A 57,671-nucleotide genomic window follows, 5' to 3' on the forward strand; every position below is an offset into this window, starting at 1 on the left:
CCCGGGTCGCCAGGGTGGTGGCGGTGAGCCACCCTGGCACGTTCACGTGTTATGGGGTGACAGAGTAGCAAGGAACGTAAAGTGAACGGAATGACCACCTGAGCTGTATGTTCCCCCTCACCCCAACCCTCTCCCACAGGGAGAGGGCCGGGGTGAGGGTATCAGGCCGCACAGACCTTCACCCATTCACCATCGCCAGCGTAAACCCATCCCACCCCTTAACCCCCACCGTTTGCAACGCGGTGGCGGTTAAACGTGGGTTATCCCCAATCATCTCAATAAACCGTCGCACACCCTGTACACGCGCGTCGTCGCTTTGCCCGTTAATCACTTCGCCGTCGCGTACCACGTTATCGCCGATAATCAACGTGCCCGGGCGGGAATAGTGCAGCGCCCACTCCAGATAACCCGGGTTATTTGGCTTGTCGGCATCAATAAAGATCAGATCAAACGGCAGAACATCACCCAGCTTTTCAAGTGATGTCAGCGCAGGGCCTTCAATCAAGGTGATACGCGTGTCCAGACCTGCCAGATGAATATTCTGTCGGGCGACATCGGCATGTGTCGGGTCTGCTTCCAGGGTGATGAGCTGCCCGTCAGCTGGCAGGGCGCGCGCCATCCAGATTGAACTGTATGCACCCAGAGTGCCGATTTCCAGAACACGCCTTGCCTGCGTCATACGGACAAACAGCGCCAGAAGTTGTCCCTGATTGGCGGCGACATCATGTTCCGGTAGACCAGCGCGTTTATTGTTTACAAGTACCTGCTGGAGCACGTCGTCCTGAGGGATAAGACAAGAAATCATGAAATTATCTACGGCAGACCACTGTTGTTGCATAGATTGACTCCTGAGGGGTAATCACCGGTTGGCCCGGTCTACGGGGCGATATGTAGGCCCGGTAAGCAAAGCGCCACCGGGCAGGTTTTCAGGCACTGACCCATCCGCCGCCCAGCGCTTTATACAAATCTATCTGCGCCAGCAGCAGGTTATTTTTTACCTGCACCACACTCGTTTGTACCGAGAACAACGTTCGCTGAGCATCCAGCACATCCAGATAGGAAGAATAGCCGTTGTTATAGCGGTTTTGCGCGATCCGTAACGTTTCCTGCGCCACATCCTGCTGCGCCTGAAGCTCTGTCAACTGTTCCTGATAGCGCGTAATCGCATCCAGACTGTCGTTCACCTCGCGAAAGGCGTTACGCACCGTCTGTTCATAGCCGTACAGCGCCTGGTTGCGCTGCGACTGGGAAATATCAACCTGGGCATTCAGCGCCTGGCGGTTAAGGATAGGGGCCAGAATACTGCCGCCCACGCTCCAGAGTTGCAGTGGGTTATCCAGCAGGCCGGATAATGTACGATCCTGAATCGATCCGCTGGCCGTCAGGTTGATCGACGGCAGCAGGCTGGCACGTGAGGCGGCAAGAGTGGCGTCGGAAGCAAGAAGCTGTCGTTCGGCCTCCACAATGTCCGGACGGCGGTTGAGTAATGTTGAGGGCAGTTGTGAGGGCAAGTGCAGCGGCGTAAGAGATTCAAAATTCTCGCTGCGCGCCACGCTGCCAGGGTTACTGCCAAGCAACAGGCTCAGGGCGTTTTCCTGCTGCGCAATCTGGTGCTGCAAAAGCGGGACCTGCGCCCGCGTCGAGCGTAGCTCCGAATCCGACTGCATCAACTCCAGCCGCGAGCTGTAGCCTGTCTGATACTGTCGGGTTGCCAGTTTAAAGGCCTGTTCACGGGATTTCAGCGTGTCTTCAGTCACGCGAAGCTGTTCATCAAGAGACAACAGGGTGACATAACCCGATGCCACCGACGAGGCCACGGTCAGGTCGGCTGCGGCGGCCGCCGCTTTTTGTGCCTCAAGAGAGGCTTCAGCTGCTCTGGCGGTACTGCGATTCACTCCCCAGAGATCCACATCATAACTGGCAGTGAGGCTACCTTTATACAGCGTGCTGTAGATGGGCAGCCCGGTCGCGGCAGACTGCGAACGCGCCCGCGCACCGGTCACACCGGCATCCAGCGACGGGAACAGGCTACCGTCGGCTGCGTAGACGCGCGCCTGATATTCGTTAATGCGCTCGCGGGCAATTAATACATCACTGTTATTCTTCAGTGCTTCATCGACATAGCGGTTCAGATGACTGTCGTGAAAATTGCGCCACCAGAGCTGCTCCGCCGGGCTGGCGGGGCCGGCTTCAGCACGCCACTGGGAAGGGATGTGCAGTGACGATTTGGCCGGGGCGACATCTACGGACTGGCAGCCTGCCAGCAGTAAAGCCAGCAGCAAACCTGCAATCGGGCGAAGCGTCATTGTTTCGCCTCCCGGGTGTCGATGGTCACCTGCACGGACATCCCTGGGCGTAATAACGCCGACTCTTCAGGTTTGCCGAGTACCTCGATGCGCACCGGAATACGCTGGGCAATCTTCACAAAGTTACCCGTGGCGTTATCCGGCGTAATGGCGCTGAATTCGACACCCGTAGCCGGAGAGATGCTTTCAACCCGGCCCTGATAGGCCTTGCCGTTTAAGGCATCGACGGTGAATTTCACCGATTGCCCAACACGAAGGTTCGCCAGCTGCGTCTCTTTGATGTTGGCAATCACCCAGTGCTGCGGCGGAACCAGCGTGGTGAGGTGCGTGCCTGCGGTGACATAGGCCCCCAGGCGCACGGCGATTTGCCCAAGCTGCCCGTCGCGCGGGGCGACGATGCGAGTGTTTTGCAGGTCGATTTGCGCCAGCTCAAGGGCGGCTTTGGCGTTCTCGACATCGGCTTCCAGCGATCCGCGATTGACGATCACCGTCTGCAAATCCTGACGCGACATCTCAAGCGTTGCTTTTGCCTGGTCGATATCCGCACTGCCTTGTGCAGCGCTCGCCAGCGCGGCATCGCGTTCACGAATGGAGAGCGAGCCGTCTGCCGTTAAATCCTTCACGCGCTTTAAATCTGCCTGGGTCTTCAGGCTCTGGGCGCGGGCGTTTTTCAGCGCCGCATCGTTACGTGCAATCACCGCCTCGGCGCTTTTACGCTGTTGCAGGTTGTTATTCAGCGCGGCAATTTTCATCGCCAGCTGTGCCTGCGCCTGATGCACGCGCTGGCGATAAATGCGGTCATCAATTTGCAACAGCAGGTCGCCTTTTTTGACCTGCACAAAGTCCTGTACCTTCACTTCGGTGATATAGCCGTTCACCTGCGGGCTGATAAAGGTTGTCTGGCCGCGCACGTAGGCGTTATCGGTAAACTGCGAGCTGCGCGTAAATGGCGGCAACTGCCAGGCATACAGGATAACCAAAACCCCGACGATGCCGATGGCCGCCGCGGTAAAAACAGAAACAATGCGCACATTTTTGCGGGTATTCGCCTGCCCGCTGGCGGCATCCTGCTGACTCATAACATCTCCAGAAACATCATTTGTTTATCTCAATTATTTGTTACCAGTGGCTTTTTTCAATGCCATACGGGCGGTGATGCGCAGGCGCAACAAGCGCCATAAAATCCACACCAGCGTGGCGGCGGCAATGCTCGCCGTGAGCAGGTAAGTGTCGTTGTACGCCAGAATGTTTGCCTCAAGCGTTGTGACCGTCTGAAGTTGGGTAATCGCCTGTGTGCCCAGTAAGGCGCTGTCGCCGATTTGGCTTTGGTACAACTGGCTGTAAGCCTGAATACGGTCGTTGACCAGTGGGTTAAGTGTAGTGAGCTGGTCGGCAAGCAGGCTGGAGTGATATTTCTCGCGCCAGGTCTGGAAGGTCCCCAGAATGGCGGAGCCTAACAAGCCACCGATGTTCTGACTCATGCCGAACAGCACCGAAAAACTGACCAGATTACGCGGGTCGGCAATTACGCCGCCAATTCCCGCCAGCATCGCCGGTGCCAGGAAAAATGCGCTGCCAAAGCCTAAAAGGAACTGGCTCAGCATCAGCTGATCCGGGCGGGTAAGATTAGTGGACTGGCTGTCCAGTAAAGACGCGACTATCATCAGCACCAGCGAGGTGATAATCGGCCAGGCAAGCTTAGTGGGCTTGATTGTCAGGCAACTGGCAGCAATCCCACATCCGATCCCGGCAAAAATGGACCATGCCAGATGCGTCATCTGTTCGTTTTGCAGACCGACGTACTGGAGCCAGCCGATCACCCCAGTGTTCTGTTCCGCCAGCACAATGCGGATCAGCAGCATAATCAGCCCCAGGCGAACAATACTGCCGCTCGAGAGCCAGCGGGTGTTGAGCAAAGGGTTGCTGCGGTTATGTTCGAAAACGATCGCTGACACAATAAGCACCAGCGACAACGCCAGCGACCAGCCGATCCACGGCGCTTCAAACCACCAGTCGAGACGGCCTAAAGAGAGCACGGCACACAGCAACGCCATCCCCGGAGCAAGCAGGATAAAGGTAATAAAATCCTTTTTTTCAAAGACCTTTTTGCGATCGCCTGGCGGGAGTTTCAGCGCCATCACGCAGGCCAGGGATATCAGCGCCAGGCCAAGCTCGAAGAAATAGAGACCGCGCCACTCATCCAGCTGTAGCAGCTCGGTAGAGAAGAGGCGGGCAATCGGGATGGCGAGTGACGAGCCGGTGATGCCGATGGTCAGCGCTTTCAGGCGATGCTTCGCGGGCCAGGCCTGGATCTGGTAGTAAATCCCCAGAGAACTGAGCGCGGCAGCCACCATGCCGTGCGCGGCGCGCACCATTAGCGCAGAGCTGAGGTCGTTCACAAACAGGTGGAAAAATGTCACCAGCACATACAGCACCAGAAACCCTTCGGTAAACGCCCGCAGACCGTACTGTTGGCGAAATTTCACCAGCAGCAGGTTGATGGAAACATTGGTCATGACGTACACGGCCGGCAGCCAGGCGATTTCGGTCGACCAGGCGGCAAACGTACCTTGTAAGTTCTGCAAGTTGGCAGTGACAACCGCATTTCCCAGAGCCCCGGTCAAACAGACCAGTAAACCGACAACACCATAAGCAATACGCCGGGGCGTGCTGTGGATCGGCGTAGAGGGTGAACCCAGCAGGGCGGGTTTCTCGTGTGGCTGCCACTCGCGAGGAGCATAAGGATCGCGTTGAGGCAGGCGCATAACTTCGTTTACCTTTGGAAAAGTTGAATAGTTAGTGGGCTAATGATTCTACGTCTGACGCAAATCATAATTCAAGTGAATATGATTATCGTATGTTAATTGTTTGTTGATTGGGCGGGTAAGGAAAAAGAGCGGCCCGCGAGAGGGGCCGCCTGAGGATCACATCTCGTTGGGTTGCGCCTGGATAGACGGGCCACGTTTCACGCGGCTGGCACAGAAGATTGCAATCAATGAAATCACTACGGTGACAGCCAGATACCAGGCCACTGGCACCCAGTCACCATCGTATTTCGCCAGCAGACCGGTGGCGATCAGCGGGGCAGTACCACCCGCCAGCGCAGCACCTAACTGATAACCCAGCGTTATACCCGTGTAGCGGACGTTGGCACTGAAAATTTCAGAACACAGGGTGCCCAGCACGGCGGTCACCGGTGCCCACAACACGCCAAAGGCGATAACTGTGGCAGTCACAATGCCCCAGGTTGTGCCGGTGTTGAGTAACATAAACCACGGCACGATAAACAAGCCGAGGATAAAGACGCTCACCGCATACATCCGCTGACGACCAATTTTGTCAGACAACAGCCCCATTAGCGGGATCATGATGGTTGCCACCAGTGCGCCCAGCGTGACTGCCTCCAGAGCCTGAGATTTCTGGAAGGTCAGGGTGGTGGTGGCGTAGCTGACCACGAAGGTGGAGAAAATATAGAACGGTGCCGTCTCGACAACCTTCAGTCCGGCGGCGATCAGCACTTCGCGCCAGTGGTGTTTCAGCGTCTCGCGCAGCGGCGCTTTGGCAACCTGGCCCGATTTTTTCACCTTTTTAAAATCAGGCGTTTCGTCGATATCTTTACGGATCCACAGGCCAATCAGCACCAGCACGGAGCTTAACAGGAACGGAATACGCCAGCCCCAGGAGAGGAAATCCTCTTCGCTGAACAGTGTCATCAGCGACACGATAAAGGTCGCCATCAGCATTCCGATGGTCACGCCTGCCTGCGGAATACTGCCGAAGAAACCTTTGCGTTTTTCCGGTGCATATTCGTAAGCCAGCAACAGCGCGCCACCCCATTCGCCGCCGATCCCCATCCCCTGAATAATACGCATCAGGATCAGCAGAGCAGGCGCCCACATGCCAATCATCTCGTAGGTCGGCAGCAGGCCAATCATCACGGTTGCACCTCCCATTAGCGACAGGGTTAACACCAGTGTCTTTTTACGCCCGATACGGTCCCCGATGTGGGCGAAGATAACGCCGCCAATAGGGCGGATGAAAAAGGTTAATGAGAATGAAAGATAGGAAAGAATCAATCCAATGACCGGGTCGACCATCGGGAAGAAGATCTTGTTAAACACCAGTGCGGCTGCCGTGCCGTAGAGAAAATAGTCAAACCATTCAATGGCACTGCCGGTGAGGCTCGCGATTAAGACTTTTTTGTTTTTTCGTAATACTGTCGTCGTACTTTCATGTTGTGTCATGACTACTAACCCCGCCAAGTAGATGATGAAAGAGGTGTCACCTGGCGCGCTTCAGGTGCAACCTGTAGAAAGTAAAAGGTTGTGAAATTGTTAAGCAACTTAGAGTTGGATGTTGAATTTGGCAAGCGGTGAGGGTCTGACACTGGTCAGATCACGGCGAAATAAGCAGCGCCTGGTGCTTTTATTAGCAACATGAGTGGCATGATCTTTTGTATACATTGTCACTAAAAGCATAAAATGCAGGTGCAACCCGCCGATTTTTGGATGTTTCTGGTTATTTCAGAAAGATGACAGATCGAGTGAGTTTTGCTGTCCCTGCTTTCAGAGTGCTCCTCTGTTTTGTCAGGAAAAAACCGCTACCCTGAACAGAAAAGCGCATAAGGAGTACACAATGAATCGGGCGATCTTTCCGTGTTTGCCGGACGACACACTGGCCGCAGTCAACACCGTGGGTGAATGGCTGGCGCAGGATGATGTCGGAACGCGCGAAGCGGCGCAGAACGTTGATTTTGTGGTGCTGGCGGGAAATGCGGTCATCCCGACCATTGATGCTGCCTGTCGGTTTGCCGCGGCAATAAATGTCCCGTTGTTAATTAGCGGTGGGATCGGCCATTCCACGTCGTTTCTGTATGCCGGGATTGCGCATCACCCTCGCTACCACACTATTGCCACCACGGGCAGGGCGGAAGCCACCATCCTCGCTGATGTGGCGCGCCAGTTCTGGCAGGTTCCGCGTGAGAATATCCGGGTTGACGATCAGTCAACTAACTGTGGCGAAAATGCCCGCTTTAGCTGGAATATGATGAAGCAGCAGCTCCCTCTGGCTGAGCATGTGCTGGTGGTTCAGGATCCGACGATGCAACGACGCACAATGGCGACCTTTGCCCGCGTCTGCCGCGATGAGCCGGTTTCTCCGCAATGGATTAGCCACCCGGGATTTATCCCGCAGCTGCAAAACAGCGATAAGGGGCTGGTATTCAGCGGTGGTGGCGAAGGCGTGTGGCCTGTCGACCGCTATTTGTCGCTGGTACTGGGAGAGCTGCCCCGGCTATTTGATGATGCCAACGGATATGGCCCTGCCGGACGTGACTTTATCGCGCACGTTGATTTCCCTTATGCGGTACTCAGGGCATGGGAGACGTTACGCCGTGACACCATTCTGACCGACGCCCTGACCAGCCGCTCGCTTATCTAACCTTATGCCCGTTTGCGCAGGGTTTTCCGCAAACGGGCAATTTATGTTGCCAATTTGTAATTATAAAAATCTGCTGACGCGATTCTTTTATGAGATATCTCACAAAAACAGCGCGATAGGGTAGGAATGCTGCACTGTGATTGTAGTTTTTAACAATAAATTTACTTGTCAAAAACAGTGTAATTACAGGAGCAGGTCATGACAGTACCCGTACAACATCCGATGTATATTGATGGTCAGTTTGTTGCCTGGCAGGGTGATGCCTGGATTGATGTGATCAACCCGGCAACCGAAGAGGTCATTTCCCGTATTCCCGATGGTCGCGCTGAAGACGCGCGTAAAGCTATCGATGCCGCCGACCGCGCCCAGGCTGACTGGGAAGCACTGCCTGCGATTCAGCGAGCCAACTGGCTGCGAAAAATTTCGGCAGGTATTCGCGAGCGTGCCAGTGAAATTAGCGCCTTAATTGTTGCCGAAGGCGGCAAAATTCAGCAACTGGCTGAGGTTGAGGTGGCGTTTACTGCCGACTATATCGACTACATGGCCGAGTGGGCGCGTCGCTACGAAGGGGAAATCATCCAGAGCGACAGACCCGGCGAGAATATCCTGGTCTTCAAACGCGCGCTTGGCGTGACCACCGGCATTCTGCCGTGGAACTTCCCGTTCTTCCTGATTGCCCGCAAGCTCGCGCCAGCGCTGCTGACCGGCAACACGATCGTTATCAAACCGAGCGAGTTCACCCCGAATAACGCCATTGCCTTTGCCAAAATTGTGGATGAAATCGGCCTGCCGAAAGGGGTGTTTAACCTCGTGCTGGGGCGCGGTGAAACCGTGGGCCAGGAGCTGGCAGGCAACCCGAAAGTGGCGATGGTGAGCATGACCGGCAGCGTCGGTGCCGGTGAGAAAATCATGGCCGCCGCCGCGAAAAACATCACTAAGGTTGGCCTGGAGCTGGGCGGTAAAGCGCCGGCTATCGTGATGGACGATGCGAACCTGGAGCTGGCGGTGAAGGCGATTGTGGATTCACGCGTGATTAACACCGGGCAGGTGTGTAACTGCGCCGAGCGTGTTTATGTGCAAAAGGGCATTTACGACCGCTTTGTGAACCGTCTGGGCGAGGCGATGAAAGCTGTGCAGTTTGGCAACCCGGCCGAACGCAATGATATTGCGATGGGGCCGCTGATTAATGCCGCCGCGCTTGAGCGTGTGGAGCAAAAGGTGGCGCGTGCGGTGCAGGAAGGAGCAAAAGTGGTGCTTGGCGGTAAAGCGGTTGAGGGCAAAGGCTATTACTACCCGCCAACGCTGCTGCTGGATGTCCGTCAGGAGATGACCATCATGCACGAAGAAACCTTCGGCCCGGTGCTGCCCGTAGTGGTCTTCGACACCCTGGAAGAGGCGCTGAAGATGGCCAACGACAGCGATTACGGACTGACGTCTTCTGTTTATACGCAGGATTTGAACGTGGCGATGAAAGCCATCAAAGGGCTGAAGTTTGGCGAAACCTATATCAACCGCGAAAACTTTGAAGCAATGCAGGGCTTCCACGCGGGCTGGCGTAAGTCCGGGATTGGTGGGGCCGACGGGAAACATGGTCTGAACGAGTACCTGCAAACTCAGGTGGTTTATTTGCAGTCATAAGTGAAAACCCCCTCTTTGCGAAGAGGGGGTTTTATTTTACAGCGCGGCGTATTTATCCAGCGTGCGTACCAGTTGGGTGACGAAGCCATATTCGTTGTCATACCAGGCAACGGTTTTCACCAGCTGCACATCCCCTGCATCCGTCACTTCCGTCTGGGTCGCGTCAAACACTGAACCAAAATGTGAACCGATAACATCGGATGAGACGATCTCTTCATCGGTGTAGCCAAACGAGTCGTTATCCTTCGTGGCCTGTTTCAGCGCCTGGTGGATCTCTTCTACCGTGACCTTTTTATCCAGAATGGACACCAGTTCGGTAACAGAGCCAGTTTTGACCGGCACGCGCTGGGCGTGGCCTTTCAGCTTGCCGCTCAGGGCCGGGATCACCAGCCCAATCGCTTTGGCGGCACCCGTGGTATGCGGGATGATATTTTCCGCCGCCGCGCGTGAGGCGCGAAGGTCTTTACCGCGCGGGCCATCGACCAGCGCTTGTGTCCCGGTGTAGGCGTGAATAGTGGTCATCGTCCCCACTTTAATGCCGAATGCATCGTGGAGCGCTTTCGCCATCGGCGCCAGGCAGTTGGTGGTGCAGGATGCCACGGAAATAATGGTATCGCTGGCAGTGATGGTGTCGTCGTTGACGTTGAACACAATGGTTTTCATCTCGCCCGCAGGGGCAGAAATCAGCACTTTTTTAGCGCCCGCATTCAGGTGCGCTTTTGATTTCTCTTCTGAGGTATAAAAACCGGTGCATTCCACGACGAGATCCACGCCCGCAGCCTTCCACGGAATATGCTGCGCCTCTTTTTCGGCATACACCGAAATAGATTTCCCGTCGACAATCAGCGAGTCTTCCGTGAAATCCACGCTCCACGGAAAACCACCGTAGTTAGAATCATGCTTGAGCAGATAGGCCAGAACTTTGGGAGAGGTGAGGTCATTAATGGCGACCACGGTGTTGCTGTCCTGGGTTTCGAGAAGGCGACGCAATACAAGACGTCCAATGCGACCAAATCCGTTAATACCAATTTTACTCATGGTTTTCTCCTGGTGAATCTGTCGAAGCGACAGTCTGAACTCATCCAGGCTTAGACCATGAAACCCGCGCAGGCAATTAAAGATATGTCATGCGTCGCGAAGCATTTGAAAAACCATACAGAAAAGTTAATGAATTTTTAAGTAAAGCTGGTTATGTTGGCCGTAATTTCGTTTTATCTCAGGAAATCATATGCGCACTAAATATACGGGCCTGCAAATTGGCATTCACTGGCTGGTGTTTATGTTGGTCATTGTGGCCTATTGCGCCATGGAGTTCAGGGGCTTTTTCCCGCGAACCGCCCGTCCAGCAATCAACATGATCCACGTCTCCTGCGGGATCTCGATTCTGGTACTGATGTGCGCGCGTCTGCTGGTACGCCTTAAACATCCGGCGCCGCCAATCCAGCCAAAACCCAGGGCCATGATCATCGGGTTATCCCACCTCGGGCATCTGGCGGTGTACCTGCTGTTTATGGCGCTGCCGGTTATTGGCCTGACCATGATGTATTTCCGTGGCAACGACTGGTATGCCTTCGGGCTGGTGATGCCGCACGCGGCAGAAGCGAATTTTGACCTGGTAGACTCGCTTAAAGAGTGGCATTCCATTCTGGCAAACCTCGGGTATTTCCTGATCGCTATTCACGCCCTGGCGGCGTTGGCGCACCACTATTTCTGGAAAGACAATACGCTGCTGCGCATGATGCCGAAGAAACGTCAGTGACACCCGTTGTGGGTAAACCGCGCAAGGTACTCCTCGCGACCGGTATCGGCCATTTTGTCGAATGGTTTGATGTTGGCCTGTACGGCACGCTGGCGGGGATTATTGGGATGCAGTTTTTTCATACCGATAGCCCGGGTGTCGCGTTGCTCTCATCATTTGCGGTGTTTGGCGCAGGGTTCATTATGCGCCCGCTTGGCGGGCTGTTTTTCGGCTCGCTCGGGGATCGTATCGGCCGGCAGAAAGTGCTGGCCATGGTCATTTTGCTCACCTCGGGTTCTACCTTCGCGATGGGGATTTTACCCACCTGGTCGCAACTGGGGATAAGCGCCACCATTTTACTGGTGCTCATCCGCCTGGTGCAGGGCTTTGCCGTTGGCGGTGAAAGCGCGGGGGCGACCACATTTCTGGCCGAATACGCGCCAGCTCATCGCCGCGGCTATTTCACCAGTTGGATAGACAGCTTCGGGTTTTTGGCGTTTGTCGCAGGCTCCGGACTGGTGTTCCTCCTGACGGCTGTGCTGGGTGAACGCGCAATGAATGACTGGGGTTGGCGCATTCCATTTCTGGTAGCCGGCCCGCTCGGGATCATTGGCCTGTATCTGCGCAATTACCTTCAGGACTCTCCTGAATTTCTGGCAGCGCTGAAAAGCGGCAAAACCGACGCAGCACCCCTTCATTCTGTGGTGACCTACTCACGGAGTGCACTGCTGTTCTGTACCGGCTTTATGGTCATCAAGGCGGTGGGGCACTGGACGCTGCAAACCTTTGTTCCTCACTATCTTTCGGGTGCAATGGCCTATTCGCAGCGGGATGCCTACGCGATAACCACTCTGGGGTTATTTGCGATTGTCCTTCTGGTGCCGCTGATGGGCTGGTTATCCGACCGTGTGGGGCGTAAACCATTGATGCTGGTGGGATGTGGTGGATTAATCGTTTTTACCCTGCCAGCCATGATGCTGATGGCGCGCGGGGAGATAGCGTCTGCGATGATGGCAATGCTGATCCTTGGGGTCTTTATTGCGGCGTTTGATGGTGCGAGCAGTGCGGCAATGGCGGAGCTCTTTCCAACCCGCGTGCGTTTTGGTGGGATAGCGTTGGCCGGAAATATTGTGGTGGCGGTACTGGGTGGGTTCACACCCTGGTTTTCGGTGTATCTGATGAAGACCTCCGGCAATCCATTTTCTCCTGCCGGGTACGTCATTGCCGCTGCGTTAGTCACTTTCCTGACGGTAATGCGGGCGAAAGAAACCGCCGGTAAACCGCTTCCGCGGTGAGGGTAACCTGCGGAAAACCGCAGGTTACCGCAGGGATTATTTTTGCAGGTGAGCCCGCTCGCCCGCGGTTAATGCCAGCGGCTGCGTGGTGCCGGTTTCGGAAGAGGTGACAGCAGCTTCCAGCACGGCCATCACCGCCAGCGCTTCAACCGGGTGAACCGGGTTCTCGATTTCACCGTTCAGGGCATTGCGCACGTTGATGTAATACTGACGCTGATCGCCTTTTGGTGTGTTAACCGTGTGCGACTCACCGTTGGCATCAAACAGCACCATGCTGTCGCTGTCTTCACCCCAGGTCTCGCTGCCAGGGATGACGCCTGCCAGAAGCTGCGCTTCCTGCTGGTCGATTCTGGCTTTAACCACGCTGGCTTTATCACCGTGAACCGTAAAGCGCGACGTGCCGCCGGCAACCAGCATACTGCAATGCAGAACCACTTTATGTTCCGGGTAATTTAAGACCACGTGCGCCCAGTCATTAATTTCCGCACCAGCGCGAAGGGTGGCAATATTGCCCTGCACGGACTGCGGCAGGCCAAACAGCTGCAACGTCTGGTCAATCAGGTGTGGCCCGATATCAAACCACAGGCCGCTGCCAGGCACGTTTTGTTCTCTCCAGCGCACGCGAACTTCCGGGCGGAATCGGTCGATATGAGACTCAAAATGCTTTACTTTGCCGATTTTACCCTGCTCGATAACCTGCTTAATACCGAGGAAATCGCTGTCCCAGCGGCGGTTATGGAAGACTGACAGCAGTAACTGTTTTTCCTCTGCCAGTGCGATCAGATCGCGCGCTTCCTGCATATCGAGGGTAAAGGGTTTATCCACCACCACATGCTTACCACTGTTCAGGGCAAGCGTTGCCAGCGGCGCGTGAGTGGCGTTAGGAGAGGCGATCACCACCAGATCAACATCCGGGTGCTGAATAGCTTCTTCAGGCGTGGCCACCACGATGGCATCCGGGATATCGCGTTTGACCTTTTCTTCGTCGCGGGAAGAGACAACCGCCAGCTTCAGGCCATCGACGGACTGGATCAGCGGCGCGTGGAAGGTTTTACCCACGAACCCATAGCCGATCAGCGCAATGTTGATTGTCTTACCGTTTCGAGCGACAACTTTATTCATGACCATCTCCACGTTATTAAGCATCTGCAATAGTGACTTGCAGTGCGCTGTTGTCCCCAAGCTCAGCCCAGGGACGATCTAAGAACAATTGATGAATGTCGGCTAACCCGGACACCAGATAGGGCTCGCAGTGGTTGAGTTTCAGGTGATCGGCAACGATCCAGTGCTCACGGCTGGCTGCCAGCATGGCCCGTTTTACGTCGGCATCGGCTTCTTTGCTGGCACTCAAACCCAGCTGAGGATGGATGGCGCAGGCGCCAAGAATGGCGATATCCGCACGATAGCGTGACAGTATCGAAAGGGTGGCGCTGCCGGCAAACAGGCGCTGTTTCTGGTCCCACTGGCCCCCGAGCAGAATGAGTTCAATGTCTGCGCGATCGCTGAAGTGCTGGGCGATATCCAGCGAAGTGGTGATGACTTTCAGTGGTCCCTGAAGAAAGGTGGCGACGGCCATTACCGTACTTCCCGCATCAAGAAACAGAGTTGAGCCTGCGGGCACGCTCTCTGCGACCTTTTTACCAAGCTGCTGCTTGGTTTTGGGCAGTAACGTATTCCTGCCCTTGCGGTTCATCGCCGAGAGATCGAGCGCAATAGCGCCACCGTGGTTCTTCTGCGCCAGCCCTTGATTCTCAAGGTCTGTAAGATCCCGGCGAACGGTGTCCGCAGAAACCTGCAACTTTTCAACGAGGTCGCTGATACTGACCTGACCATGTTCACTAATGATATCAAGCAAGTATTTCTGACGAGCGGTTTTATGCATCTGCGGTTAATCCTGCAAAATATCGCAATAAGTCGCATATTACAGCATTTTGCTGGAAAGTGAATACTGACGATACGGGGTTTAGCGATTACTGAACGTGGACAATTCAGGGTTGAAAGTATTCAAGTACCACTGGTTTGGTGCGCATCGCATCAGCAAGCGACCCTGAGCAACAGAGCCGCAGAGATTGAAGATGCCCCGTATTGATGAGTTTTAAAAAGAAGAGCCATGGGTCATTTGGTCCGTTCGGTGTTCAAAAAAGATCGCAATCTGTAGATTCCTGTTATGCCTGTTATAAAAATGCTTCATACATTTTTTCTAACTTTGCAGTCTGAACGGAAAGATTGAATTCTCTTTCAATGAGTTCTCGCCCAGCAGCCCCCATAGTTTGTTGTAATTTTTCTGATTCGATAAGATGCAAAATTCTGTGTGCGAGACTGACCGGATCCCTTTCTTCTACAAGATATCCGGTTGTGCCATCAATAATGGCTTCGGGTATACCTGCATGAAATGTTCCGATGACGGGTAAAGAAAATGCAGCGGCTTCCATGATCACAGTGGGTAAACCTTCGCAATCACCAGATTTTGCTTGCACACTTGGGACAACTGCTATGGAAGCGTTTTTTATTTTTTCTATCACGGCACAGTGAGACATTTCACCAAGGAGTTTGATGTGTTCACTCAGTTTAAGAATTTTGATTTTTGCAGCCAGATAGTTCCTCAAAGGTCCATCGCCGATAATATGTAACTGATAGCCATTAAGCTTGTGCTTGATGACGTTTATTGCATCAATTAGTACTTCAGTCCCTTTTTTTTCCACAAGCCTGCCAATATGGATAATAGTTCTACTGGTTTTCTCCAGACCATTAGTTTGGTACTTCTCAGTATCAATTCCTATTCTGTGCGTGAGTGTTTTTGCTTCTTTAAACCCTGCCTCTAAAGCCTTACATCTTATGTAGTCGGAAACACATATGAACATTTTACCGTCCCTTTTTAACCGGTTCTGAAAGAGGGCATAATTAATCCATGATGGTGACTTTGACAAAAGGAGGTTCTTTCTACATATAGTGACATCGAAACCATGAAGCGTGGTGAACAGGGGGACATCAAGTTTTTTCGCGTATTGCAGAGCATAGAGCCCATCTATGGCGAAATGTGCGTGAACAATGTCAGGAGGATTCTCTTTGGTCAAACGTAATAATTTTCCTGGTGACATAGTCACTGCCTGGTGCATTCCCTGAAATTTATCCGCTGCTGAAGTGGTGACATCAAAGAGAGGGGATGGTGAGGTGTTTATTGTTTCTCTGCCGACAAACTCTACTTTGAATTTTTTAATGGAAAGAGCCTGATTAACAATAAATGTCTCTGATGATTTAAATAGCTGGTTTCTGTATATCGCTACTCTCTTCACTTTTAATCCCTTATATTCATATTTTTAGTATGATTTAACTGGTGATTTCACCTCAAATTTTGGGTGCAAAAAAACACCACTATTTATTGAGCGGAATGCATGAAATATGGTGGCAATATGAGGTTTCAGACCCTTAAGGCATCTGCCGCATAAACTTTATAAAGAATACAAAATATAACCATCCATTTAAAATGGATATCATCGATCGATACTGGCTTATCGATCGGTTAAAACGATCAAGGGTGAAAAAATTCATGAAAATGAATTAGTTGCGCTCAAGTCACTATAAAACTGGAAAACGATTTACATAAAGTTGCATTACACGATACAATACCCCCCTATAGTATCAGGAGGGCGTATGCCGCATTCACCCGCAGATAAAAAACGAATCCTCACTCGCGTCCGGCGCATCCGTGGGCAGGTTGACGCCCTGGAACGCGCGCTGGAATCCGGCGAACCCTGTCTGGCCATCCTGCAACAAATCGCCGCCGTGCGCGGTGCTGCAAATGGTCTGATGGGGGAAATGGTCGAAATTCACCTCAAAGATGAGCTGGTGACGGGGGAGACAACCCCTGACCAGCGGGCAGTCAGAATGGCAGAAGTCGGCCATTTACTGCGCTCTTATCTAAAATAAACCCACAGACCTCACAACAAGGGAAAGACATTATGAAATCTCGCGCTGCTGTCGCATTTGGCCCCGGCCAGCCGTTGAAAATCGTCGAAATTGACGTTGCACCGCCGAAGAAAGGCGAAGTCTTAATCAAAATCACTCACACCGGCGTGTGCCATACGGATGCATTCACCTTGTCAGGTGACGACCCGGAAGGCGTATTCCCGGCGGTGCTCGGCCACGAAGGCGGCGGGGTTGTGGTTGAAGTGGGCGAAGGGGTTACCAGCCTGAAACCGGGCGATCATGTGATTCCGCTGTACACCGCAGAATGTGGCGAGTGTAAGTTCTGTAAATCCGGCAAAACCAACCTCTGCCAGGCCGTGCGTGCCACCCAGGGTAAAGGGCTGATGCCAGATGGAACAACCCGTTTCTCTTACAACGGCGAGCCAATTTATCACTACATGGGCACCAGTACCTTCAGCGAATACACCGTGTGCGCCGAAATTTCTCTGGCAAAAGTAAACCCGCAGGCGCCGCTGGATAAAGTGTGTCTGCTGGGTTGCGGTGTGACCACCGGTATCGGTGCGGTTCACAATACGGCGAAAGTGAAAGAGGGTGACACCGTGGCGGTGTTCGGCCTGGGCGGTATTGGTCTGGCGGTTATCCAGGGTGCGGTGCAGGCAAAAGCCGGTCGTATCATTGCGGTGGATACCAACCCGGAAAAATTCAAGTTGGCCGGTGAAATGGGCGCGACCGATTTCGTGAACCCGAAAGATTACGAAAAGCCGGTTCAGGACGTGATTGTTGAGCTGACCGACGGCGGTGTTGATTTCAGCTTCGAATGTATCGGTAACGTTAACGTAATGCGTTCTGCGCTTGAATGCTGTCATAAAGGCTGGGGCGAAAGCATCATCATTGGTGTGGCCGGTGCAGGTCAGGAGATCCGCACTCGTCCATTCCAGCTGGTGACGGGGCGCGTATGGCGTGGTTCTGCGTTCGGTGGCGTAAAAGGCCGTACTCAACTGCCGGGTATGGTTGAAGATGCCATGAGCGGAAAAATTCAGCTTGATCCGTTCATTACCCACCGTCTGCCGTTAGAGCAAATCAACGAAGCGTTTGACCTGATGCACGAAGGTAAATCCATTCGTACCGTCATCCATTTCGGCGACAACTAATTATTCTGCCAGCGGTTTTTACCGCTGGCATTTCTTTAATAATCTTCTCTAAACTGTGACCTGGCTGGCGATTTTAGCCGTAATCTAATTCCCCGCAGTGCCGATGACTATTTTACAGGCGTGTTTTTACGCATCTTACCTATAAGAGAGTCGACGGTCATGGACAACACAACTTCGATGCAGGCGCAGCACAAGCTGAGCTTCTTGCATCACATCAGGCTGGTTCCGCTGTTTTCCTCCATTCTCGGTGGCATTATTCTTCTGTTTGCCTTGAGCTCCGGTCTGGCGGGTTACTTCCTGTTAAAAGCTGACACCGATCAGCAGGATGTCACATCCGAAATCCAGGTACGTCTGGGGTTATCGAACAGTTCAAACCACTTACGCACTGCCCGTATCAATATGATCCACGCGGGTGCGGCGAGCCGTATCGCTGAAATGGATGCGATGAAGCAGAACATCCACGAAGCTGAAACGCGGATTAAGCAATCCCAGGAAAGTTTTGCTTCGTATATGAATCGCGCGGTTCGCACGCCGGCAGATGAAGCCCTGGACGCGGATCTGAAAGCGCGTTACGACGCCTACATCGCTGGCCTCCAGCCGATGCTGAAATATGCCAAAAACGGTATGTTTGAGGCCATTATCAACCACGAAAACGAAACCGCACGTCCGCTGGATGACGGGTATAACGACGTGCTGATGAAGGCGATTAAAATCCGTACCGACCGAGCAAATGCGCTGACGGCGCAGGCGCACACCCGCACGCAGCTGGGGCTGATGTTTATGGTCGGCGCCTTTGCGCTGGCGCTGGTGCTGACGGCGATGACATTTATCGTGCTGCGTCGTACGGTGATTAATCCGCTTCAGCGTGCCGCTAAGCGCATTGAAAATATCGCCAAAGGCGACCTGACGATGCCGGACGACGCCACTGGACGCAGCGAAATTGGCCGCCTGACGCGTGACCTGCAAACCATGCAGCACTCGCTGGTGACGACCGTGGGCACGGTTCGCCAGGGGGCGGAAGAGATCTATCGCGGTACCAGCGAGATTTCTGCCGGTAACACCGATCTCTCTTCACGCACCGAGCAGCAGGCGGCAGCCATTGAGCAGACGGCAGCCAGCATGGAGGAGCTGACCGCTACCGTGAAGCAGAACGCCGATAACGCCCACCATGCCAGCAAACTGGCGGAAGATGCCTCCGGTAAAGCCAGCCGTGGCGGCCAGATGGTGTCCGGCGTGGTGAAAACCATGGGTAATATCTCTACCAGCTCGAAGAAAATCTCTGAAATCACCGCAGTGATTAACAGCATCGCTTTCCAGACCAATATCCTGGCGCTGAACGCCGCAGTAGAAGCCGCGCGTGCCGGTGAGCAGGGTCGCGGTTTTGCGGTGGTGGCGAGTGAAGTCCGTACGCTGGCAAGCCGCAGTGCGAACGCGGCGAAAGAGATTGAAAGCCTGATCAACGAATCCGTGTCGCTGATTGACCAGGGCTCTGGCGAAGTGGTTGCCGCAGGTAACACCATGAATGAAATCGTTGAAGCCGTTAAGCGCGTCACCGACATCATGCTGGAAATTGCAGCGGCGTCCGATGAGCAAAGCCGTGGCATTGTGCAGGTGAGCCAGGCTATCTCTGAGATGGATAAAGTGACCCAGCAGAACGCCTCGCTGGTGGAAGAAGCCTCTGCGGCGGCAGCGTCTCTGGAAGAACAGGGCGCACGTCTGACCGAGGCTGTTGGCGCGTTTCGTCTGAACGGAGCAACGGCAAGCCGTTCGGTAGCGTCTTCGCCCGCTGTTAAAAGCGCGCCATTGCGTCCCGCTGCTGCTGTATCCGGGGATAACTGGGAAACGTTCTGAGTCGCCACCGGGCAAAAAAAGGGACCATTTGGTCCCTTTTTTCATGTCTTACTGTTTATCCGGCAACGCATACGCGATGATGTAATCACCCCGATCCGGTGACTGACGTGCGCCACCTGCGTTAATGATGACGTACTGCTTGCCGGTTTTCGGTGACACGTAGGTCATCGGGCCAGACTGGCTGCCAACTGGCAGACGGTCTTTCCAGATCTCTTTCCCGGTTGCGGTATCAAACGCACGCAGGTAGAAGTCCTGGGTACCGGCAAAGAACAGCAGGCCAGACTGTGTAGAGAGCGATGCTCCCAGCGTAGGCATCCCGATTGGGATAGGCATGTGCATACGGATCCCCAGCGGACCGGTGTCTTCCACGGTGCCGACCGGAACCTGCCACACCAGCTTACCGGTTTTCAGATCCACCGCGGACATGGTACCAAACGGTGGTTTCTGGCACGGAATACCCAGCGGGGACAGGAAACGCTCACGCATAGCGCCGAACGGTGTACCGTCCATTGGCACGATACCCATTTCAATACCGCTGGCGTTTTTCGCCACGTTTGCACGCGGAACCATGTAGTTCGCCAGGCCCAGGCGCATATCATTCACGAACATCAGGCTGTTGTTTGGGTCAACGGAAACGCTACCCCAGTTCATGCCACCCAGCGAGCCCGGGAACTGCAATGAACGGTCAAGACCCGGTGGGGTGAAGACTCCCTGATGACGCATCTCTTTAAACTGGATACGGCACAGCAGCATGTCGACCGGTGTGGCACCCCACATGTCGGATTCCGTCAGCGTCTGGTTGCCGATCATCGGCATCCCTACGGAGTACGGCTGAGTCGGGGAGTAACGTTCGCCTTCCACATTGCCGGCAGGAACCGGACGCTCTTCAACCTTCGCAACAGGTTTACCCGTTTCGCGGTTGAGCATGAAGATCATGCCCTGTTTACTGGTCTGAACCAGCACAGGCGTGGTGCCGCCTTTACCGTCTGGCAGGTCATACAGCAGCGGCTGAGATGGCAGGTCGAAGTCCCACAGGTCGTGGTGTGTGGTCTGGAAGTGCCAGCGCACCTGGCCGGTGGTTGCATCGACGGCGACGATAGACGAGCTGTATTTATCATCCAGCGCGGTACGTTCACCCGCCCAGAAATCTGGTGTGGCGTTACCGGTTGGCAGATAGATAAGGTTCAGTTTTGCGTCGTAAGACATCGCAGACCAGACGTTCGGCGTACCGCGCGTGTAGGTCTGGCCTTCCGGCGGCAGGCCGGTCAGGTTCGGATTACCCGGATCCCATGCCCATGCCAGTTTACCGGTGTGAACGTCATAAGCGCGCACCACTCCCGGCGGTTCGCCCGTGGAGAAGTTATCGGCCACGCGTCCACCGACCACCACCACATTACCCGCCACAAGTGGCGTAGAGGTTTGCTGGTAGTAACCCGGTTTGATATCACCCATACCCACGCTCAGGTCAACAATACCGTGGTCGCCAAAGTCTTCACAGACTTTGCCGTTGTCGGCGTTGATAGCAATCAGACGCGCATCGGTGGTTGGCAGGAACAGACGACGGGAGCAGGCCGCAGGCTGTGTTTCTGCCTGTGACGTTGTCACATTATCGTGATCTTCAAAATAACCCAGACCACGGCAACGTTGCCAGTTTGGCGCGGTGGCTTTGGAATCGTAGCGCCATTTTTCTTTACCGGAATCTACATCCAGCGCCAGCACTTTGCTGTACGGGGTACAGACATATAGCGTGTCGCCAACCTGGAGAGGGGTATTCTGATCTTCAGCACCGGAGCCGTTGCTCTGCGGGATATCGCCCGTATGGGCAACCCAGGCGACTTTCAGATCGCCGATGTTCTGTTTGTTGATCTGATCCAGTGCGGCAAAGCGGTCACCATGGGTGGTGTTACCCCAGTGCTCCCAGTTTTTTTGCTGCTCGCCAGGGGCGACAGGTTTAACCGGAACCGGCTCGTTGGCGGTAACCAGCGTCTGCGGTTTAAACATCCAGCCAAAGCTTGCCAGCATGGCAACGGCAAGCACCGCAGCGATGCCAAATGGCGCGCATTTTCTGACGGGCGCATTGCTGTTTGCGGCGCGCAGGAAAGGCCAGACAATCGCGCACAGGAACGCCAGCACCGCGAAGGTGAAGAGGCGCGAGAAGAGCGGCCAGAAATCCCAGCCCGCATCGCTGACGGCCCAGAACAGTGACGCAATAAACGCGATGGCGTAAAGCACAATACCGCTGCTGCGGTTGGTGAAAATCAGGCCTGCGGCAATCAGCATTACCACGCCCATTATCAGGAAGTACCAACTTCCGCCTACTGTGGCGAGCTTGAAGCCCAAGCCGCCGACTGCCAGACCGATGAGTGCCATCAATCCGGCAAGGAGCCACTGCAGGATACGAGGTAACCCGCGCGGCGCGCTGCCAAATGCCATTTCTGTCTCCTTAAATACTCTCGTCTTTTCAGGTCTGTGCTGTGCGGCATCTGTACCAAATGGGTAAATAAAGACGAGGGTTATGATGGTTTCTACGCTTCTGATTGCTTAAGTAGCGCATGAATTCACAGGTAACAAATAGTCTGCGAACCATTTGGTGAATTCGCGGCTATGATAAAACTGTTAAATTGTTTTACGCAATTGTTAATGAAAGATTTCGCATTATTTGATTAGAGAATAGAACAAACCCGCCGTGACGGCGGGTGAAAGGAAAGGGTACAAAGGGAGAATCAGGCAGGCATTGACTTGCGGATGGCGCTGAGCAGCGTCTGTGTGCCTGTTGAAAGCGGGATATCAACGCGGGTAAGAATGCCAATTGGCTCTCCCGCGCCTGGCGATGTGACTGGCAGCGCCGTAAGCGTGCCGTGGCGTAAATCGTCTTTTACTGCACCTGAAGGCACAAACCACACATAGTCGAAGTCGACCGTCAGCTGGCGTGAAAGTGAGGCCGACAGGGTTTCGATACAGCCGGTTGGCAGAGTGCAGCCCTGTAACTGTAACAACGCTTCGGCGTTCTGACGCGGAACTGTACCTTTTGGTGACACCACCACCGGCCACTCCATCACGCGGCTTAAGGTGACGGTATCCTGCAACAACGGGTGGTTCGGCCGAACCACCAGCTTGAGCGATTCCAGGAACAACAGTTCATAGTTAAGGCCCGTCATCAGTTCCGGGTCGGACATCCGGCCGATCCCCAGATCCAGTTCGCCAGATTTGAGTCCTGCCAGCAGCATGGTGTTATTCATGGTCGCAACCTGAATCGTGGTGTGCTTTTGCTGCTTGTGAAACTGGCCAATAACGGCAGGCAGAATGCCCAGCGCCGCCGTTGGCAGAGCGCCCACGCGAACAATTTCGCTGGTGTGATCGTCTTTACGGTTTAACGCCTGGCCTGCGGTGTTGAGGGCATCCAGCACTTTCACTGCGTGAGTCAGGAATTGCTCGCCCACGAGCGTGAGCTGTGCGCCCAGGCGTCCTCTGTCGAACAGCCGGGTTCCGGTAAGTTGTTCCAGCTCGTTGAGTGTTTTCGACAGTGCGGGCTGACTTAGGTTAAGGGTTTCAGCCGCTCGCCCCAGCGTTCCCTGTTGAGCGACGGCCACAAATGTATGCAAATGGCGCAAGCGTATGCGCTGACTGAACAGACCATTTTTTTCCATAGGCGATGTTAAAAACAGAGCGATGCGGGTGACAAGTTAAGTTGTTTAATTTTGATAACCTGATAGCAAAATATTTTTAACATTTGATCTATTTGAGTTACAAGCTGTTTTTCAACTGACCCATTTTCACTCCCGCACGCAATAACCTGAATTCACACCCGAAAGTACAGCCTTTAACCACTCATCTGCCTGGATCACAATTTGTAAATTCTTCCCGCCAACCAGAACGGGCTTCTCTACACTCCAGGTAATATTCACTGGAGGCATGACATCATGGCGAACACCATCACGGCTGATGATATTCGGGAACACTTTTCGCAGGCTATGTCGGCGATGTACCAGCAGGAAGTTCCGCAGTACGGCACGTTACTTGAACTGGTTGCCGACGTTAACCTGGCCGTTCTGGAAAATAATCCCCTGTTACATGAACAACTGGCGAACGCAGATGAACTGGCGCGCCTGAACGTTGAACGGCACGGTGCGATCCGCGTTGGCACAGCGCTTGAGCTCTCCACGCTGCGCCGGATGTTTGCGATTATGGGGATGTTCCCGGTCAGCTATTACGACCTTTCTCAGGCGGGCGTACCCGTCCATTCAACGGCGTTTCGGCCGATTGATGATGAGGCGTTGTCCCGAAATCCGTTTCGTATTTTTACCTCTCTGCTGCGACTGGAGCTGATTGAAAACGTCGCGCTGCGGGAACGTGCCGCGCAAATTCTGGCGAGCCGGAATATCTTTACCCCGCGCTGTCTGGCGTTGATTGAACTGCATGAGTCAGAAGGGGGCTTTACAGAGTCGCAGGCACGCGAGTTTGTGAAAGAGGCGATTGAAACCTTCCGCTGGCATCGCCATGCCACGGTTGATCAGGAAACGTATCTTGCGCTGAGCAATGAACACCGGCTGATTGCCGATGTGGTCTGTTTCCCGGGCTGCCATATCAACCACCTTACGCCTCGTACGCTGGATATCGACCGCGCCCAGGAGTTGATGCCGAAATATGGCATTGAACCTAAAATCCTGATTGAAGGGCCGCCGCGCCGCGAAGTGCCGATTTTACTGCGTCAGACCAGTTTCAAGGCGCTGGAAGAGCCGGTGCTTTTTTCCGGTGAACATCTGGGAACCCATACTGCCCGCTTTGGTGAAATCGAGCAGCGTGGTGTGGCGCTGACGCCGAAAGGCCGTGAGCTGTACGACAGTCTTCTGGGGCAGGCCGGTACCGGGAAAGACAATCTGACACACCAGTTGCACCTGCAAGAGGTTTTCAGCGCCTTCCCGGATAGCGAAATGTTCCTGCGTCGTCAGGAGCTGGCTTATTTCCGCTACCGTCTCACCCCCGCGGGGGAAGCGCATCGCCAGGCGTTCCGACCGGGTGACGATCCGCAGCCGCTGATCGAACGGGGATGGGTGGTCGCGCAGCCGATTACCTACGAAGATTTCCTGCCCGTGAGTGCGGCAGGAATATTCCAGTCCAATCTGGGGAATGAAACCCAGGCGCGCAGCCACGGTAACGCCAGCCGCGATGCGTTTGAAGCCGCGCTCGGTTGTACGGTATATGACGAATTTACGCTGTATCAGGAGGCGGAAGCGCGCAGTAAACACCGTTGCGGTTTGCTCTGAAAACGGTACTCTGCGGGGATGTGACGGAAAAAGAAGGTTGGTATGCAAAATCCCTCCGCCCCTGTGGTTGAAACGCGCCAGGGCGCACTTGCTGGTTTTACCGATGATGATGTACACGTGTGGAGCGGTATTCCTTACGCCGCTCCGCCTGTAGGTGCGTGGCGCTGGCGTTCTCCGCAACCACCCGCCGCCTGGGAAGGGTTGCGCTCTGCTACGGTGTTTTCGGCATCAAGCTGGCAAAACAGCGAGTATTGTCAGGAGCTGGGCGGTGGCGATCCGGGTCAGTTCTCTGAAGATTGTCTCTATCTTAATGTCTGGTCGCCGGTTGCGCGTACCACGCCGCTGCCGGTGATGGTCTGGTTGCACGGCGGTGGTTTTACCATTGGTGCTGGCGGGCTTCCGCCCTATAACGGTAAAGCACTGGCCAGGCGTGATGTGGTAGTGGTGACCCTCAATTATCGCCTTGGTCATCTGGGCTTCTTCGCCCATCCGGCCCTTGCCGGGGAAGAGGAACAGGTGGTGCACAATTTTGCCCTGCTGGACCAGATAGCCGCGCTGAACTGGGTGCGGGACAACATTGCGGCCTTTGGCGGCGATCCGAATTCGATAACCCTGTTTGGTGAGTCTGCCGGCGCGCGGAGCGTGCTGTCGCTGCTGGCCTCTCCGCTGGCTGGCGGGCTTTTCCATAAAGCGATTGTGCAGAGCGGCTACACCTTACCGGACACGCCGCGCGCACAGGCGCTGCAAAAAGGCGAAGCCCTGGCGGCCCATTTCGGTTTTGAAAATGCGACGGCGGAACAGCTGCGCGCAATTCCCCCCGAGGCGTTCTGGCCGCTGACCTCACCGCTGAATATCGCCCCGGCACCTGTAGTCGGCGATTGTGTTCTCCCGGAAGCAATGCTCGATGTGTTCTTCGCCGCCCGCCAGCATCCCGTTCCGGTGATGATTGGATCAAACAGCGATGAAGCAAGCGTGATGGCGGTGTTTGGGATCGACCTTGCCGGGCAAATTCAGAAGCTGCGCCGTGAACGCCGGTTCGGCCTCGGGTTAATTAAACTGCTGTATCCGGGCGTCAAAGGGGACGAGGAGCTGGGCAGACAGGTTTGCCGTGATATGGCATTTACCACCATGGGATTCGTGGTGATGCAGGCGCAGCAGCGTGTGGGGGCCCCGTGCTGGCGGTACTGGTTTGACTATGTTGCCGAAGCGGAACACGCCACCTATATCAACGGTGCCTGGCACGGTAACGAAGTGCCTTACGTGTTCGATACGCTGGGGCAGGTTGAGCCATCCCGCCACTATGTTAATTCCCGCGATATGCAGTTTTCTGCTCAGGTAGCTGACTACTGGGTGAATTTCGCTCATCAAGCCAGTAGCAGCCGGGACACGCTTCAGGGACCGACCCACTGGCCAGCCTGCCGTAAAGGTCGGGATGTGCTGTTACGGATTGGAGTGAATAAACATGCAGGATTCAGGCTTGAGAACCGCTTTATGCGTGCCCGCATGAGTCTCTTCAAACGGGTCATGAAGCACCACGTCAGTCTTGACTGAGCAGGCAGGAGCGAAACGCAGCGAGTCCGTTATCCTGGCTATGGGACTCGCGTAACACCAGCCGATAGCTCGCACCGGTTTTAATGCTCGTCTCAAAAGGCCGCGTCAGCCGTCCCGCGCGGATATCCTCTTCCACCAGCGTTTCATCTGCAATGGCGATCCCAAGCCCCTGAATGGCAGCGGTGATGGCCAGATCCATCGTATCGAAGTGTTGATTTTTGAGCATGGCTTTGGGGGAAAGCGCCTGTTTTGCCAGCCACAGCGACCAGTCCGTTTTGTCGCGAGTGGGGTGCAGGAAAGTTAACGACTCCAGCTCTGCTCCCGCGCGTAACGGGCTGAGAACCGGCGTTAGCGCTTCTTCAAACAGCAGATCGCCTGCGCTCATGTGCGTGCCGAAGACAATGGCGGCATCGTAGGATTCGGTTTTGAAATTGACGTTGTGATCGGTGGTGGTGGTAAGCGCGATTTGCAGTTCGGGCTGCTCGCGCTCAACCTGTAACAAGCGCGGGATCAGCCAGCGCATCGCGCAGGTTGGCGCTTTCAGTCGCACCACGGTTTGCTGCGCGCGAGCCTGCTCAGCTACGGTCAGCAGATGCTCAAAGGCGGATTGCAGTTCGGGAAGCAGGGCGCTTCCCTGGGGGGAAAGCCGCAGTCCGCGGGCATGACGCTCAAAAAGTGGAAAGCCGAACCAGGCTTCAAGCGCCGCAATTTTACGGCTTACCGCGCCCTGGGTCAGGCACAGCTCTTTTGCCGCATGGGTAAGATTCAGGTGACGGGCCGTTTTCAAAAATGCGTCAACGGCATTGAGCGGGAAGTAACGGCGCGACATAGAACACCTCAGGTATGCATTTTTCTCATGGCTATTATGACAACAATTCGTTTGTCGCCACAACCGACTTATTGTTTGAATAGTTATGCAATCTTTATGAGAAAGGAAAGATGATGACTTTGAGAACTCCGGTGCAAACCCGGTCCAAACTGCCTGATGTTGGCACCACGATTTTTACCGTTATTGGCCAGCTATCCGCACAACATAACGCCATCAACCTTTCTCAGGGCGCACCGAATTTTTCCTGTGACCCTAAACTGGTCGCCGGTGTCACCCGCGCCATGGAAGCCGGGCAAAACCAGTATGCGGCGATGACCGGCCTTCAGACGCTGAAAGAGCGGATTGCCGATAAAATCTCGACGCTTTACGGCACGCAATATGACCCCGGTAGCGAAGTGCTGGTCACGGCCAGCGCCAGCGAAGGACTGTACTCGGCGATAAGTGGGCTGGTGCATCCGGGTGACGAGGTTATCTACTTTGAGCCGTCGTTTGATAGCTACGCGCCTATCGTGCGTTTGCAGGGAGCAACCCCTGTTGCCATCAAACTGACCGTACCTGATTTTGCCGTGAACTGGGATGAAGTCCGTGCTGCCATCACCCCGAAAACGCGGATGATCATCGTTAACACCCCGCATAACCCGAGCGGGCAGGTCTTCTCTGCGAACGACCTGCAACAGCTGGCGGCGGTCACACGCAATACCGATATCATTATTTTGTCTGACGAAGTGTACGAACACGTCGTCTTTGATGGCGAGCCGCATCACGGGATGGCCACACACCCGCAGCTGGCGGAGCGAAGCGTCATTATTTCATCCTTCGGAAAAACCTATCACGTCACCGGATGGCGCGTCGGTTACTGTGTTGCACCGGCGGTGCTGATGGAAGAGATCTGCAAGGTCCATCAATTTTTAATGTTTTCTGCCGATACCCCAATGCAGCACGCGTTTGCAGAACACATGACCGATCCGCAAACCTGGCTGTCGCTGGCCGCGTTTTATCAGCGCAAACGCGACCTGCTGCAATCGCTGCTTGCAGAATCACCGTTCCGCTTGCTGCCAAGCGCCGGTTCATTCTTCCTGCTGGCCGATTACAGCCATTTTAGCGATGAAAGCGACAGTGACATGGTGAAGCGGTTGATTACCGAGTGCGGTGTTGCAACCATTCCGCTGTCGGCGTTTTATGCGGATGGCACAGATAATAAATTGATCCGTCTCTCTTTTGCGAAAGATGAGGCAACGTTACGGGCAGGTGCCCAGGCCCTGTGTCGGGTTAAACCACGCTAAGGAGTTTTACATGAAATTACGCGCGTTAGTTGTCGGCATGGGATTGCTGTGTTCGTTCTCTTCTTTTGCCGCCACAGAGCTGCGTTACGGGCTGGAAGCAGAGTATCCACCGTTTGAAAGCCGCAATGCCTCAGGCGAGCTTGAAGGCTTTGACGTTGAGCTGGGCAATGCCATCTGTAAAGCGGCAGCGCTGAAATGTACCTGGGTTGAAACCTCGTTTGATGCGTTGATCCCGGGCCTGGTGGCGAAGAAATTTGATGCCATTAACTCTGCCATGAACATCACCGAACAACGCCGCAAGAGCATTGATTTTACGCAGCCGATTTACCGCATTCCGTCACAGCTGGTGGGGAAAGCGGGCACGGCGGTAGAAGCAACGCCTGAAGGGCTGAAAGGTAAAACCATCGGGGTGTTGCAGGGATCTATCCAGGAAACATACGCCAAAGAGCACTGGGAAAAGCAGGGTGTCACCGTGGTGTCTTATAAAGATCAGAACATGGCGTGGGGAGATTTGCTGAATGGCCGTATCGATGCCTCGTTAGTCATGTCCGCGGCCGGGCAGGCAGGTTTCCTGAGCAAGCCCCAGGGGAAAGGGTTTGGTTTTATCGGCAAACCGGTGTCTGACGACACTATCCTGGGCAGTGGTATCGGTTTTGGATTGCGTAAGGGGGATGAGGCCACCCAGAAGCAGCTTAATGCCGCAATTGATAAAGTACGTGCTGATGGCACGATCGCTAAACTCGCTGATAAGTACTTCCCGGGTATCGATGTCAGCGTAAAATAACCGCCTCGCTTTGCCCCGACTGTCGATGTCCAGCCGGGGCATTTTTCTTCCTGCCACGCTTATTTGCTCCTCAGACCTGCCGCCTTGTGTGTCCAGTGACGTTACCTTTCTTTACGCCTTTTTCAGGCTGTTCTGGTCGACAGAAAATATTTCTCACTTTGCTCATATAATCACCCGGCAACAATTGGATTCTTAACCGTTTTTGTTTAGGCTGTGCGTTCTTTCTTGCCGTCATTTCGCCGCGCGCGAAACACATTCACACGACCATAAGGACGTTTTTCCAGGCATGAATCGCAGACGTTTTTTAAAAGGTTCGCTGGCAATGGCCGCCCTGAGCGGCACATCAGGCCTTGCTTCACTGTTTTCTAAGGCGGCATTCGCTGCTGACTCTGACATTGCTGACGGTCAGAGCCGACGTTTTGACTACTCCGTACTGCAATCCATGGCACATGACCTGGCAAAAACCCCGTGGGGTGGCGCACCGCGTCCGCTGCCGGAAACGCTGGCGACCATGACCCCGCAGGCGTATAACGCCATTCGCTACGATGAAAAGCAGTCGCTGTGGAACAATATTGAAGGCCGTCAGCTTGACGTGCAGTTTTTCCATATGGGGATGGGTTTCCGCCGCCGTGTGCGCATGTTCTCGCTCGATCCGTCGACATCTCAGGCGCGTGAGATCCACTTCCGTCCGGAGCTGTTCAGCTACAACGAGACGGACGTCGACACTAAACAGCTGCAAGGGCAGAGCGATCTCGGCTTTGCGGGCTTCCGCGCCTTTAAAGCGCCAGAGCTGGCACGCCGCGATATCGTTTCGTTCCTCGGCGCGAGCTATTTCCGCGCTGTAGACGATACCTACCAGTATGGTCTTTCAGCCCGTGGTCTGGCGGTGGATACCTTTACGGATACGCCGGAAGAGTTCCCGGATTTCACCTCGTTCTGGTTTGAAACCGTCAAGCCTGGCGATACCACCTTTACCGTCTATACGCTGCTGGACAGCCCAAGCGTTACCGGTGCCTACAAGTTTGTGATCCACTGCGAGAAAAGCCAGGTGATCATGGACGTAGAAAACCACCTCTATGCGCGTAAAGACATCAAACAGCTTGGCATCGCCCCGATGACCAGTATGTTCAGCTGCGGGAATAACGAACGTCGCATGTGCGATACCATTCACCCGCAAATCCATGACTCCGACCGTCTGGCGATGTGGCGGGGCAATGGCGAATGGATCTGCCGTCCTCTGAACAACCCGCAGAAATTGCAGTTCAATGCCTACATGGATAAAAACCCGAAAGGGTTCGGTCTGCTCCAGCTTGACCGCGATTTCTCGCACTATCAGGACATCATGGGTTGGTATAACAAACGCCCAAGCCTGTGGGTAGAGCCGCGTAACAACTGGGGTAAGGGCGCGGTTGGCCTGATGGAGATCCCGACAACCGGTGAAACCCTGGATAACGTGGTCTGCTTCTGGCAGCCAGAAAAACCGGTGGAAGCGGGCGATGAGCTGGACTTCAAATATCGCCTGTACTGGAGCGCACAGCCTCCGGTGCGCTCGCCGCTGGCCAACGTTTTCGCGACCCGCACCGGCATGGGTGGGTTCCCTGAAGGCTGGGCACCGGGTGAAAACTACCCGAAAACCTGGGCGCGTCGCTTTGCCATTGATTTTGTCGGTGGCGATCTGAAAGCCGCGGCGCCGAAGGGGATTGAACCTGTGATTACGCTTTCAAATGGTGAAGCTAAGCAGATTGAGATCCTCTACGTTGAGCCGTTCGATGGCTATCGCATTCTGTTTGACTGGTATCCGACGTCCGACTCAACGGAGCCAGTGGATATGCGGATGTTCCTGCGCTGCCAGGGCGATGCCATCAGTGAAACCTGGCTCTACCAGTACTTCCCGCCAGCACCGGATAAACGTAATTACGTTGACGACCGGGTTATGCGCTAGTCGAGTTGAACTGCGCCCGGTAAGCGTAACGCTGCCGGGCGATTAACAGTCATAAATCATGATTTCGCCTATGTTCGCATTTGTACTGCTTTTTCATCAAGGAGTGGTGTAGGAAATGCTGAATTCGCTCGAGATATACCATGCGTTGAATGAATTGGGTTACCGGCTTGAGAATGGAAAATTCGAGCCAAGCTATGCATCCGAGCATCCGCTCGGGAATGGAAAGTATCTGTATGTCAAACGCAGTCGGGACGGCGTCGTTAACAAGAGCCCATTGGTACTTGCACCAGACACCCTTGCCTTAAAGGCGGAAATTGATCGCATTGAGGGTATCCACTGTCTTTGGGAAAAAGTTAAAAGCACCAGCTACCGCCGTTACCCGAAAGATAATGGTACGTCCCAGTATGGTTTTGCGGCTGATGTTGAATCAGTCGAAGCGCTACAGGCCCTGGTGGTTTTGTTGGGAGCTCAGCCCTCTTCGAATCCCCAATCCGCACTAAAAAGAGACAACGAAAACAAGGATCAATCGTTAATGTATCCCTTAAACCAGATTCTCTTCGGACCGCCAGGAACAGGTAAAACCTACACGACAACCGAAATGGCAGTCAAAATTGCGGATAATGCGTGGTATCAACAGGCTACGCGTGAACATCATGGCAATGACTTACGGGAAAAGGTAAAGCAGCGGTATCAGATGCTGGTAGAAAAGCAGCGCATCATGTTTACCACTTTCCATCAGAGCTTCTCGTATGAAGACTTTATCGAGGGTATTCGTGCGACGACGGATGAAAGCTCGGGTACGCTTCGCTATGACGTTATGGATGGCATTTTTAAGCAGTTGTGCCTGAATGCTGAAGTTAAAACAAGTGGTAGTGCAACCCAGTCATTGTCTTTGAATGGGAGACGAATCTGGAAAATGTCTCTTGGAAATACTCTTGACGGTGAAGATTATATTTTCGATGAGTGCCTTGCGAACAATTATATTCTATTGGGTTGGGGAGATAATCTTGATTTTAGTGGCTGCACGACTCCAGCGGATGTCCGATTACGCTTAGACGAATCGAATGAAGGCCAGGTTGAGAGAAGTGAATACATGCTGACTGCGGTCAATATGTTTAAAAACATCATGCGTAATGGTGACCTGGTTATTGTTTCCGATGGTAATCATAAGTTCAGGGCCATTGCCGAGATCGCCGGGGATTATCAATATCTGCCAAATGATGAACGCGTAGGCTTTCATCAAATGCGTAAGGTCAACTGGTTGCGAACCTATTCACCGAGCTTACCGAAAGAGCAACTTTTTTTAAAATCACTTTCACAGATGACGTTATATGAGTTGAGGGATACTTCAATTGATAGGGCGAAATTGTCTCAGCTATTGTCCCCGGTTGAAACAAGTGATAATCAAGCGTTGCCGCACGTGCTCATTATCGATGAGATAAACAGGGGGAATATTGCCCGTATCTTTGGTGAATTGATTACTCTGCTGGAATCCGATAAACGATTGGGAGCCGAAGATGCCCGCTCCTTAGTCCTGCCGTATTCTAAACAACTGTTTTCGGTGCCCGGGAATGTTTATGTCATTGGGACAATGAATACCGCGGATAAATCCCTGATACAAATGGACCTGGCACTAAGACGACGCTTTAGCTTTACCGAAATGCCTGCGCGACCGGAACTGTTAGCTGGGGTCACTGCGTTTGGCGTTGATGTCGAAACGTTGTTGACGCGCATTAATCAGCGTATTGAAGCGTTGCTGGATAGTGAGCATATGATTGGTCACGCTTACTTCATGCCACTAAAGAAATTAGACAGTAACGCCGACCGCGAAGCCTGTCTTGCCAGCATCTTCCACGATAAAATCATTCCATTGCTGAGAGAGTATTTCTTTGATGATTATGAGCGTATCGGTTGGGTGCTTAATGATTCAGTGAAAGCGAAAGAAAACCGATTTATTTTGTTGCAACAGTCAGCACAATTACCGTCGTTTTCTGCGCTATTCCCGAAAGATATTGCAGATAGTTTGTCTGACAGGCGTTTTCGTATCAACGAACATGCATTTGCGATGGCAGAAGCTTATCAGGGGATTGTCGCATGATGATTCAGGTTCGGGAATATGCTCTGCTGAGCAGTGATAACACTCAACCAGCCAGTATGGATTTGGGGATTGTCTCTGAAGCAACATTTTCCTGGCTTGAGCAATTGCAACAACAGTGGAGTGGTACCTCTCAAATTCTCAGCCGGGAAGGGAGGCGTTTTTTGCGTTTGGGAAGCTATGTCGGTTATCTGCAATCCCCGACTGGCGAGTCAATTGAAATTCTGCCAAAAACCACTCTTGACGTTCCAGCTGAGATAGTCCCTTTGCGTCAGCTTTTACGCCGAATGCTCAGCGCCTCTTTCGGGATTACACCCCGTGAGGCGAGCCAGGCGGTATTACAACGCAGTGACCAACCTCTGCATGAATGGATAATCAGTGAGTTCCTGCGGCATCTTGCTGATTTAGTTCGCAAAGGACTGCGTTTCGATTATCACCTCATTGAGGATGAACATAGTGCGTTCATCCGTGGTCAATTGGATGTCTCTGCGCAAATGAGAATGCCTCCGGGCAGAGGCACTCAATTCCATGTGCGCTATGCTGAGTTCTCCCCTCAGCGTATTGAAAACCGTCTGCTACGGACTGCTTTAGACTGGACTCTCAAAATGACCAGACAAGGGCAGAGCTGGAGGCAGGCAAATTCACTTAGCCACCAACTGGATGGCATAGTGCCGATCTCTGGCAGTACAACGCAATCAATGAGGCAGTGGAGTGACGGTAAATATCTCTTTGGCTATCGCGCTATAAAACCGTGGTGCCAGCTCATTCTTGAACAGATGAATCCAGATTTTCAATATGGCTCGCATCAGGGCATTTCTTTGTTGTTCCCTATGGAGAAGTTATATGAGGGCTGGGTAGGGTACGGTCTGGCGGGGGCGTTGCATCACGATTACCAGCTTATTGAGCAGACTAAGAGCCAGTGCCTGTTAGAACATGTTCCAGTTGGCGAAAAGTCATCTCAGAGATGGTTCATGCTGAAACCTGACTTTCTTATCACTGGCGGGCAGACGGTGGTGATGGATGCTAAATGGAAACTATTAGATAGCAGAGCTGATGATGGTCTGAGGAAGTATGAAATCAGCCAGCCGGATCTGTATCAGATGTTCGCCTATGGGCAAAAGTATCTTCATGGGAAAGGCACTATGATGCTGATTTATCCGCGTCATCAGTACTTTGCTACGCCATTGCCGGTGTTCCGTTTCGACGAAGATTTATCGCTATGGTGTGTGCCCTTTGACCTTGAATCGGGTGGATTGGTGAAAGGCGAATGGCAGGATTCGTTCCGTTGTTTCCCTGAAGATGAGCCTGAAGTCGTTTATGATGAGCAACAAAATAGCCACGCATTTCACGAATAGTAAATGGTGAGGGAGACATAACCATGGCTTATAAAGATTTTTACCATTTAATGTTGGAGTATTTTTCCCAACCCGTTGAGCTGTTCACTGGCTCAAGGAATGTTCCTTTCACTCTTTATATTGAAGAGCAAAAGCTGTTTGTTCGAAATGGGAAAGATAATACCAGCCGTATCGATCCCAAAGAAGTTGCAGCATTTGTTGAGCGGTTTGAAGAAAGTGAAAGTTTGTTGGCTAAAGACTACCAGGATGTAACTTTTAAAGCCTCCTATCTGCTGGCTGCGATGAAATATATTACTGAGCAGAGTGCATCCGTTTTGCGTTTTCACAGTGAAGAACTTGAAAACAGTGAAGTGCAATATAAAAACTGGCTGAATGCCAATCCTGAAGGCTATGTTTTAAATCTGCTTAAAAGAAGTGAAGTAAGCGATAAACTGGATCCTACAAGTTCAACTTGCCTGCATTCCGTGGGGTGTTCTTCGGTAAATAATGAACGTAGTTACTCTCACTCTGAGCCGTTCACCGGTAATGATTACTTTAAGGTTTGCTCTGCAAGTTTATATGCACTTGAGCAAGAAGCCATCAGGATAACAAAGCTCAGCAGCGTGAGAAGGCATTCTTGTTTAAAGAGTAACATGGGTTAACATGAGGCATTATGACATCTGAAATCATCCCTGTATCACAACACATTGAGCTTCGTGCCGTTGAAGAGCGCTATACCGCCGAGTTGCACAATCTCGTCATCAAAAATCAAGCCTTTCTGCAAACCGCATTCGACTGGGCGCAGCACGTGGGGACTGAAGACGACACCCGCCGTAACGTGCAGAGCAACCAGATGCTGCACGCGCGCGGCTATGCCAAAATGTTCCTTATTTTTCAGGACGATATTATGGTGGGCGTGCTGTCGTTTAATGCCATCGAGCCGGCCAATAAAACGGGTTACATCGGTTACTGGCTGGATGAGCATCACCAGAAGCAGGGGATTATTTCTCAGGCGTTACAGGCGTTTATGCACTATTACACCAGCCGGGGCGAAGTCCGCCGCTTTGTGCTTAAGTGCCGGGTAGACAATGCCGGCAGCAATAATGTCGCGGTTCGAAATGGTTTTACGCTTGAAGGCTGCCTGCGAGAGGCGGAATACCTGAACGGCCGCTTTGACGATGTAAACAGCTACGCCAGATTATTCCCGCTATAGCGCGCCCAGCAGAGGTGTACGGGTAATACGCTGATTGCCGTTGATCACCTTTTCGCCGCGCAGGTGGATGTTTTCCCCGGCAAAGGCTTCGATCACGGCATCATCGGTTATCTCTATTCGATGCTCGATCAGCACATCTCCGCTGATACGTACTCGCCCCTGGATCACCACTTTGTCATCTATCAGGATAGGGCCGCCCCGTAACCACGCCTGGCCGCCGATAAGCACATGATGTTTTATCACGCAGTTGCCTTCGATGACGGCGTTTTCCGCCACCTGTGAGCTGTAGCGCAGCGTGGGGATGGCATCGTCGTCTTTTCCGGCAATCAGGCGAGCATTGCCGTACACTTTTGCGCAATCGCACACCCAGACGTTATTCAGGTCATTGCCTTCCAGAATGGCGTTTTCGAACACTTCGGCGCGATGCTCGATGAAGGCAAAGTTCACCAGGGCGTCTCCGTAGATTTGCGCCTGATGAACCACCCGGGACTGGCTCACGGTGGCGTTACCGTAAATCTGTAAAATCTGATCGTTGTCGGGAGTTAACCCTTTTGCCGCGATGATCTGGCTGTGATGAAGGACGCGGGCATTGCCAAAAATGTGACATTCGCCACGAATATCAGAGTGCTGAACGGTGACGTTGTCACTTATCCGGGCACCATGACTGATTTGCGCGCCATCCACCCAGCAGTCACCGCCAATCCAGGCATTATGGCTTATTACGCAGGGCTGGGTTATCCGCGCATTGCCGAGTACGCTGGCGCGGCCAAAGACCACGCTGTTTTCGTCGTAGATCCAGCAGTAGCCCTCGTGGGCGAGTGCGCTCTCATCTTCGACCCATCCGCCTTTTGTCCCGCTGACGATATCGCTAAAATCAGTGGTTGCGATTATCTGCCGCAAGGGCGTTGTGGTTTTGCTCTCGCCGTTTTGCCAGTGCCAGAGGCGGATTTCGTCGCCAAGCCGATACTTTTTCATCCTAATATCCCTGATATGCGTCTTAACTAAACGTAGCAAAGTTTAGGCTTTTCGAAATGCTGGCGCTTACCGCGGAAACCTCATAAAATGGCATTTAAAATACATTTTATAATTTAAAATAAATGCGTAAAAGTAACAGAACTCAACAGGTCCTTAACTTACCCTCGGGTTACTTCGGTATGGTGCTGGGGACGATTGGTATGGGGTTTGCCTGGCGCTATGCCAGCACTCTCTGGCCAGTGACGCGCTGGCCGGGCGATATTCTTGTCGGGCTGGCGGTATGTATCTGGTTTTTGCTGACGCTGGCATTTATTACCCGCGCCATTCGCTTTCCGCACAGCGTGCTGAAGGAGATGCGCCACCCGGTGATGAGCAGTTTTGTCAGCCTGTTTCCGGCAACCACCATGCTGGTATCAATTGGTTTTGTTCCCTGGTTTCGCCCCATATCGCTGGTGCTGTTCGGCGTCGGCGTGGTGATGCAGTTGAGCTACTCAGCCTGGCAGAGCGCCGGTTTATGGCGGGGTAAACACCCTGAAGAGGCCACCACGCCAGGGCTTTACCTGCCAACGGTCGCCAACAATTTTATCAGCGCGATGGCCTGTGGCGCGCTTGGGTTTACCGATGCCGGTTTAGTGTTCCTGGGGGCTGGGGTCTTTTCGTGGCTCAGCCTGGAGCCGGTTATCCTGCAACGACTGCGCAGCGCCGGAGAGTTACCTTCCGCGCTGCGAACTTCTCTCGGTATTCAGCTAGCCCCGGCGCTGGTGGCCTGTAGCGCCTGGTTTAGCGTGAACGGTGGGGAGACCGATACCTTTGCCAAAATGCTGTTTGGTTACGGGCTGTTGCAGCTGCTGTTTATGCTGCGCCTGATGCCGTGGTATTTGTCGCAGCCGTTTAATGCCTCTTTCTGGAGCTTCTCGTTCGGCGTTTCGGCGCTGGCGACCACCGGATTACACCTGGGGCAGAGCAGCCCGTCGGGCTTCTTCCACGCGATTGCTGTCCCGCTGTTTATTTTCACTAACATCATCATTGCGATGCTGTTGGTTCGTACGTTTATCTTGCTGATGCAGGGCAAACTTCTGGTGCGCACTGATAAGGCACTGCTTATGCTTCCTGAGGAAAAACAATGACTGTTGATGAGAACTACTTCACCGATAAATATGGTCTGACCCGCACGCACTCAGAGGTGCTGTATAGCGCAGATATCGTCAAGCCGGGTAAAACCCTGGATCTGGGCTGCGGAAATGGGCGTAACAGCCTTTATCTTGCAGCCAACGGCTACGATGTGACGGCGTGGGATAAAAATCCAATGAGCATCGACAATATCGAACGCATCAAAGCGGCGGAAGGGATTGTCAATTTGCAGGCGGAGATCAAAGACCTCAACAGCCTGAGTTTTGACGGCGAGTACGATTTTATTCTCTCAACCGTGGTGCTGATGTTCCTGGAAGCGAAAACCATCCCTGGTCTTATCGCCAATATGCAGCGCTGTACTAAACCGGGCGGCTATAACCTGATCGTTGCGGCGATGGATACCGCCGATTATCCGTGCACCGTTGGTTTCCCGTTCGCGTTCAAAAGCGGTGAACTGAGCAACTACTATGAAGGCTGGGAGTTGCTCAAATACAACGAAGAGGTGGGTGAACTGCACCGCACCGACGCCAACGGTAATCGCATCAAGCTGCGTTTTGCCACTATGCTGGCGCGTAAACCGGCTTAACGAGCGGCCAGCAGACAAATTTGCAGGGCTGTTTTGTAAGACGCCTCGAACGACGACAACGGTAAAAACTCAAACTTTGAGTGGAAGTTATGAGCGCCGGTGAAGAAGTTCGGGGTGAGCAGCCCTTTTGCAGAGAGCGCCGCGCCGTCTGTGCCACCGCGCATTGGTGTTGGTTTTGGTGTGATCCCGAGTGACTCCATCGCGGCAAACATCAGGTCAATGGCGCGGCGGTCTTCGCCAATCGCATTGCTGATATTGCTGTAGGTGTCCTCAATGCGGTATTCCACTTTTGCGGTAGGGTGCTGTGCGGCAATCACTGCCACCACATCGGCAATCTGCTGCTTACGCGCGGCGAAGTTGTCTTTATCAAAATCGCGAATGTTTGCCTTCAGAATGGCTTCGTTTTGCCCGGCCTGAATACCATTAAACCAGATATAACCTTCACGGCCTTCGGTGCACTCGGGCGTTTGCTGACGGTCAAAATGGCTGATGAAGTCGGTTGCCATCAGTAACGGATTTACCAGTACACCTTTGGCAGACATCGGGTGTGCGGTGACACCGGTAAAGCGGATTTCTGCCGCCGCGGCGTTGAAGTTCTCGTAAACAATTTCCCCGATTTCACAGCAGTCGATGGTCCAGGCAAAGTCAACGTCGAAACGCTTAAGATCCAGCGCTTTTGCGCCATTCAGGCCAATCTCTTCATCCGGTACAAACGCCACCACAATATCGCCGTGCTGATGTTCCGCTTTCAGATTTTCCAGCACTGTCATCACCACGGTTACGGCAGATTTATTATCTGCGCCTAATACGCTGGTTCCATCGCTGAAAATAATCTCTTCATTAGGATAAGACAGAATTTCCGGGTGCTCTTTGACGCGTAGCCAGACGTCTTTCTCTTTATTCAGACAGAGGTCTTCTCCGGTAAACGTTAATATTTGTGGATGAATATTCGGTGATAAACCCACGTCGACCGTGTCGATATGCGTAATAAAACCAATACGCGGTGCGCCTGCCACATTGCCTTTTTTAACGGCGGTTACGGTCGCGAACTCATCGATGACGATATCCTCTAAACCCATCTGTGCCAGCTCTTTTGCCAGTTCACGCGCCATGTCATGCTGCCCCCGTGTGGAAGGCAGTGTTTTGACTTTAGGATCGCTTTGGCTGGTGATGGCGAGATAGCGGAAAAAACGATGGGTTAATTGTCTGGAGAGCTCTGAAGCCATAGTGATTCCTTCTTATTTTGTATTATCAGGTGTTTGCAATGTCACTTTAATGTTATTTATGAAATGGCAAAAGAATTAATTAGCCGTCGAATTAAAAAGACAGGAAAAAAGATGAAAAGCAAACTCACCATGTTAACGCTGGCGCTTGCAGCCCTGACGGCCAGTTCCGCCGTTAGTGCAAAAACGCTGGTGTATTGCTCCGAAGGATCGCCGGAGAACTTCAATCCTCAGTTGTATACGTCTGGCACCAGTGTGGATGCCAGCGCCGTACCGGTCTATAACCGCCTGGTAGACTTTAAACCCGGCACTACCGAGCTGGTGCCGAGCCTGGCAGAAAGCTGGGATGTGAGTGAAGACGGCAAGGTCTATACCTTCCATCTGCGCAAAGGGGTCAAATTCCAGAGCAATAAATCCTTTACGCCAACGCGCGACTTTAACGCTGATGACGTCATTTTCTCGTTCATGCGCCAGAAAGACGTCAATCACCCTTATCATAATGTCTCTAATGGCAGCTATTCCAACTTCGAAAGTCTGGAGTTTGGCAGCCTGATCACCGCCATCGACAGGGTGGATGACCATACGGTGCGCTTTACCCTGGCGCACCCGGAAGCCCCGTTTGTGGCCGACCTGGCCTGGTATTTTGCCTCGATCCTGTCGGCTGAATATGCCGATGCGATGCTCAAAGCCGGGACGCCAGAGAAGGTCGATATGGAGCCGATTGGCACCGGCCCGTTCCGACTGGCGCAGTATCAGAAGGATTCCCGCATTCTGTTTACCGCCTTCCCGGATTACTGGCAGGGTAAATCGAAACTCGATCGTCTGGTCTTTACCATTACCCCGGATGCCTCGGTGCGTTTTGCCAAAATCGAGAAAAATGAGTGCCAGGTAATGCCGTTCCCGAACCCGGCCGATCTGCCGCGCATGAAGGCCAACAAAGATATCAACCTGATGAGCAAGGCGGGGCTTAACACCGGATTCCTGGCGTTTAATACTCAAAAGCCGCCGCTGGATAACGTGAAGGTTCGTCAGGCGCTGGCGATTGCCATCAACAAACCGGCAATTATCGATGCCGTGTTCCACGGTACCGGAACCGCGGCGAAGAATCTGTTGCCGCCGGGTGTCTGGAGTGCCGACAGCGAGCTGAAGGATTACGACTACTCTCCTGAAAAAGCCAAAGCCCTGCTCAAAGAGGCCGGATTTGCCAACGGTATCAGCATTGATTTGTGGGCGATGCCGGTTCAGCGGCCGTATAACCCGAACGCTAAGCGCATGGCCGAGATGATTCAGGCCGACTGGGCGAAGATTGGCGTGCAAACCAAAATTGTCACCTACGAGTGGGGTGAATACCTCAAACGAGTGAAGGGCGGTGAACACCAGGCGGCGCTGATGGGCTGGACAACGGCAACGGGCGACCCGGATAACTTCTTTGGCCCGCTGTTTACCTGTACTTCTGCCAACGGCGGGTCAAATTCGGCGAAATGGTGTTATAAGCCATTTGATAAAATTATTGCCGAAGCTAAATCGATAACCGATCACGATAAACGCGTGGCGTTATACAAAGAGGCGCAGCAGATGATGCACGATCAAATGCCCGCCGTCATGATTGCCCACTCAACCATTTTTGAGCCGGTACGCAAAGAAGTCACAGGCTACGAAATCGATCCATTTGGCAAACATCTGTTCTGGCAAGTGGATATTAAGGAGTAATTTTCACTGCCCGGATTGCGTCCGGGCAGTCTTTTCGCAATTTGTGCTCTCTGCATCATTTTTTGCCACAACAACTCCCCCTGACTTTTGCTATAACTTCAAATGCATACTTGCAGATAACATGGAATACCATCATGCGTACTCACACTTTTTTTAAAGTTGCAGTGCTAACTGGTCTGTTGGCGGTGGCGGGCTGTTCTTCAAAAGTCGCCGCTCCTGAGCAATACTCCGGCTTTTTAAAAGATTATTCTGGCTTGCAGCAGACGACCTCTGCGACAGGTAAACCAACCCTGCGTTGGGTTGACCCGTCTTACAATGAAGCCAACTATGACAGTATTGTCTGGAACCCAATTACCTATTATCCGGTGCCAAAACCTACGACCCAAATTGGTCAAAAAACACTGGATGAACTGCTGAGCTACACCAACAACAAAATGAAAACCGCGATTGGTCAACGTAAACCGATCGTCGCTACGCCAGGGCCACGTAGCCTGATTTTCCGTGGTGCCATTACGGGTGTCACCTCTAAACAGGAAGGCTTGCAGTTCTATGAAGTGGTGCCAGTGGCGCTGGTGGTTGCAGGTACGCAGATGGCGTCTGGACACCGTACTATGGACACCCACCTGTACTTCGAAGGTGAGTTGATCGATGCGAAAACCGGAAAACCGGTCATGAAAGTCGTTCGTAAAGGTGAAGGTAAAGAGCTGGCAAACGAAAATACGCCAATGGGCTTCGCAACGCTGAAACAGGTTGTGGATGACATGGCAACCGATGCCACCATGTTTGATGTGAAAAAACCAATGAAATAGTACTGATGACGGCCTGCATGATGCAGGCCGTTTTTTTATGCCGTACGCAGACGCCTGAACCAGGTTTCTGGTTTGGTAAACATCACCATGTTCCCACCCAGAATCAGCAACAGCCCAACAATCCCGTTCATATGCCACACGTAGCCTTCGTAAACGGTTGAGATAGACAACGCGACCAGCGGAAACAGGAGCGTGCTGTAAGCCGCTTTTCCCGCGCCGATCCGTCCCACCAGCGTAAAATAAGCACCAAACGCAATCACCGAACCAAACAGCGCCAGATAAAGCAGTGCGCCGATATAGCTTACCGTCCACTCAGGTACAAAGCTGTCTCCCCGGATAAGGGCTATACAGCCCATCACCAGCGTCCCGTAGAGCATCGCCCAGGCGTTGGTGGTCATGGTTTCCAGCCCGTTTCGCTGGTGACGTATACTGATCATATTCCCCAGTGAGAACCCATAAGTCCCCAGCGCGGAAAGGCCAATCCCCGTCAGCAGTGAGGCGCTCCAGCCACTTGCCAGCAGGTCGTCCCAGAAGAGGGTGATAATACCGATTAACCCCAGAGCTGCTGCAGTCCAGAAGCGTGCCGGTGGACGCTGGCCGAAGAAGATAAAACTGTTGATGGCGTTATACAGCACGGCCATGCTGAAAATGACAGACTCAAGCCCGGTGTTGATGTGCGCCGCCGCGGTGTAAAAGCACCAGAAGTTGAAGCAGAACACGCAGCAGCCCTGAATGATGCAGAATAAATGGTCACGCAATGACAGTTTGCGCAGACGACGAAGGGCGACCAGGACAATCATCATGATGGCGCAGGCAACGGCAAAGCGCCAAAAAATGGACACGGGGGCCGCGACAGGCCCTTGTTGCAGAAAAATCGCAATCCAGGTGGTTCCCCAGATAACCACCACCAGCCCGTACAACAGTGCGTTCATGTTTTCTCTCTTCTCAAACCGCGGAAAACCTCAGTGTGGCGGTTGTCAGCCTGACACGCTTTCACCCGCTTGCGGTGGACTTGCAAATTCTTGCGCTTTTTTATCGTCAGGGCACTGGCAACAGGGGGCAACAATTCTTAGACTGATACTCTGATTAATGACGTGTTAATGGTTATGTCCCACGCTTACGAAACCTTTGAAACGCTACGCCAACAGAACGCGGTGCTCCGGGAAACCGTTGCGCTCAACTCCGGTATTCAACTGGCTGCGTGGTACAACAAGCACGACACCATCACCGTTAAGAGCGATCACCATACCCTTAGCCTGTACGTTGCTGACGGCTATGAGAGTTATCAAAAAACGCCGGGTGGCTGGAAGAATGGCGGTGGCCCGGATCGTTTCTGCCTGATGCCTAAAGAGAGTGAATCCACCTGGGATATCCGCGATGACCTGTCGTTTGTTCATCTCTACTGTACCGATGAACATTTGCGTGATATCGGCGAGAAAATCTGGGATAAGCGCCCGTTATCCCTGACGCTTGATGAAAAAATCTTTGGCAGCGATCCGAAAATTACCGCGCTGTATCGCCAGTTTTTGCTCGGCTGCGACTGGCAGCAAAAAGCCAATCAGCTCACCCTGAGCACGGCATCGACGATGTTGCTGACGCATCTGCTGCAAAACTACGCCAACGTACAGTGGAAACTGCCGATGGTTACGGGGGGATTGTCGCCATTTGTACTGCGAAACGTTCTGGCATTTATTGAAGAAAACCTCGCGCAACCGCTCACACTGGCTGAACTGGCCGCTCAGGCCGCGCTCAGTGAGTACCACTTTGCCCGCATGTTCCGCCAGTCAATGCAGCAAGCGCCGCATCAGTACGTGATGCTGCGTCGGATGGAAAAAGCCAGAGTACTGGTCACGCAGAGCAACCAGCCGCTGACCGATATTGCGCTGGCCTGCGGCTTTAACTCTGCCAGCCACTTCAGCAACCGCTTTCGCAGCGTAATGGGCATGACGCCCTCTCAGTTACGTGCGGCGAGCGCGTAGAAACACGCTGTAGCAAATCCCGCCAGCAACCAGCCCCCAGAACGCAGAACCCATTCCCAGAATCGTTACCCCGCTGGCGGTCATCAGGAAAGTGACAATCGCCGCGTCACGCTCCGCTTCGTTATTCAGTGCCTGATACAAACTTCCACTGATGGTGCCCAGCAGTGCCAGCCCGGCCAGTGTCTGGATCCAGCTCAGCGGTAGGGCGGCCATCAGCCCGGTAATGGAGCCGCCAAACACGCCCGCCAGAAGATAGAAAATGCCCGCAGCAGCGGCGGCAATCCAGCGTTTACCGGCATCCGGGTGTGCATCAGGACTCTGGCAAATGGCGGCGGTGATTGCCGCGATACAGATGGAATAGACCCCGAACGGTGAAAACAACAAGGCAATCCCGCCGGTGATGATGATGAGCGGCGACACCGCCAGCGGATAACCGGAGGCTTTCATGGTGGCAAAGCCGGGGGCATTCTGCGAGGCCATGGTCACCAGGAAAAACGGCAAACCGATGCTGACCAGACTGGTAAAGGTAAATGTGGGGGCGATAAATTGCGGCATAACCACCGAAAGGGTGATTTTATCCGTGGCAACGTCACCACCAGCCCAGGCAACGACCCCGCCAACCAACAGGGTGGCCACAATGGCGTAGCGCGGCGCAAACGCTTTGGCAATTAACCACGCCGCCAGCATACTGCCGCACAGCAGAAAATGACCGTCGAGATGGCTGAAGGCCTGAAGGCCGAAGCGCAGCAGTACCCCGGCCAGCATAGCCGCCGCCAGGGAGTGCGGAATAAGCTTCATCAGCCGGGCAAACAGCCCGGTCAGCCCGCACAGCAGGATGAGTGCGTTGGCAAAAATAAAAATACCGATCGTTTCTGCCAGGGTTACGCCATGCAGGCTAGTGGCCAGCAGGGCGGCACCCGGCGTGGACCAGGCGGTGAGCACTGGCGCTTTATACCACCAGGAGAGCGCAAGGGTAGTGACACCCATTCCAAGGCCGAGTGCCGTCATCCAGCCAGCAATCTGCTGGGCGTTCGCCCCCGCGGCAGCAGCGGCCTGCCAGATAATTGCCGCTGAGCTGGCATAGCCTACCAGCACGGCAACAAAACCGGCCAGAATGGCGGGGAAGAGAGGTGTTGAACTGCGCATAAAAACTCCATTGTGCGTTATAGCGTCCGAAGCAATGTAACACTGTGCGCTATAGCGTACAAGTGTTACACTTTGCGCCAACGGGAGGATTTATGGACATTACTCAACATCTTGCATCCACACTGAAAACCCTGCGCCAGACACGCGGGTGGAGCCTGTCAAAGCTTGCAGAAGAGACGGGCGTGTCGAAAGCGATGCTTGGACAAATCGAGCGCAACGAATCCAGCCCCACGGTTTCGACGCTCTGGAAAATAGCGACCGGACTTAACGTTCCTTTTTCCGCCTTCATCACGCCGCAGGCCAACCCGGAAGCGGTGTTTGATCCGCAGCAGCAGGCGATGGTGGTTAAACCGTTATTCCCCTGGGACGAGGTGTTGAAATACGATCATTTCTCAATAACCCTTGCACCCGGCGCGATGAGTGAATCCACGCCGCACGAAGCGGGTGTCATTGAACATGTGGTGGTGATAAGCGGCGAGCTTGATATGCATATCGACGGTGAGTGGCGCACGTTTCAGGCTGATTCTGGCGTACGTTTTGCTGGCGATAAACCCCATGCGTACCGTAACAGCAGCGCTCTGACGGTGCACTTTCATTCACTGATTCATTATCCCCGCTGAAGGTACGCAAAACTGTTTCGCTGACGCATACTTCTGACTACAATAGCCGCCATTTTGACCATAACGGATAACGACGAAGTATGCGCCTGCAATCCCATCATCTTGAACTTTTAAGCCCGGCCCGTGATGCCGCCATTGCCCGTGAAGCGATCCTTCATGGTGCCGATGCCGTCTACATTGGTGGCCCTGGCTTCGGTGCCCGCCATAACGCCAGCAACAGCCTGAGCGATATTGCCGAGCTGGTGCCGTTCGCCCATCGCTTTGGTGCGAAAGTGTTCGTGACCCTGAACACCATTCTTCATGATGATGAGCTGGAGCCTGCGCAGCGTCTGATCACTGACCTGTACCAGACTGGCGTTGATGCGCTGATCGTCCAGGACATGGGTGTACTCGAGCTGGATATTCCGCCGATTGAGCTGCACGCCAGTACCCAGTGCGATATCCGCACCGTAGAAAAGGCGAAGTTCCTCTCCGACGTCGGTTTCTCTCAGATAGTGCTGGCGCGTGAGCTTAACCTGAACCAGATCCGCGATATCCACCAGGCCACTGACGCTACCATCGAGTTCTTTATCCACGGCGCATTGTGCGTTGCCTATTCCGGGCAGTGCAATATCTCCCACGCCCAGACCGGACGCAGCGCCAACCGTGGTGATTGCTCTCAGGCGTGCCGTCTGCCGTACACCCTGAAAGACGATCAGGGCCGCGTGGTGGCCTTTGAAAAACACCTGCTTTCCATGAAAGATAACGATCAGACAGCCAACCTGGGCGCGCTGATCGACGCCGGTGTGCGCTCCTTCAAGATTGAAGGACGTTACAAAGACATGAGCTACGTGAAAAACATCACTGCGCACTATCGTCAAATGCTGGATGCCATTATTGAAGATCGCGGTGACCTGGCGCGCGCGTCAGCCGGGCGTACCGAGCACTTCTTTATCCCATCGACCGATAAAACCTTCCACCGCGGCAGTACCGATTACTTCGTGAATGCGCGTAAAGGTGACATTGGTGCATTCGATTCACCGAAGTTTGTGGGCTTGCCGGTAGGCGAAGTGCTGAAAGTGGCCAAAGATCACCTGGACGTGGAAGTGACCGAGCCGCTGGCGAACGGCGATGGCCTGAACGTGATGATCAAGCGTGAAGTGGTAGGATTCCGCGCCAACACGGTTGAAAAAACCGGTGAAAATCGTTATCGCGTCTGGCCAAATGAGATGCCAGCCGATCTCTATAAAGCACGCCCCAATGCGGCACTTAACCGTAACCTTGACCACAACTGGCAGCAGGCGTTACTGAAAACGTCCAGCGAGCGCCGGATTGCGGTGGATATTGAGCTGGGCGGCTGGGAAGAACAGCTGATTCTGACCATGACCAGCGAAGATGGCATTAGTGTGACCCATACGCTTGATGGTCAGTTCGAGGTTGCTAACAACGCGGAAAAAGCGCTGAACAACCTGAAGGAGGGGGTGGCGAAGCTGGGGCAAACCCTTTATTACGCGCGCAATATCGACGTTAACCTGCCGGATGCGCTGTTTGTGCCAAATAGCTTGCTGAATCAGTTCCGTCGCGAAACGGCTGAAATGCTCGATGAGGCGCGCCTGGCTAACTATCCGCGCGGCAGCCGCAAAGCCGTTTCTGTGCCTGCGCCGGTTTATCCTGACTCGCATTTATCCTTCCTCGCAAACGTCTACAACCATAAGGCGCGCGAGTTCTATCATCGCTATGGCGTGCAGCTGATTGACGCGGCGTATGAAGCGCATGAAGAGAAGGGCGATGTCCCGGTGATGATCACCAAGCACTGTCTGCGCTTTGCGTTTAACCTGTGTCCGAAACAGGCGAAGGGCAATATTAAAAGCTGGAAAGCGACCCCAATGCAGCTGGTGAACGGGGATGAGGTGTTGACGCTGAAATTTGACTGCCGTCCGTGCGAAATGCACGTGATTGGTAAGATGAAAAACCACATCTTCAAAATGCCGCAGCCGGGCAGCATTGTTGCCTCTGTCAGCCCTGAAGATCTGATGAAAACCCTGCCAAAACGTAAAGGCAGTTAATCACCGGAAGTGGGTTTCGGGTTTGCGCGATTTCTGCCAGTGATGGTGTTCGCGCAAGCCCTCCGCAGATTCCTCTGCTATAGCGCGTAATTCGTCGCTGTCGGCTTCATGACGAAGCTGATGATCGACATTCTTCACCCATAAAAAGGTGTGCCCTTTGTGTCCTGCCATCAACTGACCCGAAAATAATGCGCAGATCAACATGATTGCCGATAACCCTTTTCTAAACATTATTTCACCGCTGAATTACATTTCACGGCTATGATGCAGATAGTTTTATTGAGTTATTATTCAACTATTCAAATTCACGCAAAGGGATTGTCAGTTTCTGTGGTAACCGGAAATAAAACAGGGGCATAACGCCCCTGTATATTAATTACGCTTATCTTGCGGCGGTAATGGCTTCTTACCGTCTTTTGGCGGCTGTTTGCCGTCATTATGCTGTGGGCGTTTCCCGTCGTGTTGTGGTTTATCGCCACGATGCTCAGACTTATCGCCATTCATTTTGTGCTGCGTATCTTTGCCCTCATGCTGAGGTTGTTTGCCATCACGTGGAGGTTGTTTTTGATTGTGCTCAGTTGATTGCTTTTCAAACGGCACGGGTGGCTTATTATCCGCAAACGCGTAAGACGACAGGCCCAGCGCGATGACCGCAGTAAGTGTAGCGATTTTTTTCATTTTAAAGTTTCCTTTCTCTTTTGTTTGACGATGCAGATTTGAGCATTGAAAAATGGAGGAAATGTGGATGTGTCCTGAGATTAGGAATCGGCCTGGATATTTGGAAAACTCCCAGAGAAGGCGGGAAATAATCCGAAAAATATACCTGGTATAATTCTGGATATAGGCGGTTAATTGAACAACAGCGTCGACAGAATCTGGTATGGCGGCCTGGTGACAATATAAATCTAAAAACCAGCCATTTTTGGTAAATAAAGATAACTGTGAGTTCAGGATAAATCTTATATAATGGCTTTTTTGTGGCTTAGGAATGGGATCTTCCAAAATGAAAAAATTACTCTCTGTGGCTATTGCGGTCATCGCTGTAGCGGCAACAGCGTGTGTCAGTTATGCCTATAATAACAAACCTGATTTTATGGAATCTGCCGAATCCCGAGTGGGTTCATATCTGACTAGCGACTACGGCAAAGTGTCCTGCACCAGCATCCAGATTGACGATAAGCGCTGGGAGATGGATTGCCTGAATCAAAAACGCGGAAAAAGCTTCCAGTTTGCGGTCTATTCGGCTGAACAGGCCCCTTACGATGTATCACGCTCTTTTTATCTTGAAGCCATCAACGACGATGCAAAACAGAGCGCAAATCAGGGGTTGATGAAGTATCTGCAAATCAATACCAAAGACGCGGAAGCCACCCAGTCCTGATCGTTAAACAGGTTCATTGCGTTGTTTAGCATTTGTTGAGACGACCCGTGATAGGGTGATCGCAGTACACAACCCGTCATGGAATGGCGAGGATGTTGATACCTAAATACAAATCTATCCATGCAAGCATTTACCGCCATTCAATGGCGGTTTTTTTTTGCCTGTCCGCCATCAGGGCCGTTCAGATGAAAGGGCGAACTGTTTGCGATACTGCGCCGGTGAAAGTGCGAAATGCTGGCGGAAATGGTGGCGCAACGTAGCCGCTTGTCCAAACCCGGTTTGTTCGGCAATGCTGTCGATGCTTAAGCGGCTGTTTTCCAGATAATCTTTCGCCCGCAGCAGTCTTTCGTTCAGCAACCAGCGCGTGGGTGTTGTGCCCGTTGCGTCCTTAAAGCGGCGCAGAAAGGTGCGCTGGCTCATGCCCACGCGCCGGGAGAGGGAATCGACGCTGTGTGGCTGCGCCAGATGCTGATGAAGAAAATCAAACAACTGCCCAAAACGCTGGCTTTCCCGTAGTTGCGCCACCGGGCGGCTCAACTGCTGTGTCTGCGAGCCATCCCGATGAGGCGGAATGACAAGACGGCGGGCAACGCGATTCGCCGCTTCCATACCGAAATCCCGGCGGACCACGTGCAGGCATAAATCAATGCCCGCCGCGCTGCCGGCAGAGGTCAGAATATCCCCCTCATCCTGATACAGCACGTCTTCAACCACATCGATGGCCGGGAAACGCGATTTAAGCGTCTCAATATAGCGCCAGTGGGTGGTGGCGCGACGTCCGCCGAGTAATCCAGCGGCGGCCAGCACGAACACACCCGAGCAGATAGACATCACCTGGCAGCCCCGAGCGCTGGCCTGACGCAGCGAGTCGCACAGGGCCTCCGGTACCGACGAGTCCATTCCGCGCCAGCCGGGTACCACGATCAGGTCGGCGTGTTCCAGCAAACGGAGATCGCCGTCGGCCAGAATGCGGATCCCGCCCGTCGCACGAAGCTCACCCTCATCAACCGCCGCCACGGCAAAACGATACCAGTCGTCACCCATTTCAGGGCGCGGAAGCCCGAAGACTTCAACCGCTACACCAAACTCAAAAGTGCACAGCCCGTCATAGGCCAGCACGACAACCTGCGGCGGGGAAAGCTGTCTTAACGTTGTCATCTTTTTGCGGTTTTCTGGCATGAGTGGACGCATTCAGTAGGTGAATTTGTGGATAGAGTAGTGTTAACACAAACGCCATAGAGGAGAAAGGTTCATGAGTTATGTTACGGAATTTCCGGCTGCCGAGCCACAGGAGGCCGTTGCCCATTTTCTGCGCCGCCTGAGCGTGGAAACCGACTGCGCCGATGTGCATTACGCCATGACCAATAACGATCAGGATTTTGTTTTGCTGCACGTGGTGGGTAAACCCGAGCAGTTTGCCCGTCGTCATGTTCCGGGCGCCGTTCATCTGCCCTGGAGTCAGATCACGGCGGAGCGCATGGCGCAGTGGCCAGAAGACACGGTCTTTGTGGTCTATTGTGCCGGTCCGCACTGTAACGGTGCCGACAGAGCTGCGCTGAAGCTCGCCCGTCTGGGGTTGCCGGTAAAAATCATGCTGGGCGGGATCACCGGCTGGCAGGATGAAAACTTCGACTTTGCCGGGCAAATTTCATCCTTACCTGGCTGAAGATGAATTTTTTTCAACACACGTGAAATTTTCTCGTTTGTCGTGACGCGGCGGGTATGACATCTTTTTTGGACATTTAGACATCCAGAAGTCTAAAAGTTCAAGAGATGAATTATCACTGTTGGCAATTATCTGCCGGCAGAAACAGGAGATTTCCATGCAGCGACAACACGCCCCGTACCGCGCCGATGTAGTAGGCAGTTTTTTACGCCCGGATGCCATCAAACAGGCTCGTCTGAAGTTTTCCAGCGGTGAGATTGATGCCGGGCAGCTTCGCGCTGTTGAGGATGAGGCTATCCGCCATGTTGTCGAACAGCAGTGTGCCTGCGGCCTGCATGTGGTCACCGACGGGGAGTTTCGTCGCGCCTGGTGGCATTTCGATTTCTTCGACGGGTTGCAGGGCGTTGAGCGTTATGATTCTCAGCAGGGGATCCAGTTCAACGGGGTACAGACCAAAGCCCACGGCGTGCGTGTCACCGGCAAGCTGGGCTTTGGCGACCATCCAATGCTGGCTGATTTCCGCTACCTGAAGAGTATCAGTGGAAATGCGCAGCCGAAGATGACCATTCCAAGCCCAAGCGTGCTGCATTTCCGTGGCGGTCGCAAAGATATCGACGCAACGGTCTACCCGGATCTGGATGCCTATTTTGACGACCTGGCGACCACCTGGCGCGATGCGATCCAGGCGTTCTATGCCGCAGGTTGTCGCTATCTGCAACTGGATGACACCGTCTGGGCGTATCTCTGCTCTGACGATCAGCGTCGTCAGATCCGCGAGCGTGGGGATGATGCTGACGATCTGGCGCGTACCTATGCCCGCGTGCTGAATAAAGCGCTGGAAGGAAAACCAGACGACCTGATCATCGGCCTGCATGTTTGTCGCGGTAATTTCCGTTCAACCTGGATTTCTGAAGGCGGTTACGAGCCGGTGGCTGAAGTGCTGTTTGGTTCGGTCAACGTCGATGCCTTCTTCCTGGAGTATGATAACGACCGCAGTGGTGACTTTGCGCCATTACGTTTTATCCGTCCGGGTAAACAGCAGGTAGTGCTGGGGCTTATCACCACCAAAAATGGCGAGCTGGAAAACCCGCAGGGCGTGAAGGCGCGTCTGGAAGAGGCGGCAAAATATGTCGCGAAAGAGCAGATTTGCTTAAGCCCGCAGTGCGGTTTTGCCTCCACTGAAGAGGGCAACACCCTGAGCGAAACCCAACAGTGGGACAAAGTGCGCCTGGTGACGCAAATCGCCAGCGAAGTCTGGTAATACTTCTGGCACAGCGCTGCATTATTAAAGTGCAGCGCTGTACCATTCTGAGTCGTTTTCCCCTCCGCCCGTCATTCCGGCCCCGAAAATCCACGTTTTTCATTCTGGCATCCTTTTTGCTCCTCCTAAGCTGACACATGTTTATTTTCTGCGTCCACGCGGTAACGGACGTTTAGCACAGCTTTCTTTTCAGGAGTGAAAATATGCACCGTCGTACCTTTGTAAAAGCTTTTGCACTGTCGGCCTCTGTGGTCGCTATGGGAATGAGTTTTGGTGTACAGGCTGCGGATACCATCAAAGTGGGGATCATGCACTCGTTGTCCGGCACGATGGCTATCTCTGAAACGCCCCTGAAAGATGTTGCCCTGATGACGATCGATGAGATCAACGCGAAAGGTGGGGTACTGGGTAAAAAGCTTGAGCCCGTGGTGGTCGACCCGGCGTCTAACTGGCCGCTGTTCGCGGAAAAAGCCCGTCAGCTGTTGAGTCAGGATAAGGTGGCGGTGGTGTTTGGCTGCTGGACATCGGTATCACGTAAATCCGTATTGCCGGTCTTTGAAGAGCTGAACGGTTTGTTGTTCTATCCGGTGCAATATGAAGGCGAAGAGATGTCGCCAAACGTCTTCTATACCGGGGCGGCGCCAAACCAGCAGGCTATCCCGGCGGTGGAATATCTGATGAGTGAAGACGGCGGCAGTGCCAAACGCTTCTTCCTGCTAGGCACCGATTATGTTTATCCGCGCACCACCAACAAAATCCTGCGCGCGTTCCTGCACTCGAAAGGGGTTCAGGATAAAGATATCGAAGAGGTGTACACCCCATTCGGACACAGTGATTACCAGACCATTGTGGCCAATATCAAGAAATTCTCCGCGGGTGGTAAAACAGCCGTGGTTTCCACCATTAACGGCGATTCCAACGTTCCGTTCTATAAAGAGCTGGCAAACCAGGGACTGAAAGCGACCGATGTGCCAGTGGTGGCGTTCTCCGTCGGTGAAGAAGAACTGCGCGGCATTGATACCAAACCGCTGGTGGGTAACCTTGCGGCGTGGAACTATTTTGAGTCCGTTGATAACCCAACCAACCAGGCCTTTGTGGCGGATTACAAAGCCTACGCCAAAGCGCACAAGTTGCCTAATGCCGATACCGTCGTCACCAACGATCCGATGGAAGCCACCTACGTGGGGATCCACATGTGGGCGCAGGCAGTAGAAAAAGCCGGCACCACCGATGTGGATAAAGTCCGTGCGGCAATGGCGGGGCAATCTTACAAAGCACCATCCGGTTTTACGCTGACCATGGATGCCACCAACCACCATCTGCATAAGCCGGTCATGATTGGCGAAATTGAAGGTAACGGGCAGTTTAACGTGGTCTGGCAGACGGAACAGCCTGTACGCGCCCAGCCGTGGAGTCCGTTCATTGCCGGTAATGACAAAAAACCCGATCAGCCAATGAAAACGGCCAGTAACTAAGTCATTGTCAAAGGGAGAAAAGCCATGAATATCATGCGCGTTATTGTCGCTGTTGTATGGCTTACCGGACTGCTGCCAGGGATGGCGCAGGCATCGGATGCTGATGATTTTGTTGCCGCAAACCGCAGCCAGCAGGCTGCGATGCTGGAACAGTGGGCAGCCTCGCCGCAAGCGGCACGGCTGCCGCTGTTGCAGGCGTTACAAAAAGAAAATCTCTATCTGGATAGTCAAAAACATGCGTTTACCCGCAGCAACGGTGCGATGGTGGCGCTGGGTGACGCAACGGCGGCAGAAGGGCAACCAAAGGCCGTCCGTCTGACCAACCGCTTGCGGGTCCTGGCGACCACGGCGCTTGCTACACATCAGCTTGTGAGTGACAGTGTCACGCAAAGACGTGATGCCGCAAGACAACTCCAGCGTGATGCACAGCCCGATATGCTCGATTTCCTGCAAAAGCGGGCGAGCAGTGAAACGGATGATGTTGCGCGCCAGGCGCTGTTGCTGGCGCTGGCGAATCTGCAACTGACCAGCCCACAGGCCGACGTGCGCCTCAAGGCAGTGGCGCTTTTGGGGCAGTCTGACGATCCGGATGTTCAGGCAAAACTGACGCCATTTGCTCAGGCGCAAACGGAACCGGACGCCAGAGTGCGTGCTGCCGCAGAAGAGAGCCTGAATCACATTAAACACCGCCTGATGTGGGGAGATCTACTCGGCCAGGCCTTTATGGGGCTGTCGCTGGGTTCCGTACTGCTGCTGGCTGCGCTGGGGCTGGCCATCACCTATGGATTACTGGGCGTTATCAACATGGCGCACGGCGAGATGTTGATGCTGGGAGCGTATGCCACCTGGATGGTGCAACAGGCCATGGCAGAATTTACCCCGCAGTGGCTGGCGCTGTATCCGGTGGTGGCGCTGCCGGTGGCCTTTATGCTGACTGCCAGCGTTGGCATGGTGCTCGAACGCGCCGTTATCCGCCATCTGTATGGCCGCCCACTGGAAACCCTGCTGGCAACCTGGGGGATCAGCCTGATGATTATCCAGCTGGTGAGGATGGCGTTTGGCGCGCAAAACCTCGAAGTGGCAAACCCGGCCTGGCTCTCAGGCGGGGTGCAGGTTTTTGCCAATCTGACGCTGCCGTGGAACCGCATTGTTGTGCTCGGTTTTGTGCTACTGGTGCTGTTCTTTACCTGGCTTACCCTGAATAAAACCCGTCTGGGGCTTAACGTGCGTGCGGTGACGCAAAACCGCAGCATGGCGGCTTGTTGCGGTGTGCCAACCGGGCGCATCGATATGTTGGCCTTTGGGCTGGGGTCGGGCATTGCCGGTCTGGGCGGTGTGGCGTTATCACAGCTGGGCAACGTGGGGCCTGAACTGGGCCAGGGTTACATCATCGACTCGTTCCTGGTGGTGGTACTTGGCGGTGTCGGCCAGTTGGCCGGGAGCGTGGCGGCGGCCTTTGGTCTTGGGATTTTCAATAAAATCCTTGAACCGCAGATGGGCGCTGTTCTTGGCAAAATCCTGATCCTGGTGGCGATCATTCTGTTCATTCAAAAGCGTCCGCAGGGGCTGTTTGCACTCAAAGGGAGGGTTATTGACTGATGAGCCAGCCACTTACCTTAACGCTGGCGCGTAAAGCGCCGCGTACCACGCAAATTCTCGGCAGCCTGCTGGTGACACTGCTGCTGGTGTTGCCTTTTCTGGCGCTGTTACCCGCCACGCACCCACTGGCGTTATCAACCTGGATGCTCACCCTGATAGGCAAAATTCTCTGTTACGCCATTGTGGCCGTCGCACTGGATCTGGTATGGGGCTACGCGGGGATGCTGTCGTTAGGGCATGGCATTTTCTTCGCGCTGGGCGGTTATGCGATGGGGATGTACCTGATGCGCCAGGCGGCAGGTGATGGGCTGCCCGCGTTTATGTCGTTTCTCTCATGGAGCGAGCTGCCCTGGTTCTGGTGGGGTACCCAGCATTTTGCCTGGGCGTTAGTGTTAATTGTGATGATCCCCGGTCTGCTGGCGCTGGTGTTCGGCTGGTTTGCGTTTCGCTCAAAGATTAAAGGGGTCTATTTCTCGATCATGACCCAGGCGCTGACCTACGCAGGCATGTTGCTGTTCTTTCGTAATGAGACCGGCTTTGGCGGTAATAACGGCTTTACGGGATTCACTACCTTGCTCGGCTTTTCGGTCACCGCGACGTCCACGCGCATTGCGCTGTTCCTGGCCACCGTTGTGCTGCTGTTGCTGACGCTGGGTATCGGTTTTGCGCTGGCGAAAAGCAAATTTGGTCGCATTCTGACCGCCGTGCGTGATGCAGAGAACCGCCTGACGTTCTGCGGCTACGATCCACGTGGTTTTAAGCTGCTGGTGTGGACGCTGTCCGCCGTGCTGTGCGGCCTGGCGGGGGCGTTGTATGTCCCGCAGGTGGGTATTATCAACCCGGGCGAAATGTCGCCCACTAACTCGATTGAAGCCGCTATCTGGGTGGCGCTGGGGGGCCGTGGCACGTTGGTCGGCCCGGTCGTTGGCGCTGCGCTGGTCAACGGCGCAAAAAGCATCTTCACTGTGGCAATGCCGGAGTACTGGCAGCTGTTTCTGGGGCTGATTTTTATCGCCGTCACCCTGTTTTTACCGCGCGGTGTCTACGGCCTGTTTCGTAAGGGAGAGAAATAATGCAGCCAGCCGAAGGACTCTTTACCCGCCAGTTGCCCGGCGATCGCTACCGCGACCAGACCGACCCGGTGCTGCAACTTGAGGCCATTAACGTCAATTTCGACGGGTTTCAGGCGCTGACCAACCTGTCGTTAAACATCGGCGTGGGCGAATTACGTTGTGTGATTGGCCCCAATGGCGCCGGTAAAACCACCCTTATGGACGTCATCACCGGCAAGACCCGGCCGCAAAGCGGGCGGGCAGTGTACGACCAGTCAATCGATCTCACTGCGTTGGATCCTGCGGCGATCGCCCGTCAGGGCATTGGCAGAAAATTCCAGAAACCCACGGTATTTGAAGCGCTGACGGTATGGGAAAACCTGGAGCTGGCCATGAAGTGTGATAAATCCGTGTGGGCTAGCCTGCGGGCAAAGCTCAGCGGTGAACAGGCTGACCGTATCGACGAGATGCTGGTGCTGTTACGTCTGAGCAGCGAGCGTGACAGGCGCGCCGGGCTGCTTTCCCACGGGCAAAAACAGTTTCTGGAAATCGGCATGTTGTTGGTGCAAGACCCGCATTTATTGCTGCTCGACGAGCCTGCCGCCGGGATGACGGATGCCGAAACCGAATACACAGCGGAGCTGTTCAGGAAGCTGGCGGGTAAACATTCGCTGATGGTGGTTGAGCACGATATGGGATTTGTTGAAACCATTGCCGATCACGTGACGGTGCTGCACCAGGGACGGGTGCTGGCGGAAGGCTCGCTTCGCGAGGTGCAGGCCAACGAGCAGGTGATTGAAGTGTATCTGGGACGCTAAGGAGCATTGATGTTACAGGTCAACGAACTGAATCAGTATTACGGCGGAAGCCATATTCTGCGCGGCGTGAGCTTTGAAGCGATTACGGGAGAAGTCACCTGCCTTTTAGGCCGCAACGGCGTGGGGAAAACCACGTTGCTGAAATGTCTGATGGGGCTGATTCCGGCCAAAACAGGCGAGGTGCTGTGGCATGGGAAGAAAATCACTCACAGCAAACCCCATCAGCGCGTGCAGTCAGGTGTGGCGTATGTGCCGCAGGGGCGGGAGATCTTCCCGCGTTTAACCGTTGAAGAAAACCTGCTTCTGGGGTTATCGCGCTTTTCTGCACGCGAAGCGAAAAACGTCCCTGAGGAGATCTGGCAGCTCTTTCCGGTGCTCAAAGAGATGAAACACCGCCGGGGTGGCGATCTTTCCGGTGGCCAACAGCAGCAGCTGGCTATTGGCCGTGCGCTGGCGAGCCGCCCGCAGCTGCTTATCCTGGATGAACCAACTGAAGGCATTCAGCCATCGGTGATAAAAGAGATTGGCCAGGTGATCCGCCAACTGGCTGACCGG

The 57,671-nt window shown here is 53.7% G+C and carries 50 protein-coding genes (1 of these 50 running past the window's edge); 31 read left to right on the forward strand and 19 right to left on the reverse strand.

Features of this window, described 5'->3' with window-relative positions; translation table 11 throughout:
- Positions 1–178 precede the first annotated feature (178 nt).
- The 5 genes from M987_RS16385 to M987_RS16405 all read right to left on the reverse strand — a co-directional run bounded on the left by M987_RS16385 (position 179) and on the right by M987_RS16405 (position 6,550).
- Positions 179–838 (reverse strand): O-methyltransferase, encoded by a 660-nt coding sequence (locus M987_RS16385; protein ID WP_014070221.1) that lies wholly within the window; start codon positions 836–838, stop codon positions 179–181.
- An 88-nt stretch (positions 839–926) separates the two neighbouring features.
- Entirely contained in the window at positions 927–2,306 is a 1,380-nt protein-coding gene (locus M987_RS16390; protein WP_014070222.1) for an efflux transporter outer membrane subunit, read from the reverse strand.
- The gene (locus M987_RS16395) at positions 2,303–3,385 is read right to left on the reverse strand and encodes an HlyD family secretion protein (RefSeq protein WP_014070223.1); all 1,083 of its coding nucleotides are present in this window, start codon (positions 3,383–3,385) and stop codon (positions 2,303–2,305) included. The genes M987_RS16390 and M987_RS16395 overlap by 4 nt, the downstream gene beginning before the upstream one ends.
- Positions 3,386–3,418: 33 nt before the next feature.
- Positions 3,419–5,071 (reverse strand): MFS transporter, encoded by a 1,653-nt coding sequence (locus M987_RS16400; protein ID WP_014070224.1) that lies wholly within the window; start codon positions 5,069–5,071, stop codon positions 3,419–3,421.
- 159 nt (positions 5,072–5,230) lie between these two features.
- The gene (locus M987_RS16405; RefSeq protein WP_014070225.1) at positions 5,231–6,550 is read right to left on the reverse strand and encodes an MFS transporter; all 1,320 of its coding nucleotides are present in this window, start codon (positions 6,548–6,550) and stop codon (positions 5,231–5,233) included.
- A 391-nt stretch (positions 6,551–6,941) separates the two neighbouring features.
- Here M987_RS16405 and M987_RS16410 point away from each other — a divergent pair, with 391 nt between their 5' ends.
- On the forward strand, positions 6,942–7,745 hold the full coding sequence (locus M987_RS16410; protein ID WP_014070226.1) for a YdcF family protein: 804 nt from the start codon (positions 6,942–6,944) through the stop codon (positions 7,743–7,745).
- 198 nt (positions 7,746–7,943) lie between these two features.
- Positions 7,944–9,383 (forward strand): aldehyde dehydrogenase, encoded by a 1,440-nt coding sequence (gene aldA, locus M987_RS16415; protein WP_014070227.1) that lies wholly within the window; start codon positions 7,944–7,946, stop codon positions 9,381–9,383.
- Between the two features lie 36 nt (positions 9,384–9,419).
- Here aldA and gap read toward each other — a convergent pair whose 3' ends face one another.
- Positions 9,420–10,421, reverse strand: coding sequence for a type I glyceraldehyde-3-phosphate dehydrogenase (gene gap, locus M987_RS16420; RefSeq protein ID WP_014070228.1), 1,002 nt, complete (start codon positions 10,419–10,421; stop codon positions 9,420–9,422).
- 190 nt (positions 10,422–10,611) lie between these two features.
- Between gap and cybB the strand changes: the two genes are divergently transcribed.
- Both cybB and M987_RS16430 read left to right on the forward strand, forming a co-directional pair.
- Positions 10,612–11,142, forward strand: a complete 531-nt coding sequence (gene cybB / locus M987_RS16425; RefSeq protein ID WP_014070229.1) for a cytochrome b561 — start codon at positions 10,612–10,614, stop codon at positions 11,140–11,142.
- Positions 11,139–12,416, forward strand: a complete 1,278-nt coding sequence (locus M987_RS16430; RefSeq protein WP_014070230.1) for an MFS transporter — start codon at positions 11,139–11,141, stop codon at positions 12,414–12,416. The genes cybB and M987_RS16430 overlap by 4 nt, the downstream gene beginning before the upstream one ends.
- 36 nt (positions 12,417–12,452) lie before the next feature.
- Here the strand turns inward: M987_RS16430 and M987_RS16435 are convergent, their stop codons facing one another.
- The 3 genes from M987_RS16435 to M987_RS16445 all read right to left on the reverse strand — a co-directional run bounded on the left by M987_RS16435 (position 12,453) and on the right by M987_RS16445 (position 15,709).
- A complete protein-coding gene (locus tag M987_RS16435; RefSeq protein WP_245551570.1) occupies positions 12,453–13,562 on the reverse strand; it encodes an oxidoreductase in 1,110 nt (369 codons plus the stop codon).
- Positions 13,555–14,298 (reverse strand): DeoR/GlpR family DNA-binding transcription regulator, encoded by a 744-nt coding sequence (locus tag M987_RS16440; RefSeq protein ID WP_014070232.1) that lies wholly within the window; start codon positions 14,296–14,298, stop codon positions 13,555–13,557. Before M987_RS16440 ends, M987_RS16435 begins: the two co-directional genes overlap by 8 nt.
- 292 nt (positions 14,299–14,590) lie before the next feature.
- On the reverse strand, positions 14,591–15,709 hold the full coding sequence (locus M987_RS16445; protein WP_064555885.1) for a glycosyltransferase: 1,119 nt from the start codon (positions 15,707–15,709) through the stop codon (positions 14,591–14,593).
- Positions 15,710–16,067: 358 nt separating this feature from the next.
- Here M987_RS16445 and M987_RS16450 point away from each other — a divergent pair, with 358 nt between their 5' ends.
- From M987_RS16450 to M987_RS16460, 3 genes are all read left to right on the forward strand, one after another.
- A complete protein-coding gene (locus M987_RS16450) occupies positions 16,068–16,343 on the forward strand; it encodes a metal/formaldehyde-sensitive transcriptional repressor (RefSeq protein WP_006175178.1) in 276 nt (91 codons plus the stop codon).
- A gap of 32 nt (positions 16,344–16,375) precedes the next feature.
- Positions 16,376–17,494 carry an S-(hydroxymethyl)glutathione dehydrogenase/class III alcohol dehydrogenase gene (locus M987_RS16455; RefSeq protein ID WP_014070233.1) on the forward strand — a complete coding sequence of 373 codons (1,119 nt, stop codon included), beginning with the start codon at positions 16,376–16,378 and terminating at the stop codon, positions 17,492–17,494.
- A 159-nt stretch (positions 17,495–17,653) separates the two neighbouring features.
- Positions 17,654–19,345, forward strand: a complete 1,692-nt coding sequence (locus M987_RS16460; RefSeq protein ID WP_014070234.1) for a methyl-accepting chemotaxis protein — start codon at positions 17,654–17,656, stop codon at positions 19,343–19,345.
- A 48-nt stretch (positions 19,346–19,393) separates the two neighbouring features.
- Here the strand turns inward: M987_RS16460 and M987_RS16465 are convergent, their stop codons facing one another.
- Positions 19,394–21,778, reverse strand: coding sequence for a glucose/quinate/shikimate family membrane-bound PQQ-dependent dehydrogenase (locus tag M987_RS16465; RefSeq protein ID WP_014070235.1), 2,385 nt, complete (start codon positions 21,776–21,778; stop codon positions 19,394–19,396).
- Positions 21,779–22,068: 290 nt separating this feature from the next.
- Positions 22,069–22,992, reverse strand: coding sequence for a LysR substrate-binding domain-containing protein (locus M987_RS16470; protein ID WP_014070236.1), 924 nt, complete (start codon positions 22,990–22,992; stop codon positions 22,069–22,071).
- 273 nt (positions 22,993–23,265) lie between these two features.
- On the opposite strand from M987_RS16470, the gene hglS reads away from it, so the two are divergent.
- Complete coding sequence (gene hglS / locus M987_RS16475; protein WP_014070237.1) at positions 23,266–24,609, forward strand: 2-oxoadipate dioxygenase/decarboxylase HglS; 1,344 nt, start codon at positions 23,266–23,268, stop codon at positions 24,607–24,609.
- A gap of 42 nt (positions 24,610–24,651) precedes the next feature.
- Entirely contained in the window at positions 24,652–26,160 is a 1,509-nt protein-coding gene (locus M987_RS16480; protein ID WP_014070238.1) for a carboxylesterase/lipase family protein, read from the forward strand.
- Here M987_RS16480 and M987_RS16485 read toward each other — a convergent pair.
- Positions 26,147–26,989 carry a LysR family transcriptional regulator gene (locus tag M987_RS16485; RefSeq protein ID WP_014070239.1) on the reverse strand — a complete coding sequence of 281 codons (843 nt, stop codon included), beginning with the start codon at positions 26,987–26,989 and terminating at the stop codon, positions 26,147–26,149. The genes M987_RS16480 and M987_RS16485 overlap by 14 nt on opposite strands.
- A 113-nt stretch (positions 26,990–27,102) precedes the next feature.
- Between M987_RS16485 and M987_RS16490 the strand changes: the two genes are divergently transcribed.
- The 7 genes from M987_RS16490 to rimL all read left to right on the forward strand — a co-directional run bounded on the left by M987_RS16490 (position 27,103) and on the right by rimL (position 35,640).
- On the forward strand, positions 27,103–28,272 hold the full coding sequence (locus M987_RS16490) for a pyridoxal phosphate-dependent aminotransferase (RefSeq protein WP_014070240.1): 1,170 nt from the start codon (positions 27,103–27,105) through the stop codon (positions 28,270–28,272).
- A 10-nt stretch (positions 28,273–28,282) separates the two neighbouring features.
- Positions 28,283–29,056: an ABC transporter substrate-binding protein gene (locus M987_RS16495; protein ID WP_014070241.1), complete on the forward strand. Its 774-nt coding sequence runs from the start codon at positions 28,283–28,285 to the stop codon at positions 29,054–29,056.
- Between the two features lie 286 nt (positions 29,057–29,342).
- Complete coding sequence (locus tag M987_RS16500; RefSeq protein ID WP_041162062.1) at positions 29,343–30,998, forward strand: glucan biosynthesis protein D; 1,656 nt, start codon at positions 29,343–29,345, stop codon at positions 30,996–30,998.
- 115 nt (positions 30,999–31,113) lie between these two features.
- Positions 31,114–33,096: an AAA family ATPase gene (locus M987_RS16505; RefSeq protein WP_014070243.1), complete on the forward strand. Its 1,983-nt coding sequence runs from the start codon at positions 31,114–31,116 to the stop codon at positions 33,094–33,096.
- Positions 33,093–34,448 (forward strand): McrC family protein, encoded by a 1,356-nt coding sequence (locus M987_RS16510; protein ID WP_014070244.1) that lies wholly within the window; start codon positions 33,093–33,095, stop codon positions 34,446–34,448. Before M987_RS16505 ends, M987_RS16510 begins: the two co-directional genes overlap by 4 nt.
- Positions 34,449–34,471: 23 nt before the next feature.
- Positions 34,472–35,089 (forward strand): hypothetical protein, encoded by a 618-nt coding sequence (locus M987_RS16515; protein WP_014070245.1) that lies wholly within the window; start codon positions 34,472–34,474, stop codon positions 35,087–35,089.
- A gap of 11 nt (positions 35,090–35,100) precedes the next feature.
- Complete coding sequence (gene rimL / locus M987_RS16520) at positions 35,101–35,640, forward strand: 50S ribosomal protein L7/L12-serine acetyltransferase (protein ID WP_014070246.1); 540 nt, start codon at positions 35,101–35,103, stop codon at positions 35,638–35,640.
- Here the strand turns inward: rimL and ydcK are convergent.
- The gene (gene ydcK, locus M987_RS16525) at positions 35,635–36,615 is read right to left on the reverse strand and encodes a YdcK family protein (RefSeq protein WP_014070247.1); all 981 of its coding nucleotides are present in this window, start codon (positions 36,613–36,615) and stop codon (positions 35,635–35,637) included. The two genes, rimL and ydcK, sit on opposite strands and share 6 nt — an antisense overlap.
- A 122-nt stretch (positions 36,616–36,737) precedes the next feature.
- Here ydcK and tehA point away from each other — a divergent pair, with 122 nt between their 5' ends.
- Both tehA and tehB read left to right on the forward strand, forming a co-directional pair.
- Entirely contained in the window at positions 36,738–37,742 is a 1,005-nt protein-coding gene (tehA, locus tag M987_RS16530) for a dicarboxylate transporter/tellurite-resistance protein TehA (protein WP_014070248.1), read from the forward strand.
- A complete protein-coding gene (gene tehB / locus M987_RS16535) occupies positions 37,739–38,332 on the forward strand; it encodes a tellurite resistance methyltransferase TehB (RefSeq protein ID WP_014070249.1) in 594 nt (197 codons plus the stop codon). Before tehA ends, tehB begins: the two co-directional genes overlap by 4 nt.
- On the opposite strand, the gene pepT is transcribed toward tehB, so the two are convergent.
- Positions 38,329–39,558, reverse strand: coding sequence for a peptidase T (gene pepT / locus M987_RS16540; protein WP_014070250.1), 1,230 nt, complete (start codon positions 39,556–39,558; stop codon positions 38,329–38,331). The two genes, tehB and pepT, sit on opposite strands and share 4 nt — an antisense overlap.
- Positions 39,559–39,669: 111 nt before the next feature.
- Here pepT and M987_RS16545 point away from each other — a divergent pair, with 111 nt between their 5' ends.
- Both M987_RS16545 and M987_RS16550 read left to right on the forward strand, forming a co-directional pair.
- Positions 39,670–41,265 carry an ABC transporter substrate-binding protein gene (locus M987_RS16545; protein WP_014070251.1) on the forward strand — a complete coding sequence of 532 codons (1,596 nt, stop codon included), beginning with the start codon at positions 39,670–39,672 and terminating at the stop codon, positions 41,263–41,265.
- A 134-nt stretch (positions 41,266–41,399) separates the two neighbouring features.
- Positions 41,400–42,074 (forward strand): DUF3313 domain-containing protein, encoded by a 675-nt coding sequence (locus tag M987_RS16550; protein ID WP_014070252.1) that lies wholly within the window; start codon positions 41,400–41,402, stop codon positions 42,072–42,074.
- Positions 42,075–42,109: 35 nt separating this feature from the next.
- Here the strand turns inward: M987_RS16550 and M987_RS16555 are convergent, their stop codons facing one another.
- Complete coding sequence (locus M987_RS16555) at positions 42,110–43,006, reverse strand: DMT family transporter (RefSeq protein ID WP_014070253.1); 897 nt, start codon at positions 43,004–43,006, stop codon at positions 42,110–42,112.
- A gap of 174 nt (positions 43,007–43,180) precedes the next feature.
- Here M987_RS16555 and M987_RS16560 point away from each other — a divergent pair, with 174 nt between their 5' ends.
- A complete protein-coding gene (locus M987_RS16560; protein WP_014070254.1) occupies positions 43,181–44,053 on the forward strand; it encodes a helix-turn-helix transcriptional regulator in 873 nt (290 codons plus the stop codon).
- On the opposite strand, the gene M987_RS16565 is transcribed toward M987_RS16560, so the two are convergent.
- Positions 44,033–45,220 (reverse strand): benzoate/H(+) symporter BenE family transporter, encoded by a 1,188-nt coding sequence (locus M987_RS16565; RefSeq protein ID WP_254916102.1) that lies wholly within the window; start codon positions 45,218–45,220, stop codon positions 44,033–44,035. The genes M987_RS16560 and M987_RS16565 overlap by 21 nt on opposite strands.
- 71 nt (positions 45,221–45,291) lie before the next feature.
- Between M987_RS16565 and M987_RS16570 the strand changes: the two genes are divergently transcribed.
- Both M987_RS16570 and M987_RS16575 read left to right on the forward strand, forming a co-directional pair.
- The gene (locus M987_RS16570; protein ID WP_014070256.1) at positions 45,292–45,819 is read left to right on the forward strand and encodes a helix-turn-helix domain-containing protein; all 528 of its coding nucleotides are present in this window, start codon (positions 45,292–45,294) and stop codon (positions 45,817–45,819) included.
- Positions 45,820–45,899: 80 nt separating this feature from the next.
- Complete coding sequence (locus M987_RS16575; protein ID WP_014070257.1) at positions 45,900–47,864, forward strand: peptidase U32 family protein; 1,965 nt, start codon at positions 45,900–45,902, stop codon at positions 47,862–47,864.
- On the opposite strand, the gene M987_RS16580 is transcribed toward M987_RS16575, so the two are convergent.
- Entirely contained in the window at positions 47,865–48,095 is a 231-nt protein-coding gene (locus M987_RS16580; RefSeq protein ID WP_014070258.1) for a DUF2554 family protein, read from the reverse strand.
- A 141-nt stretch (positions 48,096–48,236) separates the two neighbouring features.
- A complete protein-coding gene (locus M987_RS25065; RefSeq protein WP_245551571.1) occupies positions 48,237–48,866 on the reverse strand; it encodes a hypothetical protein in 630 nt (209 codons plus the stop codon).
- A 1-nt stretch (position 48,867) separates the two neighbouring features.
- Between M987_RS25065 and M987_RS16590 the strand changes: the two genes are divergently transcribed.
- On the forward strand, positions 48,868–49,245 hold the full coding sequence (locus M987_RS16590; RefSeq protein WP_014070260.1) for a hypothetical protein: 378 nt from the start codon (positions 48,868–48,870) through the stop codon (positions 49,243–49,245).
- Between the two features lie 171 nt (positions 49,246–49,416).
- On the opposite strand, the gene ftrA is transcribed toward M987_RS16590, so the two are convergent.
- Complete coding sequence (gene ftrA, locus M987_RS16595; protein WP_014070261.1) at positions 49,417–50,424, reverse strand: transcriptional regulator FtrA; 1,008 nt, start codon at positions 50,422–50,424, stop codon at positions 49,417–49,419.
- A gap of 73 nt (positions 50,425–50,497) precedes the next feature.
- On the opposite strand from ftrA, the gene M987_RS16600 reads away from it, so the two are divergent.
- From M987_RS16600 to urtE, 7 genes are all read left to right on the forward strand, one after another.
- Entirely contained in the window at positions 50,498–50,911 is a 414-nt protein-coding gene (locus M987_RS16600; protein WP_014070262.1) for a rhodanese-like domain-containing protein, read from the forward strand.
- A 157-nt stretch (positions 50,912–51,068) separates the two neighbouring features.
- Positions 51,069–52,172, forward strand: a complete 1,104-nt coding sequence (locus M987_RS16605) for a cobalamin-independent methionine synthase II family protein (RefSeq protein ID WP_014070263.1) — start codon at positions 51,069–51,071, stop codon at positions 52,170–52,172.
- 203 nt (positions 52,173–52,375) lie between these two features.
- Positions 52,376–53,647 (forward strand): urea ABC transporter substrate-binding protein, encoded by a 1,272-nt coding sequence (gene urtA / locus M987_RS16610; protein WP_014070264.1) that lies wholly within the window; start codon positions 52,376–52,378, stop codon positions 53,645–53,647.
- A 24-nt stretch (positions 53,648–53,671) separates the two neighbouring features.
- Complete coding sequence (gene urtB / locus M987_RS16615) at positions 53,672–55,246, forward strand: urea ABC transporter permease subunit UrtB (protein WP_014070265.1); 1,575 nt, start codon at positions 53,672–53,674, stop codon at positions 55,244–55,246.
- Entirely contained in the window at positions 55,246–56,319 is a 1,074-nt protein-coding gene (gene urtC, locus M987_RS16620) for an urea ABC transporter permease subunit UrtC (RefSeq protein ID WP_014070266.1), read from the forward strand. The genes urtB and urtC overlap by 1 nt, the downstream gene beginning before the upstream one ends.
- Entirely contained in the window at positions 56,319–57,116 is a 798-nt protein-coding gene (urtD, locus tag M987_RS16625; protein WP_014070267.1) for an urea ABC transporter ATP-binding protein UrtD, read from the forward strand. Before urtC ends, urtD begins: the two co-directional genes overlap by 1 nt.
- Positions 57,117–57,125: 9 nt before the next feature.
- Positions 57,126–57,671: the 5' portion of an urea ABC transporter ATP-binding subunit UrtE gene (urtE, locus tag M987_RS16630; RefSeq protein WP_014070268.1), read on the forward strand. It continues 153 nt past the right edge of the window; 546 of the gene's 699 nt are visible here — the first part of the coding sequence; it begins with the start codon at positions 57,126–57,128; its stop codon lies off the right edge, out of view.

The organism is Enterobacter soli ATCC BAA-2102 (assembly GCF_001654845.1).
Lineage (GTDB): Bacteria > Pseudomonadota > Gammaproteobacteria > Enterobacterales > Enterobacteriaceae > Enterobacter > Enterobacter soli.

Coding starts and splice junctions, on each gene's coding strand:
- M987_RS16505 (WP_014070243.1), top strand. CDS start 31,114: ATGCTGAATTCGCTCGAGATATACCATGCGTTGAATGAATTGGGTTAC.
- M987_RS16490 (WP_014070240.1), top strand. CDS start 27,103: ATGACTTTGAGAACTCCGGTGCAAACCCGGTCCAAACTGCCTGATGTT.
- M987_RS16550 (WP_014070252.1), top strand. CDS start 41,400: ATGCGTACTCACACTTTTTTTAAAGTTGCAGTGCTAACTGGTCTGTTG.
- M987_RS16405 (WP_014070225.1), bottom strand. CDS start 6,550: ATGACACAACATGAAAGTACGACGACAGTATTACGAAAAAACAAAAAA.
- urtD (WP_014070267.1), top strand. CDS start 56,319: ATGCAGCCAGCCGAAGGACTCTTTACCCGCCAGTTGCCCGGCGATCGC.
- M987_RS16575 (WP_014070257.1), top strand. CDS start 45,900: ATGCGCCTGCAATCCCATCATCTTGAACTTTTAAGCCCGGCCCGTGAT.
- ftrA (WP_014070261.1), bottom strand. CDS start 50,424: ATGCCAGAAAACCGCAAAAAGATGACAACGTTAAGACAGCTTTCCCCG.
- pepT (WP_014070250.1), bottom strand. CDS start 39,558: ATGGCTTCAGAGCTCTCCAGACAATTAACCCATCGTTTTTTCCGCTAT.
- ydcK (WP_014070247.1), bottom strand. CDS start 36,615: ATGAAAAAGTATCGGCTTGGCGACGAAATCCGCCTCTGGCACTGGCAA.
- M987_RS16510 (WP_014070244.1), top strand. CDS start 33,093: ATGATGATTCAGGTTCGGGAATATGCTCTGCTGAGCAGTGATAACACT.
- M987_RS16480 (WP_014070238.1), top strand. CDS start 24,652: ATGCAAAATCCCTCCGCCCCTGTGGTTGAAACGCGCCAGGGCGCACTT.
- M987_RS16390 (WP_014070222.1), bottom strand. CDS start 2,306: ATGACGCTTCGCCCGATTGCAGGTTTGCTGCTGGCTTTACTGCTGGCA.
- aldA (WP_014070227.1), top strand. CDS start 7,944: ATGACAGTACCCGTACAACATCCGATGTATATTGATGGTCAGTTTGTT.
- M987_RS16410 (WP_014070226.1), top strand. CDS start 6,942: ATGAATCGGGCGATCTTTCCGTGTTTGCCGGACGACACACTGGCCGCA.
- tehA (WP_014070248.1), top strand. CDS start 36,738: ATGCGTAAAAGTAACAGAACTCAACAGGTCCTTAACTTACCCTCGGGT.
- M987_RS16580 (WP_014070258.1), bottom strand. CDS start 48,095: ATGTTTAGAAAAGGGTTATCGGCAATCATGTTGATCTGCGCATTATTT.
- M987_RS16400 (WP_014070224.1), bottom strand. CDS start 5,071: ATGCGCCTGCCTCAACGCGATCCTTATGCTCCTCGCGAGTGGCAGCCA.
- M987_RS16500 (WP_041162062.1), top strand. CDS start 29,343: ATGAATCGCAGACGTTTTTTAAAAGGTTCGCTGGCAATGGCCGCCCTG.
- M987_RS16450 (WP_006175178.1), top strand. CDS start 16,068: ATGCCGCATTCACCCGCAGATAAAAAACGAATCCTCACTCGCGTCCGG.
- M987_RS16485 (WP_014070239.1), bottom strand. CDS start 26,989: ATGTCGCGCCGTTACTTCCCGCTCAATGCCGTTGACGCATTTTTGAAA.
- M987_RS16460 (WP_014070234.1), top strand. CDS start 17,654: ATGGACAACACAACTTCGATGCAGGCGCAGCACAAGCTGAGCTTCTTG.
- urtB (WP_014070265.1), top strand. CDS start 53,672: ATGAATATCATGCGCGTTATTGTCGCTGTTGTATGGCTTACCGGACTG.
- cybB (WP_014070229.1), top strand. CDS start 10,612: ATGCGCACTAAATATACGGGCCTGCAAATTGGCATTCACTGGCTGGTG.
- gap (WP_014070228.1), bottom strand. CDS start 10,421: ATGAGTAAAATTGGTATTAACGGATTTGGTCGCATTGGACGTCTTGTA.
- M987_RS16590 (WP_014070260.1), top strand. CDS start 48,868: ATGAAAAAATTACTCTCTGTGGCTATTGCGGTCATCGCTGTAGCGGCA.
- M987_RS16435 (WP_245551570.1), bottom strand. CDS start 13,562: ATGCTTAATAACGTGGAGATGGTCATGAATAAAGTTGTCGCTCGAAAC.
- rimL (WP_014070246.1), top strand. CDS start 35,101: ATGACATCTGAAATCATCCCTGTATCACAACACATTGAGCTTCGTGCC.
- M987_RS16560 (WP_014070254.1), top strand. CDS start 43,181: ATGTCCCACGCTTACGAAACCTTTGAAACGCTACGCCAACAGAACGCG.
- M987_RS16515 (WP_014070245.1), top strand. CDS start 34,472: ATGGCTTATAAAGATTTTTACCATTTAATGTTGGAGTATTTTTCCCAA.
- M987_RS16605 (WP_014070263.1), top strand. CDS start 51,069: ATGCAGCGACAACACGCCCCGTACCGCGCCGATGTAGTAGGCAGTTTT.
- M987_RS16470 (WP_014070236.1), bottom strand. CDS start 22,992: ATGGAAAAAAATGGTCTGTTCAGTCAGCGCATACGCTTGCGCCATTTG.
- M987_RS16455 (WP_014070233.1), top strand. CDS start 16,376: ATGAAATCTCGCGCTGCTGTCGCATTTGGCCCCGGCCAGCCGTTGAAA.
- M987_RS16440 (WP_014070232.1), bottom strand. CDS start 14,298: ATGCATAAAACCGCTCGTCAGAAATACTTGCTTGATATCATTAGTGAA.
- urtC (WP_014070266.1), top strand. CDS start 55,246: ATGAGCCAGCCACTTACCTTAACGCTGGCGCGTAAAGCGCCGCGTACC.
- M987_RS16600 (WP_014070262.1), top strand. CDS start 50,498: ATGAGTTATGTTACGGAATTTCCGGCTGCCGAGCCACAGGAGGCCGTT.
- M987_RS16385 (WP_014070221.1), bottom strand. CDS start 838: ATGCAACAACAGTGGTCTGCCGTAGATAATTTCATGATTTCTTGTCTT.
- tehB (WP_014070249.1), top strand. CDS start 37,739: ATGACTGTTGATGAGAACTACTTCACCGATAAATATGGTCTGACCCGC.
- M987_RS16570 (WP_014070256.1), top strand. CDS start 45,292: ATGGACATTACTCAACATCTTGCATCCACACTGAAAACCCTGCGCCAG.
- M987_RS16545 (WP_014070251.1), top strand. CDS start 39,670: ATGAAAAGCAAACTCACCATGTTAACGCTGGCGCTTGCAGCCCTGACG.
- urtA (WP_014070264.1), top strand. CDS start 52,376: ATGCACCGTCGTACCTTTGTAAAAGCTTTTGCACTGTCGGCCTCTGTG.
- M987_RS16395 (WP_014070223.1), bottom strand. CDS start 3,385: ATGAGTCAGCAGGATGCCGCCAGCGGGCAGGCGAATACCCGCAAAAAT.
- hglS (WP_014070237.1), top strand. CDS start 23,266: ATGGCGAACACCATCACGGCTGATGATATTCGGGAACACTTTTCGCAG.
- M987_RS16495 (WP_014070241.1), top strand. CDS start 28,283: ATGAAATTACGCGCGTTAGTTGTCGGCATGGGATTGCTGTGTTCGTTC.
- M987_RS16465 (WP_014070235.1), bottom strand. CDS start 21,778: ATGGCATTTGGCAGCGCGCCGCGCGGGTTACCTCGTATCCTGCAGTGG.
- M987_RS16555 (WP_014070253.1), bottom strand. CDS start 43,006: ATGAACGCACTGTTGTACGGGCTGGTGGTGGTTATCTGGGGAACCACC.